This is a genomic window from Leisingera sp. M527 (assembly GCF_025141525.1).
GTDB lineage: Bacteria > Pseudomonadota > Alphaproteobacteria > Rhodobacterales > Rhodobacteraceae > Leisingera.
In genome coordinates, this window is the sequence record NZ_CP081039.1 from 57,672 (window position 1) to 115,342 (window position 57,671).

At 61.8% G+C, this 57,671-nt stretch carries 48 protein-coding genes and 1 pseudogene (2 of these 49 cut by a window edge); 23 read left to right on the forward strand and 26 right to left on the reverse strand.

Translation table 11 applies throughout. The annotated features are described in order from the left end of the window. From K3555_RS21970 to K3555_RS21985, 4 genes and pseudogenes are all read left to right on the forward strand, one after another. A protein-coding gene (locus K3555_RS21970) for an amino acid adenylation domain-containing protein (protein ID WP_260008835.1) crosses the window boundary here: on the forward strand, positions 1–3,934 show its 3' portion. Its footprint begins 8 nt before the window's first position; only the last 3,934 of its 3,942 coding nucleotides appear in the window; its start codon lies off the left edge, out of view; it ends in the stop codon at positions 3,932–3,934. Positions 3,935–3,938: 4 nt separating this feature from the next. Further along, on the forward strand, positions 3,939–4,172 hold the full coding sequence (locus tag K3555_RS21975; protein WP_260008837.1) for a tautomerase family protein: 234 nt from the start codon (positions 3,939–3,941) through the stop codon (positions 4,170–4,172). Positions 4,173–4,204: 32 nt separating this feature from the next. Further along, the gene (locus tag K3555_RS21980) at positions 4,205–5,443 is read left to right on the forward strand and encodes an MFS transporter (RefSeq protein WP_260008839.1); all 1,239 of its coding nucleotides are present in this window, start codon (positions 4,205–4,207) and stop codon (positions 5,441–5,443) included. A gap of 310 nt (positions 5,444–5,753) precedes the next feature. Next, positions 5,754–6,123, forward strand: a pseudogene (locus K3555_RS21985) (hypothetical protein); the annotation flags it as partial. Here the strand turns inward: K3555_RS21985 and K3555_RS21990 are convergent. Further along, complete coding sequence (locus tag K3555_RS21990) at positions 6,124–7,248, reverse strand: trypsin-like peptidase domain-containing protein (protein WP_260008841.1); 1,125 nt, start codon at positions 7,246–7,248, stop codon at positions 6,124–6,126. 135 nt (positions 7,249–7,383) lie between these two features. On the opposite strand from K3555_RS21990, the gene K3555_RS21995 reads away from it, so the two are divergent. Both K3555_RS21995 and K3555_RS22000 read left to right on the forward strand, forming a co-directional pair. Beyond that, positions 7,384–8,055 (forward strand): response regulator transcription factor, encoded by a 672-nt coding sequence (locus tag K3555_RS21995; RefSeq protein ID WP_259993058.1) that lies wholly within the window; start codon positions 7,384–7,386, stop codon positions 8,053–8,055. A 40-nt stretch (positions 8,056–8,095) separates the two neighbouring features. Next, positions 8,096–9,403, forward strand: a complete 1,308-nt coding sequence (locus tag K3555_RS22000) for a HAMP domain-containing sensor histidine kinase (RefSeq protein WP_260008842.1) — start codon at positions 8,096–8,098, stop codon at positions 9,401–9,403. Here K3555_RS22000 and K3555_RS22005 read toward each other — a convergent pair. Beyond that, complete coding sequence (locus K3555_RS22005) at positions 9,400–10,890, reverse strand: PLP-dependent aminotransferase family protein (RefSeq protein WP_260008843.1); 1,491 nt, start codon at positions 10,888–10,890, stop codon at positions 9,400–9,402. The two genes, K3555_RS22000 and K3555_RS22005, sit on opposite strands and share 4 nt — an antisense overlap. Positions 10,891–11,012: 122 nt before the next feature. Here K3555_RS22005 and K3555_RS22010 point away from each other — a divergent pair, with 122 nt between their 5' ends. Then, on the forward strand, positions 11,013–12,347 hold the full coding sequence (locus K3555_RS22010; protein WP_260008844.1) for a uroporphyrinogen decarboxylase family protein: 1,335 nt from the start codon (positions 11,013–11,015) through the stop codon (positions 12,345–12,347). A 78-nt stretch (positions 12,348–12,425) separates the two neighbouring features. Here the strand turns inward: K3555_RS22010 and guaD are convergent, their stop codons facing one another. From guaD to xdhA, 5 genes are all read right to left on the reverse strand, one after another. After that, the gene (gene guaD, locus K3555_RS22015; protein ID WP_260008846.1) at positions 12,426–13,724 is read right to left on the reverse strand and encodes a guanine deaminase; all 1,299 of its coding nucleotides are present in this window, start codon (positions 13,722–13,724) and stop codon (positions 12,426–12,428) included. A 63-nt stretch (positions 13,725–13,787) separates the two neighbouring features. Next, positions 13,788–15,371 carry a xanthine/uracil/vitamin C permease gene (locus K3555_RS22020; RefSeq protein ID WP_260008847.1) on the reverse strand — a complete coding sequence of 528 codons (1,584 nt, stop codon included), beginning with the start codon at positions 15,369–15,371 and terminating at the stop codon, positions 13,788–13,790. 31 nt (positions 15,372–15,402) lie between these two features. Continuing rightward, the gene (gene xdhC / locus K3555_RS22025) at positions 15,403–16,296 is read right to left on the reverse strand and encodes a xanthine dehydrogenase accessory protein XdhC (protein ID WP_260008848.1); all 894 of its coding nucleotides are present in this window, start codon (positions 16,294–16,296) and stop codon (positions 15,403–15,405) included. Positions 16,297–16,299: 3 nt separating this feature from the next. After that, the gene (gene xdhB, locus K3555_RS22030) at positions 16,300–18,618 is read right to left on the reverse strand and encodes a xanthine dehydrogenase molybdopterin binding subunit (RefSeq protein WP_260008849.1); all 2,319 of its coding nucleotides are present in this window, start codon (positions 18,616–18,618) and stop codon (positions 16,300–16,302) included. 11 nt (positions 18,619–18,629) lie between these two features. After that, positions 18,630–20,093 (reverse strand): xanthine dehydrogenase small subunit, encoded by a 1,464-nt coding sequence (xdhA, locus tag K3555_RS22035; RefSeq protein ID WP_260008716.1) that lies wholly within the window; start codon positions 20,091–20,093, stop codon positions 18,630–18,632. Positions 20,094–20,299: 206 nt separating this feature from the next. Between xdhA and K3555_RS22040 the strand changes: the two genes are divergently transcribed. Beyond that, the gene (locus K3555_RS22040) at positions 20,300–21,217 is read left to right on the forward strand and encodes a LysR family transcriptional regulator (RefSeq protein ID WP_260008717.1); all 918 of its coding nucleotides are present in this window, start codon (positions 20,300–20,302) and stop codon (positions 21,215–21,217) included. A gap of 59 nt (positions 21,218–21,276) precedes the next feature. Here K3555_RS22040 and K3555_RS22045 read toward each other — a convergent pair whose 3' ends face one another. Further along, positions 21,277–21,480 carry a hypothetical protein gene (locus K3555_RS22045; protein ID WP_260008718.1) on the reverse strand — a complete coding sequence of 68 codons (204 nt, stop codon included), beginning with the start codon at positions 21,478–21,480 and terminating at the stop codon, positions 21,277–21,279. Between the two features lie 289 nt (positions 21,481–21,769). Continuing rightward, positions 21,770–23,029, reverse strand: a complete 1,260-nt coding sequence (locus K3555_RS22050; RefSeq protein ID WP_260008720.1) for a urate hydroxylase PuuD — start codon at positions 23,027–23,029, stop codon at positions 21,770–21,772. A gap of 104 nt (positions 23,030–23,133) precedes the next feature. On the opposite strand from K3555_RS22050, the gene K3555_RS22055 reads away from it, so the two are divergent. After that, positions 23,134–24,042 (forward strand): LysR family transcriptional regulator, encoded by a 909-nt coding sequence (locus K3555_RS22055; RefSeq protein ID WP_260008721.1) that lies wholly within the window; start codon positions 23,134–23,136, stop codon positions 24,040–24,042. Between the two features lie 79 nt (positions 24,043–24,121). Here K3555_RS22055 and uraH read toward each other — a convergent pair whose 3' ends face one another. Then, a complete protein-coding gene (uraH, locus tag K3555_RS22060; RefSeq protein ID WP_260008723.1) occupies positions 24,122–24,478 on the reverse strand; it encodes a hydroxyisourate hydrolase in 357 nt (118 codons plus the stop codon). A gap of 149 nt (positions 24,479–24,627) precedes the next feature. Here uraH and puuE point away from each other — a divergent pair, with 149 nt between their 5' ends. The 3 genes from puuE to K3555_RS22075 all read left to right on the forward strand — a co-directional run bounded on the left by puuE (position 24,628) and on the right by K3555_RS22075 (position 28,036). After that, a complete protein-coding gene (puuE, locus tag K3555_RS22065) occupies positions 24,628–26,043 on the forward strand; it encodes an allantoinase PuuE (protein WP_260008724.1) in 1,416 nt (471 codons plus the stop codon). Continuing rightward, a complete protein-coding gene (locus K3555_RS22070) occupies positions 26,040–26,531 on the forward strand; it encodes an ureidoglycolate lyase (protein ID WP_260008726.1) in 492 nt (163 codons plus the stop codon). Before puuE ends, K3555_RS22070 begins: the two co-directional genes overlap by 4 nt. A gap of 68 nt (positions 26,532–26,599) precedes the next feature. Further along, positions 26,600–28,036 (forward strand): uracil-xanthine permease family protein, encoded by a 1,437-nt coding sequence (locus K3555_RS22075; RefSeq protein ID WP_260008727.1) that lies wholly within the window; start codon positions 26,600–26,602, stop codon positions 28,034–28,036. 61 nt (positions 28,037–28,097) lie between these two features. On the opposite strand, the gene K3555_RS22080 is transcribed toward K3555_RS22075, so the two are convergent. The 5 genes from K3555_RS22080 to bhcA all read right to left on the reverse strand — a co-directional run bounded on the left by K3555_RS22080 (position 28,098) and on the right by bhcA (position 33,085). Beyond that, the gene (locus K3555_RS22080) at positions 28,098–28,610 is read right to left on the reverse strand and encodes an AmiS/UreI family transporter (RefSeq protein WP_260008729.1); all 513 of its coding nucleotides are present in this window, start codon (positions 28,608–28,610) and stop codon (positions 28,098–28,100) included. A gap of 96 nt (positions 28,611–28,706) precedes the next feature. Beyond that, the gene (gene bhcD, locus K3555_RS22085; protein ID WP_260008731.1) at positions 28,707–29,672 is read right to left on the reverse strand and encodes an iminosuccinate reductase BhcD; all 966 of its coding nucleotides are present in this window, start codon (positions 29,670–29,672) and stop codon (positions 28,707–28,709) included. Between the two features lie 73 nt (positions 29,673–29,745). Beyond that, complete coding sequence (gene bhcC / locus K3555_RS22090) at positions 29,746–30,909, reverse strand: 3-hydroxy-D-aspartate aldolase BhcC (RefSeq protein WP_260008733.1); 1,164 nt, start codon at positions 30,907–30,909, stop codon at positions 29,746–29,748. A 17-nt stretch (positions 30,910–30,926) separates the two neighbouring features. After that, entirely contained in the window at positions 30,927–31,895 is a 969-nt protein-coding gene (gene bhcB / locus K3555_RS22095; protein ID WP_260008735.1) for a beta-hydroxyaspartate dehydratase BhcB, read from the reverse strand. Further along, a complete protein-coding gene (gene bhcA, locus K3555_RS22100; RefSeq protein ID WP_260008737.1) occupies positions 31,895–33,085 on the reverse strand; it encodes an L-aspartate--glyoxylate aminotransferase BhcA in 1,191 nt (396 codons plus the stop codon). Before bhcA ends, bhcB begins: the two co-directional genes overlap by 1 nt. A 198-nt stretch (positions 33,086–33,283) precedes the next feature. Between bhcA and bhcR the strand changes: the two genes are divergently transcribed. Next, positions 33,284–34,117 carry an HTH-type transcriptional regulator BhcR gene (gene bhcR, locus K3555_RS22105; RefSeq protein ID WP_260008739.1) on the forward strand — a complete coding sequence of 278 codons (834 nt, stop codon included), beginning with the start codon at positions 33,284–33,286 and terminating at the stop codon, positions 34,115–34,117. Between the two features lie 52 nt (positions 34,118–34,169). Here bhcR and K3555_RS22110 read toward each other — a convergent pair whose 3' ends face one another. The 7 genes from K3555_RS22110 to K3555_RS22140 all read right to left on the reverse strand — a co-directional run bounded on the left by K3555_RS22110 (position 34,170) and on the right by K3555_RS22140 (position 41,853). Further along, positions 34,170–35,000 (reverse strand): bifunctional allantoicase/(S)-ureidoglycine aminohydrolase, encoded by an 831-nt coding sequence (locus tag K3555_RS22110; RefSeq protein WP_260008741.1) that lies wholly within the window; start codon positions 34,998–35,000, stop codon positions 34,170–34,172. 122 nt (positions 35,001–35,122) lie between these two features. Next, positions 35,123–36,208, reverse strand: coding sequence for a molybdenum ABC transporter ATP-binding protein (gene modC / locus K3555_RS22115; RefSeq protein ID WP_260008743.1), 1,086 nt, complete (start codon positions 36,206–36,208; stop codon positions 35,123–35,125). Continuing rightward, entirely contained in the window at positions 36,208–36,864 is a 657-nt protein-coding gene (modB, locus tag K3555_RS22120) for a molybdate ABC transporter permease subunit (RefSeq protein ID WP_260008856.1), read from the reverse strand. The genes modC and modB overlap by 1 nt, the downstream gene beginning before the upstream one ends. A gap of 44 nt (positions 36,865–36,908) precedes the next feature. Then, entirely contained in the window at positions 36,909–37,646 is a 738-nt protein-coding gene (gene modA / locus K3555_RS22125) for a molybdate ABC transporter substrate-binding protein (protein WP_260008745.1), read from the reverse strand. 149 nt (positions 37,647–37,795) lie between these two features. Then, positions 37,796–38,359 carry a chemotaxis protein CheD gene (locus K3555_RS22130; RefSeq protein WP_027260142.1) on the reverse strand — a complete coding sequence of 188 codons (564 nt, stop codon included), beginning with the start codon at positions 38,357–38,359 and terminating at the stop codon, positions 37,796–37,798. Positions 38,360–38,385: 26 nt separating this feature from the next. Then, entirely contained in the window at positions 38,386–39,330 is a 945-nt protein-coding gene (locus tag K3555_RS22135; protein ID WP_259992941.1) for a CheB methylesterase domain-containing protein, read from the reverse strand. Between the two features lie 165 nt (positions 39,331–39,495). Next, the gene (locus K3555_RS22140; RefSeq protein ID WP_260008747.1) at positions 39,496–41,853 is read right to left on the reverse strand and encodes a methyl-accepting chemotaxis protein; all 2,358 of its coding nucleotides are present in this window, start codon (positions 41,851–41,853) and stop codon (positions 39,496–39,498) included. A 412-nt stretch (positions 41,854–42,265) separates the two neighbouring features. On the opposite strand from K3555_RS22140, the gene K3555_RS22145 reads away from it, so the two are divergent. The 8 genes from K3555_RS22145 (at position 42,266) to K3555_RS22180 (ending at position 48,805) form a co-directional block, all read left to right on the forward strand. Further along, positions 42,266–42,553, forward strand: coding sequence for an STAS domain-containing protein (locus K3555_RS22145; RefSeq protein ID WP_260008749.1), 288 nt, complete (start codon positions 42,266–42,268; stop codon positions 42,551–42,553). Further along, positions 42,550–42,924 carry a response regulator gene (locus tag K3555_RS22150; protein ID WP_027260146.1) on the forward strand — a complete coding sequence of 125 codons (375 nt, stop codon included), beginning with the start codon at positions 42,550–42,552 and terminating at the stop codon, positions 42,922–42,924. The genes K3555_RS22145 and K3555_RS22150 overlap by 4 nt, the downstream gene beginning before the upstream one ends. 1 nt (position 42,925) lies before the next feature. Continuing rightward, positions 42,926–45,094, forward strand: a complete 2,169-nt coding sequence (locus tag K3555_RS22155) for a chemotaxis protein CheA (RefSeq protein ID WP_259992943.1) — start codon at positions 42,926–42,928, stop codon at positions 45,092–45,094. Continuing rightward, the gene (locus K3555_RS22160; RefSeq protein WP_129373198.1) at positions 45,084–45,566 is read left to right on the forward strand and encodes a chemotaxis protein CheW; all 483 of its coding nucleotides are present in this window, start codon (positions 45,084–45,086) and stop codon (positions 45,564–45,566) included. The genes K3555_RS22155 and K3555_RS22160 overlap by 11 nt, the downstream gene beginning before the upstream one ends. Next, positions 45,563–46,426, forward strand: coding sequence for a protein-glutamate O-methyltransferase CheR (locus tag K3555_RS22165; protein ID WP_260008750.1), 864 nt, complete (start codon positions 45,563–45,565; stop codon positions 46,424–46,426). The genes K3555_RS22160 and K3555_RS22165 overlap by 4 nt, the downstream gene beginning before the upstream one ends. Positions 46,427–46,460: 34 nt before the next feature. Next, positions 46,461–46,847 carry a response regulator gene (locus K3555_RS22170; RefSeq protein ID WP_027260150.1) on the forward strand — a complete coding sequence of 129 codons (387 nt, stop codon included), beginning with the start codon at positions 46,461–46,463 and terminating at the stop codon, positions 46,845–46,847. Positions 46,848–46,849: 2 nt separating this feature from the next. Continuing rightward, on the forward strand, positions 46,850–47,176 hold the full coding sequence (locus K3555_RS22175; RefSeq protein ID WP_129373196.1) for a hypothetical protein: 327 nt from the start codon (positions 46,850–46,852) through the stop codon (positions 47,174–47,176). Between the two features lie 129 nt (positions 47,177–47,305). Next, positions 47,306–48,805 carry a caspase family protein gene (locus K3555_RS22180; protein ID WP_259992947.1) on the forward strand — a complete coding sequence of 500 codons (1,500 nt, stop codon included), beginning with the start codon at positions 47,306–47,308 and terminating at the stop codon, positions 48,803–48,805. A 22-nt stretch (positions 48,806–48,827) separates the two neighbouring features. On the opposite strand, the gene K3555_RS22185 is transcribed toward K3555_RS22180, so the two are convergent. Beyond that, the gene (locus tag K3555_RS22185) at positions 48,828–49,670 is read right to left on the reverse strand and encodes a M15 family metallopeptidase (RefSeq protein WP_134831743.1); all 843 of its coding nucleotides are present in this window, start codon (positions 49,668–49,670) and stop codon (positions 48,828–48,830) included. A gap of 182 nt (positions 49,671–49,852) precedes the next feature. Between K3555_RS22185 and K3555_RS22190 the strand changes: the two genes are divergently transcribed. Beyond that, positions 49,853–50,428 carry an OmpA family protein gene (locus tag K3555_RS22190; protein WP_260008751.1) on the forward strand — a complete coding sequence of 192 codons (576 nt, stop codon included), beginning with the start codon at positions 49,853–49,855 and terminating at the stop codon, positions 50,426–50,428. 44 nt (positions 50,429–50,472) lie between these two features. After that, positions 50,473–52,641: a serine/threonine protein kinase gene (locus K3555_RS22195; RefSeq protein ID WP_260008752.1), complete on the forward strand. Its 2,169-nt coding sequence runs from the start codon at positions 50,473–50,475 to the stop codon at positions 52,639–52,641. Positions 52,642–52,724: 83 nt separating this feature from the next. On the opposite strand, the gene K3555_RS22200 is transcribed toward K3555_RS22195, so the two are convergent. The 3 genes in view from K3555_RS22200 to tssM are tightly spaced (at most 26 nt apart) and all read right to left on the reverse strand, a layout consistent with a single transcriptional unit that may run on beyond the window. Next, complete coding sequence (locus tag K3555_RS22200; RefSeq protein ID WP_260008754.1) at positions 52,725–53,447, reverse strand: PP2C family serine/threonine-protein phosphatase; 723 nt, start codon at positions 53,445–53,447, stop codon at positions 52,725–52,727. Continuing rightward, complete coding sequence (tagF, locus tag K3555_RS22205; RefSeq protein ID WP_260008755.1) at positions 53,447–54,100, reverse strand: type VI secretion system-associated protein TagF; 654 nt, start codon at positions 54,098–54,100, stop codon at positions 53,447–53,449. The genes K3555_RS22200 and tagF overlap by 1 nt, the downstream gene beginning before the upstream one ends. 26 nt (positions 54,101–54,126) lie before the next feature. After that, positions 54,127–57,671 carry the 3' portion of a type VI secretion system membrane subunit TssM gene (tssM, locus tag K3555_RS22210; protein ID WP_260008757.1) on the reverse strand. 28 nt of this gene lie beyond the right edge of the window, so the window shows 3,545 of its 3,573 coding nt (coding positions 29–3,573); the start codon falls outside the window, past its right edge; it ends in the stop codon at positions 54,127–54,129.

Here is a 57,671-nt window from a genome sequence, read left to right on the forward strand (position 1 = left end):
CCCCAACTCGCTCCTCTCCAGACCCGTTACCGCCCGCCCGCAGCAGACCGATATCACCCGCGCGCTGCTGCGCGCCGCGTCGGAACGCACCTCGCTGGTTGATATGCTGATGCTGCAGGTGCGCTGCCGCGGTGAAGAAATCGCGGTATGCGACGATACCAGCGCATTGCGCTATAGCGATCTGGCCGAATATGCCGCCCGCCTGGCCGCCCGCCTGAAACGCACAGGTGTCGGCGCGGGAAGCCGGGTGGGGCTGTTCGCGGACTCCTCTGCCGAGATGATGGCCGGCCTCTGGGGTATTCTGTTCTCAGGCGGCGCCTATCTGCCGCTGGGCACCGATTACCCAGTGGACCGGCTGAGCTATATGATCCGCGATGCGGGTATTGACGTGATTGTCACCCAGGACAAGCTGCGCGGCCGCCTGGCCGAGATGATCCTGCCGGAAGTTACCGTGATCACCTTGGATGCGCTGGATGCGGTCCCTGGCCGGGAAGATAGCGATTGTTTGTGCGGCCCTGCGCTGCTGGAGGATGATCTAGCCTATATGATCTACACCTCCGGCACCACCGGTGCCCCTAAGGGTGTTGGCATTTCCCATGCGGCGATCCTCAACCAGCTGTCCTGGCTGCAGACTGAGCAGAAGCTGCGTGTAGGCGAAGTCATCCTGCAGAAAACCCCCGTCAGCTTTGACGCTGCGCAGTGGGAGCTGCTGGCAGTCTGCTGCGGCGTTCAGGTGGTGATGGGCCGCCCCGGCGTTTACCGCGACCCGGAAGCGCTGATTGAGCAGGTCAAACAGCATGGAGTTACTATGCTGCAGGGGGTTCCGACCTTGCTGCAGGCATTGGTTGACCTGCCGGAATTCGAAACTTGCACCAGCCTGACCAGCCTGTTCAGCGGCGGTGAAGCCTTGACCCGCAAACTGGCCGCCCGGATTTTTGAGTCCCGCCCCGGCTGCCGTCTGGTGAATCTCTACGGCCCGACCGAATGCACCATTAACGCCACCGCCCACACGGTGGATCCGGCAGCGCTGGAGAATGGCCCGGAGATGATCCCGATCGGCCAGCCAGCCGCCAATACAAGCTGCTGGATTCTGGATGGAAATCTGCAACCCGTTGCCGAAGGCGCAGCCGGGGAGCTCTATATCGGCGGCCGTCAGCTGGCCAATGGCTATCATGATCGCGGCGACCTGACCGCCGAGCGTTTTATCACCTGGATCAGCCCGGCTGGCGGCATGCCGCTGCGGCTGTACAAAACCGGGGATCTGGTGCGGCGCAACCCCGATGGCAGCCTGCAATTCCAGGGCCGCGCCGACAATCAGGTCAAATTCCGCGGCTACCGGATTGAACTGGATGAAATCCGTTTGGCGATTGAGAACCACGACTGGGTCAAGGCCGCCGGGGTGTTTGTGAAACCGCATGCCCGCACCGGCCAGCCGGTTCTTGCTGCCGGTATTGAGCTGAACCAGCGTGAAGCACCGCTGATGGATCAGGGCAATGCCGGTGCCCACCACCACAGCAAGAAAAGCCGCCTGCAAGTGCGCGCGCAGCTGTCCGGCGCGGGCTTGCGCAGCACGGCGGAAACCGAAGGGCGCAAAACCTATGCCCTGGCGGGTGCCGATGCGGACGCAGCCCAGCGGCAGCTGGCTTTTGCCCGCAAGACCTATCGTTTCTACGAAGGCGGAGAGGTCTCAGCCGAGGATGTGCTTGCGGTTCTGGCGCAGCCGGAACAACCGGCCTCAGCCGCAGGCGGGCTTGAGGCGCTCAGCGCCGGCGATCTGGGTTTTCTGCTGCGCTGGCTGGGTCAGTTCACCAGCGGGGAACGGCTGCTGCCCAAGCATGCCTATGCCTCACCGGGCGCACTGAACGCGACACAGGTATATGTGGAGCTGGCCAATGTGGCGGGGTTTGAGCCCGGTTATTACTATTACCATCCGGCCCGCCATGAACTGGTTCTGACAGCGCCGCGCCCAGCCTCGGCCAAGCCGGTAATGCAACTGCATTTCGTGGGAAATATTCCGGCGATTGAACCGGTTTACAAGAACAACCTCCGCGAGGTGCTGGAATTTGAAACCGGCCATATTCTGGGCCTGATGGATCATGTCCTGCCCGCCCATGGCCTGGGAATCGGTGCGGGTACAGCTGGGCCCGATGCGCTGACGCATCTGCAATGCGGCCCGGATCATATCTACATTGCGGGCTATGCGGTCACCGCACATGCCGACCGGTTAACAGATCTGCCGGTGGATTTCTATGTGCAGGCCCATGGCAGCAAGGTGTCGGGATTGGAGCCGGGACATTATGCCTACCGGGACGGCGGCTTGCAGCCGTTCTCGCGTCACATCATGGAACAGCGCCATGTAATCGCCATCAACCAGCGGGTCTATCAGCGCGCCAGCGGCATGATCTCGATGGTCAGCCGGGATGCGGAGCGCTGGCACGCCTATATCGACCTGGGCCGCAGTCTGCAGCGTGTGCAGCAGAACAGCCGCCGGATCGGGACCATGTCGTCCGGCTACAGCTCCAAATCGGGAAATGATCTTGTTGCGGCGGTCCGTCTTAAGGACATCCTGAACGCGCAGGGCTTTACTTCCGGTGCCTGTTACAGTGCCGTTTTCGGCAAGGTCAGCGCCGAACAAATTGCGCATGAAGGCATGCACGAAGACAGCGTGCATATGGAAGGCCCGGCTGAACTAATCCGCCGCGACCTGCAGTCATTGCTGCCCGATTATATGGTGCCCAGCAAACTGGCGCTGGTGCCGTCGATCCCCTGCAGCGCGTCGGGCAAAGTGGATGTGAACGCCCTTAAGGCGCTCCCTGAGTTCGACGATGCCGCTGCCGAACGTGAGATCATCAACCCCCGCAATGATACGGAAACCCGGCTGGCTGGGATCTGGTGCGCGCAAATGGGCATCGAGGAGGTCTCGGTACAGGACGATTTCTTTGAAATCGGCGGCGACTCGCTGAAGGCCGTCAAACTGGTGCAGGGCATCAACCGGGCCTTTGAGGCCAGCCTGCCGGTGCAGGTGCTGTTTGAGGACACGACGATCGAAGCGCTGGCACGCCGGTTGGATGGCGGCAGCGCAGACTCCAGCCTGTCGCGTGCAGTGCCATTGAAGAAAGGCACAGGCGCCCCGGTGTTCTGCTGGCCCGGCCTTGGCGGCTACCCGATGAACCTGCGCCATCTTGCGCGGGAGATTGACACGCCCCGTCCCGTCATCGGCGTGCAGGCCTCGGGCGTGAACCCCGGCGAGAAGATCTGCGGTTCGATCCAGGAAATGGCAGCCCGCGATGCCGAACTGATCCGTCAGGCGCAGCCGGAGGGGCCCTACACGCTCTGGGGATATTCCTTTGGCGCGCGTGTGGCTTATGAGACCGCCTATCAGCTGGAGCAGGCGGGCAGCGAGGTAGCGGAGCTGACCCTGATCGCGCCGGGCTCTCCGGAGTTGCCCGGCGGCGATCCCGCTCGTGCGGATGAGGCCGCGCTGTTCCGCGATCCGTCCTTCCTGACCATCCTGTATTCAGTCTTTGCGCAGACTATCGCTGCGGACCGGGTGGCCCCGGTGATCGAACAGGTCTCGGATCTGGAGGGCTTCGTAAGGTATATCGCTGCCGAAAAGCCGGATCTCGACCTGGGCATGATCGGCCGTATCACCCGGTTGGTGGCACAGACCTATGCGCCGGAATACGGGCTGCAGATGGAACAGCGCCAAGTGACCGCGCCGGTGCGCCTGTTCAAGGCACCAGGCGACAATCTCTCCTTCCTGGAGGAAGCCACCCGCACTCTTGCCGCTCCGGCACCGGTCCACACGCTTGCTGCGGACCACTATCAGCTGCTCAAACCCGGCGGCGTTTCCGAATTGGCCGCTGCAATTCGCCGCCACGTTCCGGCATGGCAGCCGACCCGCCCTGAAACCCGTAATCTGCAAGAGGCCTGATCCCATGCCCCACGTCATTATCAAACATTTCGACGCCACTCTGACGGCGGAACAGCACGCCGCCCTTTCCGAAGCCATTACCCGGTCGGTCACTCAGGTCTTTGGCTGCTCCCCGCACGCGGTATCCATCGCACTGCGTCCGGTGGCGCCGGATGACTGGCACGGCAGCGTCTTTGTTCCGGATATCAAAACCCGTCCGCAAGAATTGCTCAAATCGCCGGATTATTCGGCGGTTTGACCCCCGCATACCACCTGTTGAAAGGACACCCCATGACCACACGCATTGCCAAAGCATCACCAGCGTTACTGCTGGTCGCGATATTCCTGATCTCACTGAACTTACGCCCTGCAGTTGCTGCCATCGGCCCGCTGGTGTCGCAAATCCTGGGCGATACCGGTGTCAATTCCACTATCATCGGCTTCCTGACCATGATCCCCGTGTTTCTGATGGGCATTGGCGCCATCTATGTGCGCCAGCTGCGTTCAGCATTGGGTGAGCGCGGCGGCATCACGCTGGGCGCGGTGATCATCGCCCTGTCCTGTGCAGCCCGCATGTGGCTGCCCACCGGTGCCGGCCTTCTTGTTACCGCCGCCGGGGCCGGGATTGGCATTGCCATGGTGCAATCGCTAATGCCGGGCTTCGCCAAGCGCAATTTCGGCGCGGCAACCGGCCGGGTGATTGGTCTCTACTCCACCGGGATCGTGGCGGGGGCCTGCATCGCAGCGGGTACGGCTGCAGGGCTTGCGTCTTCGCTGGATTGGACCGGTACTCTGGCGGCCTGGGGCCTGCCCGCAGTTCTCGCGGTTCTGATCTGGGCCATGGCCGCGCGCAACGCCGATAGCGAGCGCACAGCGCCTGCCCCCGCAGCGGGCACCACGCCGCCGCAGTTCTGGCGCAGCGCGCGCTGCTGGTCGCTGATGCTGTTTTTCGGGGTCGGCACCGGCGCCTTCATGCTGGTGATGGCCTGGATCCCGCCCTTCTATCTGGAACAGGGACTGGATCAAGGTGCTGCAGGCCTGTTGCTGTCGGTGCTGACGGTGATCGAAGCGGCAACAGCCTTGGGCGTGGCGGCTTTCATTCACCATTTCCCGGACCGCCGCGGCCCGCTGGTTGTTGCGCTGATCCTGACAGCTTTGGGTTTCGGCGTGCTGTACACCGCCCCGATTGACATGTCCTTCCTGGCAATGGCGTTGCTGGGTGTTGGCATCGGCATTCTGTTCCCGCTGTCAATCATTGTAGCCATCGATCACGTTGATGATCCCACAACCGCAGGCAACTTCACCTCTTTCGTGCAGGGCGGCGGCTATATTCTGGCAAGCTTCGTGCCTTTGTCCGCTGGTGCCGTTCGGGATGCAATGTCAGACCTTAGCAACGTTTGGCTGGTGATGGCGGCAGGGTCGCTCCTGATGATCTTCTTTGCAGTTCGCTACTCTCCTGAAAGCTACAAACGCTTCTCCACCATGCTGCGCAGCGTTTCTCTGGACCGCGGACTGCGCGCAGCCAGCTGACACCGGTTCCTCCCCAAGCAGGTTTGATCCTGCCGCGCTATTCCCGTTGCGAAACGGGGGTAGCGTTTGTTGTGCTGATGCTGATGCAAAAAATGTACCTAGAAACTGTATTGTTCAGACGGTCTGAGCGGCCCGTTTCCGGCGGAATTTGCAGAGTGTGTTGACCATTGATACGAGCTTGCGGGCAACGGCAATAATGACGACTTTGTTCTGTTTTCCTGCCTTCCGCAGCCGGTCTGCAAAGGGTTTCAGGACCGGATTGTGATGCGCTTCATCTCAGGCATGCTTCACAGCCTTGCCGGGCAACGGGAACGAGAAAGGCATCTTCGCGCGGATTATGGCCGGCCTGGCTGCCGAGCACCGCGAAGAGCAGACGATCATGATCCCCTCTCGGGACTTCACTGAGTGATGCCCTGCCGGGCAGTGGACGCGACCTATCTCAAGGCACACCGCACCGCGGCCGGTATGGCCGCGAAAAAGGGAGGCGTGGCCGCCTATTTGGCAGAACCAAGGGTGGCATGAATACCAAACTGCATGCCGTCTGTGAAAGCCAAGGGCGCCCGCTCAACCCGTTTGTTACCGCCGGGCAAGTCAGCGGCTGCATCGGTGCCCGGGCTTTGCTCAGCAGTCACCCGGTCGTGGGCTGGCTGCCAAGTGATCGCGGGCATGACGCCGGTTGGCTATGAAACCTGACCCTGGCTGGCGCGGTCGCCCAAGGTGACATCCAGGGTGACTTCCTTGCCCCTGCGCAGCACCTCGATCTGTGCCGCTTCTCCGGGGGCATTCATCGCCACCGCTGCGGTCAGATCGCGCAGCTCATTGACGTCAGCCCCGCGAAACCGCAGCACCACGTCGCCCGGCTTGAGGCCGGCTTCAGCTGCGGGGCTGTCAGCCGCCACGCTTTCGATCACCACGCCCTTGCCTGCCTCGCGGCCCAGCACGTTGGCGGCGTCCTCGGACAGCGGTTTGATTTGCACGCCCAGCCAGCCGCGGGTGATCTCGCCATCATCCTCCAGATCAGCGACGATCTTCTGCACCATGTCCGAGGGCACGGCAAAGCCGATCCCGACCGAGCCGCCGCCGGGCGAATAGATCATAGTGTTGACGCCGACAACCTCCCCTTCGGCATTGAACAGCGGACCGCCGGAATTGCCCCGGTTGATCGCCGCGTCGGTCTGGATGAAGTCATCAAACGGCCCGGCGTTGATATTGCGGGAGGTGGCCGAGACGATGCCCGATGTCACCGTGCCCGCCAGGCCGAAGGGGCTTCCCATGGCAAGCACTTCGTCACCCACCCGCAGCGCGTCTGAGGATCCGAATTCCACCACCGTGAGCGGCGCGGCGGCCTCAACCTTCAATAGGGCAATATCAGTCAGCGGGTCGGCCCCGATCACGGTGGCTTCATGCACGCTGCCATCGGCCAGGGTGACGGATACGGTCTGGGCATTGTCGATCACGTGGTGGTTGGTGACGATCAGCCCGTCTCCGGAGATCACGAAGCCGGAGCCTGCGCCCTTCACCGGGCGGCTGTCGTCGAACCGGGGCATTTTGCCGCCGAACCGGCGCATGAATTCTTCCATGAACTTGTCATTCGGAATGGTCTGCCGGCCGGAAGCTGGCTGCGCCTTGCCGGTGACCTCGACAAACACAACCGCAGGCGAGATGGTTTCGACCAGATCCGCATAACCGCCCGCCGGCACCGCCAGTGCGGGTGCAGGCGCCAGGGTAAACATCGCCGCTGCTGAGGCGGCAGCGGTCAGGGCAAAGGCAAACCGTTTGGGAGCGTGGGTTTTGGGCATCTTCATTTCCTTGCGTTGAAGTGATGCAAGGCAGATGGCGGGTGCGGATTTCAATGTCCTGACGTCTTCTATACAGATCTGTAATGTGTGCAGAGGCGCGACACGGTGTATCACCGGGCCGGCAGCAAAGCGGGGGAAGCCTTGAAGATCCTGGTGATGGAAGACGACACGACCACGGGGCCTTATGTGGCCACGGGGTTGCGCGAGGAGGGGCATAGTGTTGATCTCGTCACTGATGGCCGCGAGGGGCTGCTGCAGGCCAACGCGGCTGACTACGACGTGCTGATCATCGACCGGATGCTGCCCGGCCTGGACGGGCTGAGCCTGATCAAGACCCTGCGCGGCGCCGGGCTGCGCACGCCTGCGATCATGCTGACCGCACTCAGCGGCGTGAACGACCGGATCGACGGGCTGGAGGCTGGGGCGGACGATTACCTGGTCAAACCCTTCGCCTTTGGCGAGTTGGCCGCCCGTGTTGCTGCCCTCGCCCGCCGCCCAGGGCTGCAGACACAGGAAACTGTGCTTCGGGCCGGTGATCTGGAGATGGATCTGGTCCGCCGCAAGGTGACCCGCGAAGGGCAGGAGATTGACCTGCTGCCGCGCGAATTCCGCCTGCTGGAGCATTTGATGCGCCGCAAGGGCCGGGTGCAGACCCGCACCATGCTGCTGGAGGCGGTCTGGGACATCAGCTTCGACCCGCAGACCAATGTGGTGGAGACCCATATCTCCCGTTTGCGCGCCAAGATGGACAAGCCCTTTGCCAGCGATCTGATCGAAACCGTCCGCGGTGCGGGGTACCGGATTGCCGGGTGACCGGCGGAGCCGCACGCGGGCTTTACTGTGCTCGTCGCCGATGCGGCAGTCGCTGTGGCTGTCGCTGCTGTTTGTGGCGGCCAGTGCGCTCAGCCTTGGGATCACCTACTATGTTGCGCATGGTTCCCAGCGGCAGGCGATCGAGGAGAGCCTGACTCAGGATATGGCGGGTTTCCGGGCCACGCCTTCCGCCGCTGCACTGGCCGCATTGGTCAATGCTGAGACCGCCGAGACCGATCCGCAACGGCGCCTTCTCAGTTACCGCCGCCCGGGCGGGCGGATCGTGGCCGGCAATGCGGCGATCATGCAGCAGCAAGAAGGGTTCCGGGTCGTGGCACTGGGGCCGGCCCCGGTTGAGATCACCGGCCGCTTCATCTCTCTTAGCGAATACATCCACGGCGGGCTGCTGACCGTCGCGCAGACTGCCAAGCCTCTGGATGACCTGCGGCAGACCTATCTGCGGGTGCTGTTTTTCAGCTTGCTGCCGGCCATTGCCATCGCAGTCCTGGGCGGCGTGCTGCTGGCGCGGCGCTCGGCCCGGTCGCTGGCGGGGATTGAGCACACACTGTCGGCGCTGACCTCCGGCGATCTTGGCGCTCGGGTGCCGGAAGCGGCGCGCCGGAGCGACATCACCCGTATCGGCCAGAGCGTGAATCGCATGGCCCGGGCACAGCAGCAATCAACCGAGGCGCTGCGGCAGGTCTCTGCCGATATTGCCCATGACCTGAAAACGCCGATCCAGCGGGTGGCGGTGCAGCTTGCCCGCTTGCAGGAAATGCCGGACCTGCCGTCAAATGCGCAATCGCTGGCGGATCAGGCGCTTGCGGAGACCCGCGGCATCACCCGTATTTTTCAGGCGCTGCTGCAGATTGCCCAGCTGGAAGGCGGCACGCCGAGATCGCGGTTCGAACCGGTGGACCTCTGCGAAATCGCAGCCACCTTTGCCGAAATCTATGAACCGGCCGCCGAAGAGCAAAACCGGACGTTCACGCTTAGCCTGCCGGAAACGCCGGTCCTGGTCAGCGGTGACCGGGCGCTGCTCGGCCAGTTGCTGGCAAATCTGATCGAAAACGCTCTGCGCCACACGCCGGAAGGTTCGGGCATCAGCTTGTCGCTGCAGCACAACAGGGAAACAATCCTGTCCCTGCGCGACCACGGCCCCGGCATTCCCGAAGCCGAGCACCAGAATGTGCTGCGCCGCCTCTACCGCTTGGAACAAAGCCGCACCACCCAGGGCAGCGGCCTCGGCCTCAGCTTGGTGGCGGCAATTGCCGAGCTGCATCGCGCCAGGCTGACCCTGTCCGATGCAAATCCCGGCTTGCAAGTTGAGGTGGCCTTCAGCGGTTAGTGCGCTGACCTGAGTTCCTTCAGCACCTCCGCCAGCCGTTTGACCAGCCGTGGAATGATCCGTTCATCCACGCCGGAAAAGCCAAGCACCAGCGCCGCGCGGTCAATCGGTTCGATGCAGTAGACCGAGATTGGCAGCGAGTCGATGCCCGCCGCCAGCAGTGCCTCATGCGCGGCCTGATCATCAATACCGTGTTTCAGCCAGGCCACCATATGCATGCCGGCATCGGTGCGCTGCGGCTCCAGGAATTCACTGCATTCGCGTGCCAGGCTCTCAAACAGCACATCCCGGCGGACCCGGTATAGCTTGCGCATCTTGCGGATATGCTCGGTGAACCGCCCGTCCGCCATAAAACGCGCCATCGCCTCCTCTACCACGGCAGAGGAGTTCTGCCCCAAAAGGTTGCGCGCGGTGGCAAAGGTTCCGGCAAACTCGGGCGGCACCACCACATAACCCAGGCGCATTGCCGCGAACATCGATTTCGAGAACGTGCCCACGTAAAACACCCGCCGCGCGCTGTCCAAGGCGCTGAGCGCGGGCAGCGGCCGGCCGCGGTAGCGGAACTCGCTGTCGTAATCGTCCTCGATGATCCAGGCGTTGTTTTCCTGTGCGTAATTCAGCAGTGCCAGCCGCCGCCCCAGGCTCATCGTGGTGCCCAATGGCTGCTGATGCGACGGGGTGGTGAAAATCAGCGCAGGCTTCGGATACCGGCGGACAGCGTGGTCCAGATCCAGCCCCTCGCCGTCCACCGGCACCGGTGCCACCTGGGCCCCCATGATCTGCATCACGTCCCGTCCTGCGATATGGCCGGGGTTTTCGTACCAGACCGTATCCCCCTGATTGAGCAAAACAAAAGCAATCAGAACAAAGGCTTGCTGCGCGCCGGAGGTGATGATGACCCGCTCCGCATCAACCTTCATGCCGCGGGCATCACCCAGATGCCTGGCAATCGCCTCGCGCAGGGCTGCATTGCCATTCACCTGCCCGTAACTCAGGCTGCGCCGCGCGTTCCGTTCCATCGCCCCGGCCAAGTATTTCTGCCAGAGCTTCGCAGGAAACTGCTCCAGTGCAGGCACGCCGGGACGAAAGGGCGCGGTCTCGCCGTAGCGCGCAAGGGACTTTGACGCGTTGATGGTTCGCGCGTGGTCGGAAATCTCGAAATCTGCCGGCTTTTCTCTGTGCCGCGGTGCGCGGACCTGCGGAAAAGCCTCTGTATCCAGCCCCTCGGCAACAAACGTGCCTGCCCCGGTCTTGGCCTGGGCATAGCCCTCCGCGATGATCTGTTCATAGACATTCTTGACCGTGATCCGCGAAATCCCCAGCTCCTGTGCCAGTTCGCGGGTGGAGGGCAGTTTTTGCCCCGGTGCAAGCGACCCGTCCAGGATCAGCCGCCGTAACGAGGCATCCAGCTGCCGGTAGATCGGCACCGGGGAGTCGCGTTCGATTGTGAAACCTTGCAGCAAGGCGCCGCCCGGGGATTTCGGCATTGGTTCAAGTGGGTCTATAGTTGGATCAATAACGGGTATAGTTGATGTACCCACTCTTTAGTAGCCTCAATCCAAACTGGTGCAAAACGCGCCACGGGTTCACGAAGGTTTGAGGCCAATCCATGACCAGAATTGAAGATTACGCATTCCCCAAGGGTCTTGACCTGTTGCGTGCCTGGCAAGCGGGCGATGCCGGGGCCAAGGCAGAAATGAAGCGGGTGTTCGACGCGGCCATCGTCGGCGGTTTCGACGCCAATTTCGGGCAAAAGGCCGACCCGAACCGGGTCAACAGCGTCGCCTCGGTCCACATGCTGGCACTGGCGGTGCTGAACGATCTTTATGGGATTGAGACCCGCGAGTATTACCACGAGGACCCCTATCGCTATGTCCGCGCCAACCTTGCGGTCAGCCGCCTGCTGGGGGTGAACAAGTTCTACATCACCTGGGCGCTTTATGCCTGGTCCTGCGAGCCGCTGGGCCAGACCATGATGTACCCGGATAAATACCCGCCGGGTGCCGACCCCGATAACATGCTGATCAGCAAGGACAACTGGCGCGACTTGAAGACTCCGGATTTCACTTCCGGAGTGCCGCTGGCGATCACCAGGATCCTGCGGGTGCATGAGGAGCTGACCGGTCTGCCGCCGCTGTTGCAGATCACCGCGCCTTACAGCCTGGCCGCTGACATCTATGGGCAGGAGCCGCTGCTGGGCGATGTGGTGAATGATCCGGATGAGGTGAATGCACTGCTGGATCATCTGGGCGACTTGGTGCTGGGGCCGTGGATGGACCACCATATCGCCACCTTCCCGAACGGCTGGATCGAACTGTCGGACGCCTCCGGCTCGCCTTTCTTCATTGGGCCTGAGAACTGCAAAAACATGTCGATCCGCGCGATCCGGCACATGCTGAGGGACAAGCCCTATGCCGGCCGGGTGTTCGACAACAACTACCGCGGCGACCACGTGACGCTGGCCAGGAAGAAAGACCGCCGATCCCGCCGCCGCGGCGGCACCGAGGCAAGCACCGCCGCCACACCCGAACCGGCGCCCTTGGAAAACCCGGCCCTGTTGGAACTGACAGATGCAAAGGTGAGCGTGAACCCTGTCTTCATAATGCGGCTGGCTGCGGACAAGGTTGACATCTCTTTCTATGAACAGCAGGCGATCGCCCGGAACATGCCGCTGACCTCGGGTATCGGCTCACCCGAAATCGACCGCAACAGCATCGAGGATCTGGACGCCGCCAAGGCAGAAACCCGCGGGATGGCCCGTACCCATGTGGCGGCCATCCGCAACGTCTGCGCCCATGTGGATCTGCCCGAGGACAACCACGTCAGCCAGGCTTGGCCGAGCCACATCTATTTCGAGGACGTCAACCTGCACACAGAGTTCGATCTAGTCGAGATTATACTTGAGGAAGTTTATGGCGCGGAGCCGGTCCAACGCCGTTCCTGAAGGTTTCACTCCCTGCCGGGACGCCTCTGTCCGGCAGCTATGGACCGGCCCTTGGGCCGGTCTTTTTTCAACGGATACTCAAACCTTCATCGGTTTGCCAGCCGCATAGGTCTGCGCGATGGAGCGGTCGTCGCCCAGGGTCTGCAGGATAAACAGTTCCTCGGACAGGGTCTCTGCCCGCTGCATCCGCAGGTCCATTGCCGGGGTGGCGCGGGGATCGAGCACCACGATATCGGCTTCGGTGCCTGCCTCCAGCGTGCCGATCTTGTCTTCCAGCCCCAGCGCCACCGCATTGCCGCGGGTGATCCAGTGGAACGCGCGCAAGGGGTGCAGCTTCTGGTTCTGCAATTGCAGGACCTTGTAGCCCTCGTTCAACGTCTGCAGCATCGAATAGCTGGTGCCCGCGCCGATGTCGGTGGCAATTGCATTGGTGATGCCGCGGCTGCGCAGGCCCGCGTCATCAAACAGCCCGCTGCCCAGGAACAGGTTGGAGGTCGGGCAGAACACCGGCTTGGCCTGGGTTTCGGCCAGCGCATCAATCTCGCGCGGTTTCAGGTGGATCGAATGGCCCAGCAGCATCTTTTCCGTCAGCAGCCCATAGGACTGGTAGACATCCAGATAGTCGCGCGCCTGCGGATAGAGTTCGGCGGTAAAGGCGATCTCGTCGTGGTTTTCCGACAGATGGGTTTGCACGTAGCACTCGGGGTGCTCCTTCACCAACGCACCCGCCATCTCCATCTGGTCGGGGGTGGAGGTGATGGCAAAGCGGGGGGTGGCCGCATACATCCCGCGGCCTTTGCCGTGGTACCTCGCGATCAGCTCCTTAGTATCGTCGTAGCCGCTGACGGGCGTGTCCAGCAGCCCCTCGGGTGCATTGCGATCCATCAGGACCTTGCCGCCGATCATCCGCATGTTGCGGCGCGCGGCCTCGTCGAAATACGCCTCGGCCGAGGTCTTGTGGACCGAGCAATAGGCCACGGCGGTGGTGGTGCCATGGCTGGTCAAGAGGTCAAAGAAATGCCCGGCCATCTGCGCGCTGTGGCCGGCATCGGCAAAGCGGACTTCCTCAGGGAAGGTATAATTGTTCAGCCACTCCAGCAGTTGTGACCCCCAGCTGGCGATCACCTGCACCTGCGGGAAATGCAGGTGGGTGTCGATGAAGCCGGCCATAAGGATGTTCGGGCGATGGTCGATCACCTGCGCCTCCGCCGCCTGCGCGGCCAGATCGCCATAGCTGCCCTTGGCCAGGATCATACCGTCCGCCAGCAAGAGCGCACCGTCCTCGATGAACTGATAGGCGCTGGTGTCGTCAGCGCCTTGCGGTTCAGCGGTGAAGGTCAGCACCCGCCCGCGCAGCAGCGTCTGTTTCGATGTCATGTCTTTGATGTCCTTGGTTCGCAGGCAGGGGACGCGGTGCCCCCTGCCCCTTTTCATTTGGGATTATTCGCCTGCAGGCAGGTGCGGCACATGGGGTTTGGCAGCGTCCTCATGCTCATCCGCCTTGTGGAAGATCGGATAGATGAACAGGAACGCAGCCGCGATCAGGTAGCCCATTGCGACGCCGCTGAATTCCGGCCAGTGCAGGCTGGCAGAATGGATCACACCGACCAGCGACATCACCGCCGCCGCCAGGGCAAAGCCGCCTGCGTTGCGGAAGTCGCCGTCGATCACGCTGGCGACAATGGCGCCCCAGATCAGGCCAGTCAGAATCGCGCCCTGGCTGAGGGCCAGATGGCCTTCGTAATGCGCGCCCTGCTGCAGCAGCGCTGCGGTCAGCTCAGCATCACCCAGCTGCGCCATGCCGGAGGCACCCAATGCGCCCAATGCGCCGGCCAGTGCGCCCCATTTGATCACCAGGAAGGCCGAGACATGCGGCATCATCGCGATGGTCACCGCCGCGATATGGTCGGTCTTCACCGAATGCGCGGTGTTGGTGACCAGGCTGAGCGCCACAAACACCAGTACCGGCGCGGCAGCGGCCACGGGGATCAGGTTGTTGAGGAACGCCAAGAGGCCAAAGAAGGCGGCAAAGGGGATCACCAGGCCAACGCCGATGATATAGCCCGAGCGCGCGCCCATGCGTTTATAGGCCGGATGGCCGATATAGGCGGTGGTCGGGAACGGCGAGCCGAAGACCGCACCGATCATGGTGCCGACACCGTCGGTCACCTGGCACAGACCGACCGGATAGTGGTCGCCCGCCGCTTCGGCGCTTTCGACGTTGTTCATGGTCTCGATGAAGTTGTAGATCTGCACCGGCACCAGAACCAGGAACAGCTCCGGGTTGGCAAACAGATGCTGGATGCCGGCAATCAGGTCACCGAAGTAGGGGACCGGCAGGTAGACACCCACACCTTCGAACGAGACCGAAGCCTTGCCCATGCCAAGCGCCACAACGGTGCCGACGATCAGCGCCAGAAGACCCGCCGGAATGTTGAACGGCAGCCGGTGACGGCCGACCAGGCCCCACAGGATAATGATCATCGAGGCAAAGCCAATGAACGGGTCTTCGAAAATCGTCGCCAGCGGCACGGTGCCGATGAACACCAGCGCGATGCCGCACAGCGTGCCCAGCATGCCGGCGCGCGGGGTCACACGTTTGAGCCAGGGGCCGACGATGGCGCCAAGGCCAGCCACGATACCGCCCATGAAACCCGCGCCAATGCCCACCTGCCAGGCCAGCATGGCGTCATTGGTGGACCAGTAGATCGGCCCGATCACGCCGAACAGATAGACGAACATGACGGGCGTTGAGATGCCATAGGGCAGCGCAGTCACGTCGCGCCCCTCTTTCTCGGCTGTATGTTTGGCCAGCCAGGTGTAAACCGCGACACCGGCCAGTATCGCCACTGCGGCACCCGGCACGATGCGGCCGAACACGATGTCGGCAGGCATGTTGAAGACAAACTGACAGATGCCCGAAAGCACAATCAGGTTGATCAGGTTGTCGGTAAACAACGCCCAGAATGCACTGAAGTCATTCCGCGCGAACAGTTTGTATGTGTAGCTCCGCCCTGTGGTCATGGCGGCCTCCTCCTATCAGAGGACGCAGTCCTTAACGGCTGATCACTCCAGCCGTGTCTCCCTCTGCGTCCGGTTGCTTGCCCGTTTGAGGCAAATCAATGCTCCGTGCTGGAGCGGACGCGGCAGTTTCAGAGGTCAATTCAGCGATCACTTCCGCAGCCACGAAGGCCGCGATGACGCTGGGCCGCTTGTCGCGGCTGCCGCTTGCCCCGATGGGGCAGATGAGACGGTCGGTTCGCTGACCGTCGCAATGATCCCGGCACCAGCGGCGGAATTTCTCCCGCTTGGTGGCCGATCCGATCAGGCCCACGTATCCGGCATCGCCGCGCTGCAGGGCAGCGGAGGCAAGCAGGAAGTCGAGTGCGTGATCATGGGTGAGAACAACAAAGGCGCTGCCCGCCGGGGCGGTGGCGATGTCGATCTCAGGGATAGCGCTTTGGCGGATCTCCACATCCGCTTGGGCTTGGGCCAGTTCTTCGGCGCGCTGGTCGATCAGGATGCAGCGCATCGGCATATGCTGGAACAGATCCGCCAAGGCCCGGCCCACGTGGCCTGCGCCCATCACATAGACATGCGGCAGGGTCTGCTCATCAGCCTGCTGGCGGGCAATCGCGTCCTCGCGGTCGGCCTGGCGCATCTGCGCCAGCGACATTTCCACCCGGCCGCCGCAGCATTGGCCGATCTCCGGCCCCAGCGGTACGTCCAAGGTGTCGCTGATCATATCCTGCTTCAGCATCCGCCGGGCGTGGTCGATGGCGATATATTCCAGCTGGCCGCCGCCAATGGTGCCCCACAAGCCCTCTGTCGCCACAAACATGCAGGTGCCGGCCTCGCGCGGGGAAGACCCGCGAACGCGGGTCAGGCGCACCTGCACCACATGTTTGCGACTGGCCAGAAAGTCTTGGAGGGAATGGCGGCGGGCCATGGCTCAGCCCTGCCCTTTGAGGGTTTCGATGGCCATCAGAACGCGCTCCGGCGTGGCCGGCGCGTCCAGACGCGGGCAGACCTTGTAATCCGCCGTGCTGGCGACAGCCATCGACAGCGCCTCGAACACCGAAATGCCCAGCATGAACGGCGGCTCGCCTACGGCCTTGGACCGCTTGATGGTGCGCTTCTTGTTTACTGACCATTGGGCCAGCTGGGTGTTGAAGATGCGCGGCCGGTCAGACGCCAGCGGGATCTTGTAGGTCGAGGGCGCATGGGTGCGCAGTCGGCCCTCGCCGTCCCACCACAGTTCCTCGGTGGTGAGCCAGCCCATACCTTGGATAAAGGCGCCCTCCACCTGGCCCTTGTCGAGGACCGGGTTCAGCGAGCGGCCCACGTCATGCAGGATGTCGGTGCGCTCGACCCGGTATTCACCGGTCAGCGTATCGACCGAGACTTCCGAGCAGGACGCGCCATAGGCGTAGTAGAAGAACGGCTGGCCCTTACCTGCCGCGCGGTCCCAGTGAATTTCCGGCGTCTTGTAGAACCCCGCCGCCGACAGCTGGACGCGGGCCATATAGGCCTCCTTCACCAGCTTGTCGAAGGGGATCTCCTCGCTGTCGACACGCACGCGATTGGGCAGGAATTCGACCTCTGCCTCAGAGACGCCGTGCTTCTCGGCCGCGAATTTGGTCAGCCGGGCAATGATCTGCTCCGCCGCATCCAGCGCCGCCATGCCATTGAGGTCCGAGCCGCTTGAGGCCGCGGTGGCCGAGGTGTTCGGCACCTTCTCGGTGGTGGTCTTGGTGATCTTGATGCGCTCGAAATCCACCTGGAAGGCATCGGCCACAACCTGCGCCACCTTGGTGTTGAGGCCCTGCCCCATCTCTGTGCCGCCGTGGTTCAGGTGGATCGAGCCGTCATTGTAAACATGGATCAGCGAGCCCGCCTGGTTGTACCAGGTCGCGGTGAAGGAGATGCCGAATTTCACCGGGGTCAGGGCAATGCCCTTCTTGATGATCTTCGAGTCCTTGTTGAAAGCGATGATCTCTTCCCGGCGCTTGCGGTACTCGGCGTTTTCCTCCAGCTCTGTGATCAGCCGGTCGAGGATATTGTCCTCCACCTTCTGATGGTAGGGTGTCAGGTCGCGGCCTTCCTCGCCATAAAAGTTGGCCTTGCGCACATCCAGCGGGTCTTTGCCGAGGGCATAGGCGATTTCTTCGATCATCCGTTCGGCAGCGATCACACCCTGCGGGCCGCCAAAGCCGCGGAAGGCGGTGTTGGAGACGGTGTTGGTCTTCATCGGGCGGCTTTTCAGCAGCACATTCGGGTAGAAGTAAGCGTTATCCGCATGGAACAGCGCCCGGTCGGTGACCGGGCCGGAGAGGTCAGATGAATAGCCGCAGCGCGCGGCAAAGCCGCCCTCGACCGCCTGGATGCGGCCCGCGTCGTCAAAGGCCACGTCATAGTCGATCACAAAGTCATGGCGCTTGCCGGTGGCGGTCATGTCCTGATCGCGGTCCGGGCGGATCTTGACGGCGCGGTTGTGTTTCTTTGCGGCAATCGCAGCCACCGCGCAGAACAGGTTCATCTGGCTTTCCTTGCCGCCAAAGCCGCCGCCCATCCGGCGCACGTTGACGGTGACCGCGTTGTTTGCCACGCCCAGAACATGCGCCACCATATGCTGCGCCTCGCTTGGGTGCTGGGTGGAGCAATGCACGGTCACATCTTCATCTTCGCCGGGGATGGCAAAGGCGATGTGGCCCTCCAGATACATGTGGTCCTGGCCGCCAACGGTCATCTGCGCCTGGATGCGGTGCGGGGCGCTTTTGCGGCCCGCTTCCACATCGCCGCGCTCCAGCTTCAGCGGGTCGGTGATCATCGGATAGCCGGCTTCCTGCGCCTGAACCGGGTCCAGCGCGTGCGGCAGCACCTCGTAGTCTACCTGTGCCAGTTCGGCAGCACGGCGGGCGGCATCGCGGGTTTCGGCGATCACCGCAAACATCGGCTGGCCGTGGAACTCGACCTTCCCGGTTGGGAACACCGGCTCGTCATGCTTGCCGGTGGGGCTGATGTCGTTGACGCCGGGAATGTCATCGGCGGTCAGCACATCTACCACACCGGGGGCGTTGCGGACTGCAGTCAGATCGATGCCCTTGATATTGGCATGGGCCACGGTGGAGACACCTAAGTAAGCGTGCAGCGTGCCCTGCGGTTCGGCGATGTCATCGCAATATTCGGCGCGCCCGGTCACATGTTTGATGGCGCTGTCATGCTGGCGGTCCTGATGCACGCCGCCGCTGATGGTTTGATGGTCTTTCATCTGCTTTCCCCTTATGCGATGGCCAGCCGGACCGGCTGATCAGTGGCGGTGTCATTCTCCAGATAGAAGCGGCGCAGCAGGTTGCTGGCCGACAGCATCCGGTAGTCCGCGGAGGCACGCCAGTCACTGAGCGGAGTGAAATCCTGCTTCACCGCCTCCGCCGCCGCGTCAAACGCCGCCTCGCTCCAGGGCTGGCCCACCAGTGCGGCCTCGGCGCCTGCAGCGCGTTTCGGCGTTGCCGCCATGCCGCCAAAGGCGATGCGGGCCGCTGTGATCACACCATCTGCCACCTCCACGCTGACACCAGCAGCAACCGAGGATATATCCTCGTCCCGGCGCTTGGAAATTTTGTAGGCGGCGTCAATCTGCCCTGCCGCCGGGCGTGGAATACGGATCGAGGCAACGAAATCGCCCGGCTGGCGGTCCTGCTTGCCGTAGTCGATAAAGAATTCCTCCAGCGGCAGGGTGCGGCTGCCGCCTTGTTTCTGCAGTGTCACCTCGGCGCCCAACGAGATCAGCACCGGTGGGGTGTCCCCGATGGGTGAGCCGTTGGCGATATTGCCGCCGATGGTGCCCATGTTGCGCACCTGCCAGCCGGCAATGCGGTCCCAATACGCGCTAAGGTGCGGGAAGGCATCGCGGATTGCCGCTTCGCTTTCGGTATAGGTGACGCCTGCGCCGATGGTCAGCGCCTCGTCGGTCAGCTCAACTGCCTTCAACTCCTCCAGGTGGGACACAAACACCACCGGGGAAATCGGCTTCATGAATTTGGTGACCCACAGGCCCACATCAGTGGAACCGGCCACGATGGTTGCCTTGGGGTTCTCGGCCAGCACCTGTGCAAGGTCGCTTGCGTCCAGCGGCAGGATGGCGCGGTCGTCTTCGGGGCCGGTCACGACGCGGGCCTGCTGCTGGATTGCCTTCAGCTTGGCGGTCAGGCTGTCACGCTCGGTGGTCAGATAGTCGTTGGCCGGGGTGCCGTATTGGTTCACCGCCAGGGCGGCGCGGACAATCGGCTCATAGCCGGTGCAGCGGCAAAGGTTGCCCTGCACGGCGGTTTCCACCTGCGCCTCATTCGGCTGCGGGTTTTCCATCCAGAGCGCATAAAGCGACATCACAAAGCCGGGGGTGCAAAAGCCGCATTGGCTGCCGTGGTATTCGACCATAGCCTGCTGCACCGGATGCAGACGGCCATTGGGGCGGGCCAGATGATCCACCGTTACCACATGGCAACCGTTCAGCGAGGCCAGGAAACGGATGCAGGCGTTGATCGCCTCATAGCGCAGGGCGCCATTCTGCAGCCGCCCCACCAGCACGGTGCAGGCGCCGCAGTCGCCCTCGGCGCAGCCCTCCTTGGTGCCGGTCAGGCGCTGTTCCAGGCGCAGGAAATCCAACAGGGTGGTGGTTGCCTTCACGTCCTGAAGTGCGATGTTCTGGCCGTTCAGCAGAAAGCGGATGTCGGTTTGATGTGTCATCTGGCCTCCGGAGTGTTGTTGGGCCGTCATGGCCCGCTTAGGTTTGTTTTACCCTGTCTGACTGCCCCGGTTAACGGGTGCAATTGCGAAAGGCTTTCAACACCTTGTTGAAAATGGTTAGGCTATAGGTGCCGGAACCGGCGTGTCCGCCGCCTGCTGCTGTGAAACGGCAAGCGGCAAATGCGCCCAGTAAGGGTCTGTAGAACATGTCTTATCTGGAATCTCTGCGGGTCTTTACCCGAGTCGTCGAACTGGGCAGCATCACCTCGGGCGGGCGTGATCTGCGGCTGACTCCCGCCGTGGCCAGCAAACGGATTAAGGAGCTGGAAAAGCACCTTGGCGTGCGGCTGTTCAACCGTACCACGAGGTCGCTGACCCCGACCGAGGCCGGGCAGCTGTTTTACACCGAAGCCAAGAAGGTTCTCGAATCGATTGAGGATGCCGAGGCGGTGGTCTCGCAATTCTCCGCTGCACCGCGCGGGGTAATCCGGGTGACCGCGCCGCTGGGTGTTGGCCGCCGCATCATCGCACCGCTGGTACCAGGTTTTGTCGAGGATTACCCGGCCACCGAAATCCGCATGCGCATGTCGGATCGCAAGGTCGACATTCTGGCGGACGGGCTGGATGTGGCGTTCTTCATCGGCACTCCGCATGACTCGACCCTGAAGATGCGCAAGATCACCGATTGCGCCCGTGTGCTGTGTGCCGCGCCGGCATATCTGGAGCGTCACGGCACGCCGCAGCTGCCGGAAGATCTGCTGAGCGGCCACAATTGCCTGCTGCTGCGCTACCCGCGCTCACCCGAGTATTACTGGACACTGGAAACGCCCGATGGTGCCCGCAAGCTGGAGGTGTCGGGCAAATACGACGCTGATGACAGTGATGTGCTGACTGGCTGGGCGCTGGACGGGCGGGGTATCGTCAACAAGCCGCGGTTTGATGTAGCCGCGCATCTGCGCAACGGCGCGCTGGTGGAAGTGTTGCCGGACACACCGCCAGAGCCGACGATCTTCGGCTGCCTTTACCCGCACAGGAAACTGCAGGATCCCAAGATCCGCCTGTTCGTGGATTACGCTGTGAAACACGGGCTGGCAGCCTTCCGGCGGATCGAGACTGGCAGTTAAGGGCAAAAGTAAAGGCGGGCACCGCTGGCCCGCCTCAAAAAAAAACGAGGGTTCTCGCCTTAGCAGCGGTGCGGATTTTCCTCGCAGTAGACCAGGTTTGCCGCGGCACCGACAGCGGCACCGGTTACCAGATTCGCGTCCAGCACAGCAGCACCGGCAGCACCGGCGCCCGCGCCGTAGACCAGCCGCTCACCTGTGGTGTCGCCGCAGGCGGCCAGAGTGGTGCAAAGTGCAAATCCGATGGCAATCGTTTTCCTTAGCATCGTGTTTCCTCCTTCAACGTCCAAACCCCGCAGTTTTGCCGCGGTCCCAAACGGCCGGTTCCCGGCGATTGCCGCCGGGAAAGGGTGCCCGAAAGGGATTGGCGCTGTGGCTGAACAGGCCGGAAGACCCCGGGTATCCGGCGCAGTTGGGCAAACCCTGTATCAGTATAACACACGGCGGGGCTGTTTGGTTCCATGGTCTTGCTGCGGTGGGGGCACAGGCGTGGTGGCGAACGAAAAAGGCCCCGCCACGGGGGCGGAGCCATTGGGCATGTCAGACGGTTTTGCGTCAGTTTGCGGCCAGTGAAAACGGCAGATCTTTGGCGGCGCTGCCGTACCAGCGGCGGATGAGGGCGCGCTCCTCGTCCCCCATGTAGGTCACATTGGCGGGCGGCATCGCATGGGTTGCGCCGGCCTGAAGATAGATGTCCTTGGCGTATTTCGCCACATCGGCCGGGGTCTCAAGCAGCACGTTCTTGGGTGCGCGGCGGATGCCGTCATAATAGGGCTCGCGCGAATGGCACATGGCACAGCGGCCCGGCACCACATTCATCACATCCTCGAAATGCTGGTTGCTGGCAAAGACCTGTTCACCCTTGGTCAACTCCCGCGCCTCGGACTCTTCGTAGGTGTCCTGCTGCAGCGGCGCCTGGCTCAGGATCATGATGCCGATGAACAGGATGGCGGTCACCGGCCAGGTCCAGGTCGGGTTGCTGGTGCCTGCGTGGTTGCTGTTGAAGTAGTGACGGATGGTCACGCCCATCAGGAACACCAGCGCCGCGATCAGCCAGTTGTACTCGGTGGCAAAGGCCAGCGGGTAGTGGTTCGACAGCATCAGGAACACAACCGGCAGCGTCAGATAGTTGTTGTGGGTCGAACGCAGCTTGGCGATTTTGCCGTATTTGGCATCCGGCGTGCGGCCTTCCTGCAGGTCTTTCACCACGATGCGCTGGTTCGGCATGATGATGAAAAAGACGTTTGCCGTCATGATGGTAGCCGTAAAGGCGCCCAGATGCAGCATTACCGCGCGGCCGGTGAAGATCTGGTTGTAGCCCCAGCCCATGGCGACCAGCAGCACAAACAGCAGCACCATCAGGAAGGTTGGCTTCTCCCCCAGCGGCGATTTGCACAGGAAGTCATAGATGATCCAGCCGATGGTCAGCGAAGCGCCGGAAATCAGGATGCCCTGCCACAGGGCCAGATCGGCCTTGGAAGCGTCGATCAGATACAGCTCCCCGCCCGCCCAGTAGACGATCATCAACAGGCCGGCACCCGATAGCCAGGTGGCGTAGCTTTCCCATTTGAACCAGATCAGATGCTCCGGCATGTTTTCCGGCGCCACCAGATATTTCTGGATGTGATAGAAACCGCCGCCGTGAACCTGCCACTCCTCGCCATGCGCGCCAACCGGCAGATGCGGAACCTTCCGCAAGCCGAGGTCCAGCGCGACGAAGTAAAAGGACGATCCGATCCAGGCAATGGCGGTGATGACGTGAAGCCAGCGGACCGCAAAGCCCAGCCAGTCCCACATGATCACAAGCTCTTCCATTGTTCTCTCCTCATAAGCTTTGACCCGAGACTAGAGCATGCCGCTATTTTCATGTATTAGGTAAAAAACCCAAGCTGTTTCAAAATAACACAAAGAATACTTGAATGGCCTATCTCGACAATATCCGCACCTTCGTCCGTGTCTATGAACTTGGCAATATGTCTGCCGCGGCGCGCGACATGCGGATTTCGGCGGCGGTGGCGTCGTCGCGGATTTCGCAGCTGGAGGACCACCTGAATGTGCGGCTGTTCCAGCGCACCACGCGGCTGCTCAACCCGACCGAACAGGGCAACTTGTTTTATCACGGCGCGGTCAAGATCCTGGAAGCGGTGGACGAGGCCGAGGCCGATATCAGCAACGTGACGCAAACCCCGCGCGGCACGCTCTATGTGGCCGCACCCCTGGGGTTGGGGCAGCACCTGATTGCGCCGGCGGTGCCGAAATTCAATGAGGCCTATCCGCTGATCTCAATCCGGCTGCGGCTGTCGGACCGCAAGCTGGACCTGGCCGCCGAAGGTCTGGATGCGGCGTTCTTTCTCGGCGTGCCTGAGGATTCCAACCTGCGGATCCGCAAGATTGCCGATTGTGCGCGGGTATTGTGTGCCTCACCGGATTACATCAGGCAGCGCGGCCAGCCTGCCAGCAGCGACGAGCTGAAGACCGAGGCGCACGACTGCCTGAACCTGCGCTATCCTGGCGCACCGGAGTTCCAATGGCCGTTGCGCAGCCAGGACGGGGTCAAGCGGGTAACCGTCACCGGACCGTTTGAATCGGATCACGGTGATGTGCTGACCAGTTGGGCGTTGGACGGGCATGGGATCATCCTGAAGCCGGTGTTCGAGATTTCTGAATACCTTGCCTCAGGCCGGCTGGTGCCGGTGCTGGCGGAGGAGCCGCCGGTCCCGATCCAGATGGCCTGCCTCTATGTTCACCGCCGCCACCAGGACCCCAAGGTGCGGCTGTTCATGGACTTCATGGTGGATCACATCCAGGCGTCCCTGCCCTCGGAATGAAAAAGCCCGCCCCAGTTGCCTGGGACGGGAACCGCCGGCAGATGCCAAGCGGGAGGAGAGGTATCTTGGGGTGTGCGGCTCAGCTGCCGCGGTAGGTGGAATAGCCGTAGGGCGACAAGAGCAGCGGCACGTGATAGTGGCTGTCTGCCTCGCTCATCCCGAAACGCAGCGGCACCTCGTCCAGAAACAGCGGGTCCGCGCCGGCCTGGCCGGTAGCGCGCAGATAGCCGCCGGCATGGAACACCAGCTCATAAGTGCCGGTTACGAATTCACCTGCCGGCAGGATCTGTTCATCCGTGCGGCCATCGTCATTGGTGGTCAGACTGCGCAGATGGATGCGCTCGCTGCCGTCGATCCGGTAAAGGTCGATCTTCAGCCCTTCCGCCGGGCAGCCGCGGGCGGTGTCCAGCACATGGGTGGTCAGAAATCCGGTCATGCCAGTCTCCATTCAATTCTGTTGACTTAGGTATGCGCTGTTCAGCCCAGTGCATACAGAAGGAAGAGTCAAAATGTTCTTTCAAAAATATACTGAAAGCGGAGCGGGATTATCTGTTCTATACATACTAAAAAGACAGGAGACCTGACGTGACGCGCTATCCTCGTGACTTGCGCGGATACGGTGCTGCCGCACCTGACCCGCAGTGGCCCAATGGGGCCAAAACCGCCGTGCAATTTGTTCTGAACTATGAAGAAGGCGGTGAAAACTGCATCCTGCACGGGGATGCGGCGTCCGAGGCCTTTTTGTCTGACATACCCGGCGCTGCGCAATGGCACGGCCAGCGCCATTGGAACATGGAGTCGGTCTATGAATACGGCAGCCGCGCCGGCTTTTGGCGGTTGCACCGGCTGTTCACCGGCGCCGGTATTCCGCTGACCATCTATGGCGTCGCCACCGCGCTGGCCCGCTCACCCGAACAGGTGCAGGCGATGAAAGACGCGAACTGGGAGATTGCCAGCCACGGGTTGAAATGGGTCGAGCATAAAGACATGCCCGAGGACGAAGAACGCGCCGCGATTGCCGAGGCGGTGCGCCTTCATACTGAGGTCACCGGCGACCGTCCGCGCGGCTGGTACACCGGACGTTGCAGCGCCAACACCGTGCGGCTTGCGGCGGAGGAAGGCGGGTTTGATTATATTTCAGACACTTATGACGACGATCTGCCCTATTGGCTGGAGACCGGCGGGCGCGTTCAGCTGATCATCCCCTATACGCTTGAAGCCAACGACATGCGGTTTGCCACTGCGCCGGGGTACACCACAGGGGAGCAGTTCTACCAGTATCTGAAGGATGCCTTTGACGTGATCTATGCCGAGGGCGAGGCCGGTGCGCCGAAGATGATGACCATCGGCCTGCATTGCCGCTTGATCGGACGTCCGGGCAAGATTGCGGGCCTCAAACGTTTCATTGAGTATATTCAGGGCTTTGATGGTGTCTGGTGTCCGCGCCGGATCGACATTGCCGAGCATTGGGCCGAAACCCACCCACCAGTGAAGCGCGAGCGCCCCAGCCAAATGGACCGCGCGGATTTTGTCGCCAAGTTCGGTTCGATCTTCGAGCATTCGCCTTGGATCGCCGACCGCGCCCATGATCTGGAGCTTGGCCCTGCGCATGACTGCGCCGCTGGCGTTCACAACGCGCTGTGCCGCAAATTCCGCACCGCGTCTGAGGAAGAGCGCCTGGGCGTGCTGACCGCCCACCCGGATCTGGCGGGCAAACTGGCCGCTGCCGGGCGTCTGACCGCCGAGAGCACTTCGGAACAATCCAGTGCCGGCCTGGATATGCTGACCGATGAAGAGCGGGAGGCCTTTACCAAACTCAATACTGAGTATGTGGAGAAGCATGGCTTCCCCTTCATCATTGCGGTGCGCGACCACAACAAGACGTCAATCATGGAGGCGTTCCACCGCCGTATCCACAATGACCGGGCGACCGAGTTCGATGAGGCCTGCCGCCAGGTCGAGCGCATTGCCCAGTTCCGCCTGCAGGACATGCTGCCGTGAGCGGGCGGCTGACAGCGAAGCCGCTGACAGCGGCGGCTTTTGCACCCTATGGCGATGTGATCGAGGTTGCAGGCGCGCCGGACAAGATGATCAATCAGGGCATGTGCGGTCGTCACCACGACCTCGCGGCCCTGAACTTCGGCGAGGACGGACGGGCCGGCATCAGCCTGTTTGACGCCAAGGCCCGCCACCTGCCGCACAAAGTGGACATGCTGGAACGCCACCCGGAGGGCAGCCAGGCCTTTGTGCCCGTCAACGGCGTGCCGATGCTGGTTGTGGTGGCGGATGATAAAGATGGCACCCCGGCCAATCTGCAGGCCTTCATCAGCCAGCCAGGTCAGTCCATCAACCTGTACCGGAACACCTGGCACGGGGTGCTGGCCCCGCTGGGCGCACCTGGCCAGTACATCGTGGTCGACCGCATCGGCACCACGCCAAATCTTGAAGAACACTGGTTCAAGGAGCCTTTCACTGTGGTCGCAGACTGACCGCACAACTCGAAGCCGCCAACAACAAAAAAGAAGCGGCAAGATCCCCATGACCAACAGGAGAAGACATGGCTGATACTTCCATCGGGACGCCGGCACAGCTGCGCGACCCGAATTACACCCCGCCTTTGCACAAGGCGGTCCCGCTGGGCATCCAGCATGTGCTGGCGATGTTTGTTTCAAACGTGACACCTGCGATCATCGTGGCCGGCGCCGCCGGTTTCGGGTTCGGATCGAACTCGCCGGATTTCCCGGAGCTGCTGTACCTGATCCAGATGTCGATGCTGTTTGCCGGCATTGCCACGCTGCTGCAGACAATCACCCTTGGTCCGGTCGGTTCGGCGCTGCCGATTGTGCAGGGCACCTCATTTGCGTTCCTGCCGATCATGATCCCGCTGGTCGCGGGCAAGGGCGTGGACGGGCTGGCTGCCCTGTTCACCGGCGTCATTGTCGGCGGTATCTTCCATGGCCTGCTCGGCACAGTGATCGGCAAGATCCGCTTTGCCCTGCCACCTCTGGTCACCGGATTGGTGGTCACCATGATCGGGCTGGCGCTGGTCAAGGTCGGCATCCAATACGCGGCGGGCGGCGTTCCCGCCATTGGCACTCCGGAATACGGCTCGCTGTTGAACTGGTCCGCAGCGCTGGTGGTGATTATTGTCACCCTCGGCCTGAAATTCTTTACCAAGGGCATGCTGTCGGTCTCTGCCGTGCTGCTGGGGCTAATCGTGGGCTATGTCTATGCGCTGATGACCGGAATGCTGACGTTTGAGGTGGTCTCCGGCTCCTGGGAGCGTGCGGCGGTGTTTGCCCTGCCGCAGCCATTCAAATACGGGGTGGAATTCTCTGCCGCCGCCATCATCGGCTTTTGCCTGATGAGCTTTGTCTCGGCGGTTGAAACCGTGGGCGATGTGTCCGGCGTGACCAAAGGCGGCGCAGGCCGCGAGGCCACCGAGCAGGAAATCGAAGGCGCCACTTATGCCGATGGTGTGGGCACCGCGGTTGCGGGCTTCTTTGGCGCCTTCCCCAATACATCATTCAGCCAGAACGTCGGCCTGATTGCAATGACCGGGGTGATGAGCCGCCATGTGGTGACCTGCGGCGCCATCTTCCTGATCATCTGCGGGCTGATCCCCAAGGTGGGCGCGGTGATCCGCACGGTGCCGATCGAGGTGCTGGGCGGCGGTGTGATTGTGATGTTCGGTATGGTGGTTGCGGCCGGCGTATCGATGCTGTCGGATGTGGACTGGAACCGCCGCAACATGGTGATCTTTGCGATCTCCTTGTCCATCGGCCTGGGTCTGCAGCTGGAACCCGGCGCGCTGCAGCATATGCCCGATACCGCGCGGATCCTGCTGACCAGCGGCCTGCTGCCAGCCGCGCTGATTGCCATCGTGCTGAACCTGGTGCTGCCGCAGGAGCTGTCTGGGGAGGCCACCGAGGAAGTCTCCGGCGGGATGAGCGGCCATGGCAAAGGTTCGCTGCCGCATGAGGATCACGCCTGAAGCAGGCAGATGCAGTGAAATGACAATTGGAACCGGCCCGCAATGGCCGGTTCTTTTCGTTTCAGCCTGCCAGCCCGTGCAGCACTGCCAGCCCCGGCAGCCAGCCGGTGAAAATCCCGCACAGGAGCGTTGCGGCGGCGGTCAGCCGGGGACTGCCGCGTTTGAGGGCGAGGTTCAGGAAATACACAAACCACAGCCCGGACCAGGCGGCCCAGCAACCCGCCAGCCAGACGTCGAACAGCCCGTCCGCCTGCACCAGCACCCGCAGCACCATGGGTACTGCGGTCAGCGCCACAATGCCGCTGAACCAGCCCAGGCCTTCGCCGCTGGAGGCAAAGGCGCGGTTGTAGGCAACCCACAGATATGTGGTGCCGAACAAAAGCGTCATGCCGGCATCCAGCAGGTCCGCCGGCTGTTGCGCCGCCAACGCGATCAGCAGGACGAGGGCAAAGAACACCAGCGCCGCAACCACGTTGATCAGGATGATCTCGCGGTTCTGTATCCGGCCCATCAGCCAAAGGCCGTTCAGGCACAGCACTACACCGACCACCAGCAGGCTCAATCCCAGAAACATGTTTTCAGTCCCTCAAAGAAAAAACAGGAGAGAAGTACACCTCTCTCCTGTTGCTCCGCTATGCGGATATTTTCAGAATGTGTTTCTGGCTGGGGCTTAGAAATCGACCTCAATGGCGATGCCCTTTTCAACTGCCACGTCCACAACAGAGGCCGCAACGGCCAGATCCTGCAGGCCGACGCCGGTGCCGTCGAACAGGGTGACCTGATCGCTCGAGGTGCGCCCCGGGTTGGTGCCGTTGATCACCGCGCCGATCTGGGCAACATCAGACTCCTGGATCAGGCCCTGCGCCACGGCGTGCTGCGCCTCGCCGATGGAGATGGATTGCGCCACCTCGTCGGTGAACACAGATGACTTGACCAGCAGTTCGGCTTCGACCTCCTGCTTGCCCTTGGTATCAGTGCCCATGCAGGCGATGTGGGTACCAGGGCTGACGTGATCTGCCATCAGCGAAGGCGCGAAGGCCGAGGTGATGGAGATGATCACATCCGCTTCCCGCATTCCTTCCAGCTCGACCGCTTCAAACGGCACACCGGCCTCAGCCGCGACTTTCTCGATGTTGGGCAGCATTTCCGGGTGGTAGTTCCAGCCGATGACCTTCTCGAACTGGCGCTGCTCCAGGGCGGCGCGCAGTTGGAAGGTGGCCTGGTGGCCGGCGCCGATCATGCCGATCACCTTGGCGTCCTGGCGGGCCAGATGCTTGATCGACACTGAGGATGCCGCTGCGGTGCGCAGCGCGGTCAGGAGGTTGCCGCCCACCATCGCCTTCACCTTGCCAGTGTCGGGATCGAACAGGAAAACGGTGGACTGGTGGTTGATCAGCCCGCGCTTTTCCAGGTTGTTCGGCCAATAGCCCCCGGCCTTGAGGCCCAGGGTGAGGCCTGCGCGGTCAAAGCCGCCCTTGAAGCCGTAAAGAGCGTCCTCGTGGCCGATTGCCTCGCGCACGACGGGGAAGTTGTAGGCATCTCCCGAAGCCATGGCGGCAAAGACCTTCTCGACCGCATCGAACGAGGCTTCGCGGGTCACAAGATCCGCAATCGCCTTTTCCGGAACGATATACATGTCTGTTTCTCCTCAACAAAAAAAGCCGGCGGAGGGCGGCCTGCGCACCTCCGCCAGTTCGGGGATCATTTGATTAGTAGGCTTTGCCACGGGCCGAGACCGGCCAGACGGTTTCAACCTTGCCGTCTCTGACACCGACGTACCAGTCATGCACGTTGGCGGTGGGGTCGCAGTGGCCCGGCACCAGGCGCAGCTTGTCGCCCACCTTCAGCGCGCCGTTCGGGTCGGAAACCACGCCGTGCTCGTCCGAGCATTTGATGTATTCCACGTCGTCGCGGCCAAAGATGAAGGGCAGCCCGCTGTCCACGGATTGCGCCTTGAGACCGGCGTCAACAATGGCCTTGTCGGATTTGGCGTGGCTCATCACCTGGGTCAGCAGGAAGAAGGCGTTTTCCCACTCACCTTGGTCGATCCGGTTGCCGTCCTTGTCCAGGATGCGGCCGTAATCGGCGTCCATGAAGGCGTAAGAACCGCACTGCAGCTCGTTATACACACCCGAGTTCGACTCGAAATAGTAGGAGCCTGTGCCGCCGCCGGACACCAGCTCGCAGTCGATGCCTTCACCCTTCAGGCCCTCAACCGCATCGGCAACCTGGGCGATGGCGATGTCCAGCTTGGCCTTGCGGTCTGCGTAGCTGTCCATGTGCTGCATCGCACCCTGATAGGCCTGAATGCCTGTGAACTTGAGGTTCTCGGCCGCGTTCACAGCTTTGGCGATGTTCACAACAGCCTCGGTGGTGGTCACGCCGCAGCGCCCCGCGCCGCAGTCGATCTCAATCAGGACTTCCAACTGGATGCAATGCTTCTGCGCTGCTGCCGACAGGTCGGCCACATTGTCGATGTCATCAACGCAGACAATGGTGCGGGCACCCAGATTGGGCAGACGCGCCAGGCGGTCGATTTTCTGCGGGTCGCGCACTTGGTTCGACACCAGAACGTCCTTGATGCCGCCGCGGGCAAAAACCTCCGCCTCAGAGACCTTCTGGCAGCAGACGCCAACCGCGCCGCCCAGAGATTCCTGCAGTTTGGCCACATCCACCGATTTATGCATCTTGCCGTGCACCCGGTGACGCATCCCATGCGCCTTGGCATAGTCGCCCATCTTCTTGATGTTGCGCTCCAGCGCGTCCAGGTCCAGCACCAGCGCCGGGGTCTGGATGTCAGCCTCATCCATGCCCGGGATCGCCGGGACATCATAGCCGACTTCGAGGTCGTCAAATTTGGTCTGTGCGTTCATTGTGGTAACTCCCAAAATCAGCTGTTCATCCAGGGCAGCTTGTCGAGATCGACATTGCCGCCGGTGACAATCAGGCCCACGCGTTTGCCCGCGAAGGCATCCTTGTTTTTCAGAATGGTAGCGAGCGGCACCGCTGAGGACGGCTCCATCACGATCCGCAGGTGCTTCCAGATCAGCTTCATCGCATCGATGATCTCCGCGTCCGACGCGGTGTAGATCTCGCTGACGTGGTTGCTGACGAAGTGCCAGGTCAGGTCTTTCAGCGGCACCAGCAGCCCGTCGGCAATGGTCTTGGGCGCATCATCGGCGATGATGTAGCCCGCCTTGAAGCTGCGGTAGGCGTCGTCCGCCTGTTCCGGTTCCGCTGCGATCACCTGGGTTTCCGGCGCCAACGTCGACAGTGTCAGGCAGGTGCCCGAGATCATGCCGCCGCCGCCGATGGGGGCCACAACCATGTCCACACCGTCGGTCTGCTCCACAAACTCCTTGGCGCAGGTGCCCTGCCCCGCAATGACGCGGTGGTCATTGTAGGGATGCACGAAATCGCCGCCGGTCTCCGCTTGCACCTTGGCAAAGGTCTCCTCGCGCGAGCTGGTCGAGGGCTCGCATTCGGTGATCTTGCCGCCATAGCGGCGCACGGTGTCCTTTTTGGCCTGCGGCGCGGTGCGCGGCATCACCACGTTGCACGGGATGCCGCGCCGCATTGCGGCATAAGACAGGCAGGAGGCATGGTTGCCCGAGGAATGCGTCGCCACGCCTTTTGCGGCCTGCGCCTCATCCAGCCCGAACACCGCGTTGCTGGCGCCGCGCACCTTGAAGGCTCCCGGCTCCTGAAAGTTCTCGCATTTAAAGAACAGATCAGCGCCGGTCAGCTCATTCAAATAGGCCGAAGTGCGCACCGGCGTGCGCCGGATATGCGGCTGGATACGCTCATGCGCAGCCAGCATGTCCTCGTAAGTGGGGATATACATAGCGGTATCCTTCATTACGCGGCGGCCTTGGCGCTGGCGCCGGTGTTGCCGCGGTAATAGTCCTGCGCCGCCGCCACGCCGGAACCCAGCTGGATATTCAGGCCCAGGTCGGCCATGACCATCTCGGCGGTGGCAATGCCCGACAGCGCCATCACATCGGTCAGGCTGCCCAGATGGCCGATGCGGAACACCTTGCCCGCGACCTCGCCCAGGCCGGTGCCAAAGGCGACGCCGTATTTCTCGGCTGCCAGGCTCACAAACTTGTTGGCATCAAAGCCCTCCGGCGTGCGGATGGCGCTGACGCTGTCAGAGCAGACATCCGGCGACACGGCGCACAGTTCCAGCCCCCAGGCGCTGACCGCAGCGCGAACGCCTTCGGCAATTCGGTGGTGCCGGGCAAAGACATTCTCCAGCCCTTCGTCCAGCAGCATACCACAGGCCATGTTCAGACCGTTCAGCAGGCCGACAGAGGGCGTGTAGGGATAGGCGCTGTTGGCATAACCGGCGGCCATATCCTTGATATCAAAGAAGGTGCGCGGCAAAGTTGCGGTCTCGGCAGCCTTCATAGCCTTGGGGGAGAAGCCGACAATGGCCAGGCCAGGCGGCAGCATGAAGCCCTTTTGCGAGCCGGTGACGGCAATATCGACGCCCCATTCGTCCATCCGGAAGTCCATCGAAGCGATTGAGGACACGCCATCCACAAACAGCAGCGCCGGGTGGCCAGCGGCATCCAGTGCCCGGCGGACGGCGGCGATGTCGGATTTAACGCCGGTTGCGGTCTCGTTATGGGTGGCCAGAACCACCTTGATTTCGTGGCCCTTGTCGGCGGTCAGGATTTCCTCGTAGCGGCCGGCTGGAATGCCCTCGCCCCAAGGGGTCTCAACAACCTGAACATTCAGCCCGTGACGCTGGCACATGTCGATCCAGCGGTGGCTGAACATGCCGTTGCGGGCCGCCAAAATCTTGTCACCTGGGTTCAGCGTGTTGGTGATCGCGGTTTCCCAGCCGCCGGTGCCGGTCGACGGAAAGACGAAGATTTCGGCGGTCTCGCTTTTCAGAACCTTCTTCACGCCGGCCAGTGCCGGATGAAGAATCTGACCGAACAGCGGCGAGCGGTGGTCCAGCGTCGGCATGTCCACTGCTTTGCGCAGCACTTCGGGCATATTGGTCGGACCGGGGATGAAAACCGGATTTTGAAAGCTCATTTTGTGCCCTCCTGTGGCGATTTCCTTCACTGTAAGAGAGAGCCGTGCGTGGAGATACTTTTTTGAAAAACGATTTCAAAAGATTGTTCGCAGCGATTTATCCATTAAAAAACAAATCATTGCATTTTTTCACTGTACAGAACTGATTTTCAGTTTTATCCATAAGCTGCTATTTGAATTGCCCAAGAAGACCTGAAAATGCCTCAACCGCCACGCCGCAAAGGCCGCCCGAAAAGCTTTGATTCCGCCAGCCAGCCAGCCACGATCCAGTCGCTGGACCGGGCGCTGGATGTGTTGGACGCGTTGGCCGGCGCCAACGGCATGACACTGACAGAACTCTCTTCCGCGCTGGATCAGTCGGCGGCCACCATGTACCGGGTACTGGCAACCCTGGAGGCGCGCCAGATTGTCGAAATGGAGCCGCAGTCGCAGACCTGGCACATCGGGGCGATGGCGTTCCGGCTCGGCTCCGCCTTCCTGCGCCGCTCCAGTGTGATCGAACGGGCACGGCCGGTGATGCGGGAGCTGATGGAGGCCACTGGCGAGACCTCTAACCTCGGGATCGAACGCAATGGCGATGTGATGTTTGTGAGCCAGGTGGAAACGCATGAATCGATCCGTGCTTTCTTCCCCCCGGGAACGACCTCCCCAATGCACGCCTCCGGCATCGGCAAGGCGCTGCTCAGCTGTTTCGGAGAGGACCGTCTGGTCCGCTTTCTGCGCGGCCGGACGCTGGAGAGGTTCACGGCGAAAACGCTCACCTCAGCGGATGCCCTGCGTGCTGACCTCACGCAGATCCGCACCCGCGGCTGGTCTTTTGATGATGAGGAAAAGGCGCCGGGAATGCGCTGCGTTGCGGCGCCGGTTTTTGGCATGCAGGGTGAAGTGCTGGCGGGGATTTCCATTTCCGGCCCAACCGCGCGGATGCCGGACGGCGGCATCAACGGCATCGGCGCCCTGGTAAAGGACGCCGCTGAAAAACTGTCATATGGATTGGGCGCGCCTGCAACTGCGGAAACCCCGCCCGGCTGAACAGCCGGGCAGCGCCCGGGCATATATCAGGGCCGGGCGCTCCCGCCGCCGCTCAGCGCAGCGGCGCCAGCGGCATGTGCCGGTTCACATCCTTATACAGCAGATAGCGGAATTTGCCCGGGCCGCCCGCATAACAGGCCTGCGGGCAGAAGGCACGCAGCCACATGTAATCGCCGGCCTCAACCTCGACCCAATCCTGGTTCAGCCGGTACACCGCCTTGCCCTCCAGCACATAAAGCCCGTGTTCCATCACATGGGTCTCGGCAAACGGGATCACCGCACCGGGCTCGAAAGTCACGATCGTTACATGCATGTCGTGGCGCAGATCGTTCGGATCGACAAACCGCGTTGTTGCCCATTTGCCTTCGGTCCCTGGCATCGGGGTCGGATCGACGTGCTTGTCGCTGGTGATAAATGCTTCCGGCGCGTCGAGTCCCGCAACCGGCTGATACGCCTTGCGGATCCAGTGGAACCGGACCGGCGCATCGCCATTGTTGCGCAAGCTCCAATTGGCATGCGGCGGCAGGAAGGCATAGCCGCCCTCCTCCATTTCATGCGCAGTGCCGTCAATGGTCAGGGTCATCGCACCTTGCACCACAAACAGCACCGCCTCAGTGCCCGCTTCGGTTTCGGGACGATCACTGCCGCCGCCTGGCTGAACCTCAGCGATATACTGCGAAAATGTTTCGGCAAATCCGGACAATGGCCGTGACAAGACCCAGAACCGGGCCTTGTCCCAGAACGGCAGAAAACTGGTCACGATGTCGCTCATCGTGCCTTTGGGGATCACCGCATAGGCCTCGGTGAACATCGCGCGGTCGGTCAGCAGCTGGGTCTGTGGCGGCAGCCCGCCCTCCGGTGCGTAATAGGATCGTTTGGTCATGGGCTGCCTTTCCTGCTGAACTGCTGCCACATTGATAGCGGCCTGCGCCACGCAACCGAACTTAATTCCGTATCAAGAATGCTTGAAGGATTGTTTTGGTATTTTTGAAGACGCAGGCTGCCCTATCCGCCCCCGCCGATATCCTCCGGCGCGATGGAGACGGTCTTGACCACAGCAAAGCACTCCACTCCCGCCTCCAGCCCCAAGGCCTGGGCGGAACGCCGGGTGACCCGGGCCAGCACCCGCCCGGCGGGCGTTTGCAGCGAGACCATGGCCCCCGGACCGCCGCCAGTGCGGACATGCTCAATCGTGCCGGGCAGAATGTTAAGCGCCGAGAGACCTTCGGGGCGCTGACGTGACAGGATCACCTCATGCGCCGAGATCCTGACCCGTACCACACTGCCCACAGCTTTTGCGATCTGCGGCAGGAACAGCGGGACACCGCCCGCGTCGAGTTCTGTCAGCCCGTCGTTGTGGTGACTGGCAACACATGCCTCCAGCAGCGCCCCGGCGGCCCGAACCCCTGCGGGCATGACGGCAGAGTCTCCCAGCACCTGCGCCGCGGTTCCTTGCCGCTGCACCTTGCCGTCCTGCAGCACCACAACCGTGGTGGCCAGCCGTGCCACTTCCGCTGCAGAGTGGCTGACATAAAGCATCGGAATGCCGATCTCGTCGCGCAACCGCTCAAAATAGGGCAGGATTTCCGCCTTGCGCGCCTCATCCAAAGCTGACAGCGGCTCATCCGCCAGGATCATCCGCGGCGCCGCCAGCAACGCCCGGCCAATTGCAACCCGCTGCTTCTCGCCGCCTGACAGCAGCCCGGGACGGCGCTGCAGCAGAGGGCCAATGCCCAGCATCTCCACAACCCGGTCCAGGCTCTCCCGCTTGGCACCCCGCGGCGCAAACCATTGCCCGAACGCCAGGTTCTGCCGCACCGTCAGATGCGGGAACAGCCGGCCCTCCTGAAACACATAGCCCATGCGGCGCTTGTGCGGCGGCAGCCAGTGCCGCTGTGTGGTATCAAACAGCACCTCCCTGTCCAGAGCCACCCGCCCCTGATCCGGACGCAACAGGCCGGCCACCGCCTGTATCACGGTTGTCTTTCCGGTTCCGGAGCGGCCGAACAGCACGGTGACACCTGGTGGCGCCTCGAATTGCACATCCAGCCCGAACCCCGGCAGCGCATGCCGTAGCGAGACAGTCAGCATCAGCGTCCCCCTGCCCGGTCAGCAACCCTGCGCGCCAGCAGTTCTGACAGCAGCAGCGCAGTCAATGCGATAGCAATCGACACCAGCGTCAGCCGCAATGCTGCGGTCTCACCGCCTGGCACCTGCAGGAAAGTGTAAATCGCCGACGGCAGGGTCTGCGTCTGTCCCGGAATGCTTGAAACAAAGGTGATTGTGGCCCCGAATTCCCCCATTGCCTTGGCAAACCCCAGCACGGTGCCGGCAATCAGCCCCGGCAGGATCATCGGCAGGGTGACAGTGGCAAAGCACAGCGCCCGCGAGGCACCCAGCGTCGCGGCAGCCTGTTCCAGCTTAGGGTCCACCGCCTCAATCGACAGGCGGATCGCCCGGACCATCAGAGGAAAGGCCATAATACCCGCCGCCAGCGCAGCGCCAGTCCAGCGGAAAGCAAAGACGATACCAATCTGCTGTAACGCGCCGCCGATTGGTCCCTTGGTGCCGAACACCATCAAAAGCAGATAGCCGGTCACCACCGGCGGCAGGATCAGCGGCAGATGCACCAGGCTGTTCACGAGCTGCTTGCCGGGAAACTGCCAGCGTGCCAGCGCATAGGCCACAAACACCGCCAGCGGCAGCGCGGCCAGTGTTGCCCACAGCGAGACGCGCAGTGACAGCATCACTGCCTGCCACTCCTCGGGACCCAGCCATGCGGCCTCAGCGTTCACGGATCAGGCACTCCGAACCCGTGGCGCAGAAAGATGCCGCGGGCCGCCGGGCTGCGCAAATAGTTTAAGAACGCCTGGGCCTCAGCCGCATTGCCGCTTGAGATTGCCGCGGCGGGGTAGATGACCGGGGGATGGCTGTCCTCGGGAAACACCGCAACCACTGTGACATTGCTGCCTGCAGCAGCGTCCGAGGCATAAACCACGCCCATTGGCGCTTCGCCCGATGCGACCAGCGCCAGCGCGGCGCGCACATTGGCGGCCTGGGCGGCTTTGGACACAACAGAGGGCCATTGCCCCAATGTGGTCAGCGCGGCTTTGCCGTAGATCCCGGCCGGCACCGCATCGACCAGCGCCATGGCAAGCCGGTTTTCCCCCAGCAGCGCACCGAGGTCGGCGGTTTCCAGGTCCATCGGCGCGGCATCTGCTCCATGAGCGATCAGAACCAGCCGGTTTGTCAGCAGATCCAACCGTGAGGCAGGAACAATCAGCCCGTCTTGCTGCAACACGTCCATCCATCCGGGATTGGCTGAGATGTAGACATCCGCCGGGGCGCCAAGCTGGATCTGCCGTGCCAAAGCCGGGGAGCCTGCGTAAGACAAAGCGGCGGACCGGCCGGTTTCAGCCATGTAGGCTGCTGCGGCCTCATCCAGCGCTGTTTTGGTGCTGGCTGCGGCGAAGACCGTGATCTGTGCCTGCCCCATGGATGCCAAGCCCAAAAGCAAGGCGACAGGCATCAAAAGGCCCCGCCAGGCTCCAGGCGGAACCAGGAATGCCAAAACTGCAGCCTGGATTGTCGTCATCACTCTTAGGACCTACCTCTGCAGGCAGGCACGGGCAAACGAAAATTTCGGATGCCCAAGCTGTTCCTTGCCGGCGGTCTAAGTCAGAAAAGGTCGACCGCACCTGCACTTCCGCCTGCCGGAGCCGGGGCCGGAACCGGCCGTGCGGCGGCGCGCTGCTCCAATTCGCCGAGCTTGCGGTCGTCCTTCACATGGGTCTGCTGGGCTGCGCCAGAGCACGCATGGAACCGCACCCGGCGTGCCGAGGTGCCGCCAACACTGGATGAGATGCAAGGGATGCCTTCATCCCGCAGGAACCGCTGCACAAAATCGGCATTGGCCGCGCCGATATCCGACAGATTTGCGGACATCTTGGCGCCGCCGAACACTTTGACCTTCAGATTGGAACGGATTGCCCCCTTCTTCAGAACGCCGTTGATCAGAAGTTCCATCGCATGGATGCCGTAACGGGCATTGGCTGCGCCGCCCTGACGGGCGTTGGCGAGCAGAAAATGATTCATTCCGCCCACTCCGTTTTCCGGATCGTAAATGCAGGCCGCGATACATGAGCCGAGCACCGTTGAAAACACGATCTTCGGATCTGTGGCAACCCGGTATTCCCCCTGCAGAACCGTTACAGACTTTGAGTTGGCGAAAACAGTGGTCAATGTTTTGGTTCCTTCCTGTGGTGCGTTCAGGCTTTGCTCGCCTGTAGCAGTGTGCTGGCCATCTGCGGCAGCGGCACCTGCTTCTGTGCGGCGCCGATATCCCAGGCGACCCTGGGCATCCCGTAGACAACCGAAGACTTTTCGTCCTGGGCAAATGTTTTCGCGCCGGCCTTGCGCAATTCCAATAGCCCCCTGGCGCCATCCTGGCCCATGCCGGTCAGGATGGTGGCCACGACCTCCCTCCCATATGGCACGGCAGAGGTGAACAGAGCGTCAACAGACGGAGTATGTCCGGAAATATCAGGCCCTTCCTTCATCCGCAGGCGCAGTGGTTTGCGGCTGCTCAGCCCCATGTGGCGGCGCTGGCCTGCAGCAATATAGACATAGCCCGGTTCCAGCGTTGTTCCGTCTTCGGCAGCACGCACCCGCGCCGGGCACAGCCGGTCAAGAAGCGACACCAGGCCGGATCCGAAATTCTTGCCGGTATGCTGCACAATCAGCGTCGGCGGGCAGTCAAAGGGGAAGCCGACCAGAATGCTGCGCAAAGCTTCGACACCGCCGGTAGAAGACCCGATCAGGATCAGCTTCTTGCTGGCAGCTGCTGCGGCAGAGGGCCGGGCAGCGGATGCACCCGGGGCCGCACGGGCGCTGCGCCGCGGCGCATTGATCATCATGTCGAAATACTGGGCAAACTGGCTGGGATGATCCGCTTTTGTCAGTTCGAAGATGCCCGCCCCGACATCCAGCAGCGGCGAGGATTTTCTGGCCGGCGTCGCGCCTTGAGTGTCCATGACGGCCACCCATCGGGTATCCATGGCGGAAAACAGCGCCATCATCATTTCGAATTCAGGCAGTTTGGAAAAACCGTCTTCCACAAAAGCAAAAACCGGTTGTGCGGCCTCTGCTTGATTGTAGGCCATCATCAGATTGTTGGCCAAGAGAACCTTCATGCCGGGATAGGCAGATTCCATGTAGCTTTGCAAATTCCGGGCAAAGCTGCGGTCAGTGGTAATGATCAATAAGTTTCGCGAAGACAATGGGATCCCCAGTCAATTTGCAATGCCCTCAGAATTGCAGGCACAGGTTGACATGTGTGAAGGCGCCGCAACCAAAGCCGCGGCGCCTTCGGTGTGTGTTTAAAAGTCTTGCCATAGATCGCGCGCGGCGTTGCCGCTTGCGGCCGCGGCGGCTGGCACCGGGCTGGCTTCAATCTCCCAATCGGCCTCGCCATGTGCCGAGGGCGCAGGTTTGGCCGCCGGAGCGGCGGCACGGGCCGGAGCGGGTGCTGCGCTGCCGCCGGCCACACGGAAATGGGCGACCAGTTCGGACAGCTTACCGGCATCCGTGTTCAGCATGTGCCCGGCCGCTGTGGCTTCTTCCACCATCGCCGCATTCTGCTGTGTCACCTGATCCAGCTGGGTGACGCCGGTGTTAATCTCGTGCAAGCCGGTTGACTGTTCGGCCGCGCCTTCGGCAATGCCGGAGACCAGCTGCGAGATATGGGTGACCTGCTCGACGATGCTTTGGAGCGCCTCGCCGGCCTTGCCGACCAATTCAACGCCGCGATCCACCTGTTTGGAACTGTCGCCGATCAGCGTCTTGATCTCCATCGCTGCATCCGAGGACCGCTGCGCCAGCGCCCGCACCTCGCTGGCGACCACGGCAAAGCCCTTGCCTGCCTCGCCCGCCCGCGCCGCCTCAACGCCGGCGTTCAGCGCCAGCAGATTGGTTTGGAAGGCGATGTCGTCAATCACCGAGATGATTTGCGAGATGTGGTTCGAGGACTGCTCGATCTCGGTCATTGCGGATACGGCGCTTTGCACAACTTCCCGGTTGTTCTCAGCTTCGGTCCGGGCCTCGGCCATGGTGCTTTCAACGCTGCGGGCGCCTTCGGCGGCGGATTTCACCGACGCAGTCAGCTCATCCAGCGCCGCAGCTGTCTCTTCCAGCGTAGCCGCCTGGCTTTCGGTGCGGTGCGACAGGTCGTCCGACGCCTGGCTGATCTCAGCGGCGCCATTACGGATGCTTCCCGAGGCTTCAATCACCTGCCGGACGGTAGAGCTGAGGTTGCTGACAGTGCTGTTGTAGTTCTCCCTCAGCTGTTCATACTCCTGCGGAAACGCGTTCTTGATCGGCTGGGAAAAATCGCCTTCGGCCAATTGCATCAGCCCGGCGCTCAGGCTTTCGACAACATCTTGCTGCTGCCGCTGCATTTCTGCGCGTTCCTCTTCCGCGGCACGGGCCAGTTTCAGGTCGTCCTGCATTGAGACAAGGGTTTTGCCGATCTTGCCGATTTCATCGCTGCGGTTTGCGGCTTCGATATCGGTGTCGAGATTACCGGACGACACGGCTTCCATATTGTTGCAGATCCGGTCGATCGGCCGGGTGATGGAGCGGGCGAACAGCCAGCCGAAGAAGGACATGCCAGCCGCACAGATCACTGACGCAAGAAGCAGCATGTTGCGTTTCTTGACCGCCGGAGCCATCAATTCGGCCCAGTCCTGTTCGGCAATGATGGCCCAGTTTGCGAATTCCAGCGGCAGCGGCTCGGAATAGGCGAGTACCGGATGTCCGTTCAGACCCGGAACGTCTTTCTGCACATGGGCTTCACCATCAAAGGCTGTTGTCACCTGCTCGGTCGAAGGCAATTGAGAAAGCACTTCGAAACCGCCGTCAAACCGTGATCTGGTCCGCGCTTTCATGTCAGAGCCTGCCAGGTAGATCTGTGTGGTCTGCCCCAAGCCTTGCTCATTGTTGACAATGGCCCCCAGCAGATTCACCGGAATCTGAACTGCAAGCACGCCGACCGTCAGATTGGCGTCGTTTACAACTGGCGCCGCAGCAAAGGCCGCGGCTGCGCCGGCAGAAGGCGCATAGGGTTCCAAATCGGCAAAGAACACTTCGCCGCGGCTGCCTTCCAGGGCAGAGCTGTACACTTTTGCCAGGCCTGAGTCTTTGTACGGGCCGGTCATCATGTTGGTTCCGAAATCACTTTCCTTGAACACCGAATAAACGATGTCCCCGGCCAGATTGATCAGAAAGGCATCATAGTAACCCTTGCTTTCGATCAAAGTCTTATACGCCGGATGAAAGCTTTCGTGATGCATGTGATAAGGTGAGTCACCTTTTGCACGCGCCAGCAGATGTTTCTGACCAAGCGGATTCGGGTTGTCGTCAATGTAGGCCTGACGCAGGATCTGTCCCGGATTTCCGTCCAGATCGTTCCAAGTCATCGTCAGCCATTCGATCGCGGTTGCAGTCGACGGCACGGCGGCCAGGGTCTGCACATCCGCATGGATTCCATCCAGCAGTGTCTGTACCGAATACTTCCGGTCCGCCACCATGGAGCGGAACTGGTCTTCGGCGTTCTTCTCCGCACTGTTTTGGAAACTGATCGTGCTGATCGTGACGAGAATCGCCGTCACGAGCACACCGAACCCAACAATAAACAGCGGCAATTTATGTGCCAGTTTGAGCGATTTTAGCGCTTTCATTCCGTCCTCCTAAGAGCATTGCGGTCTAGGCTCCCGCAAAAGATGATGTTTCTCAGGATGCGCCGCATATATTAATTTGCGGCTTACGGAGGGGCAGATCCTTCCTGTGGCAAAGCAAAAAGATGCTGATTTCTGCAGCGCAAAAGCGTCATTCCGTAAAGGCCGGGTAAAGATACACGCACAGGCTGCACTTGGATTGCGCTGCTCCCCGGCTGCAGCCGGCAGGTGATTCTCAACGCGTGGCAGCACAAATAAAAATTGACGGGATTTCCCTGGCTGAATTGCACCCGAACTCCTTATGAATCCCCCTCCGTGCGGGTGGGGCGGCAATCAAATGTTAAGGCCCGCCGCATATCAATTGCTTCATCGAACTCGAATTGATCGCCGACAACGGGGGTGCGAATCGCCGACAATGACTACGGAAACGCAAAAACATATTTTGGATCTGCCCAACGCCTTCGCGGAGCTGGATTCGCTGGTCGCCTTTCTTCAAGGGGCACGCTCCAAAGCAGTCGAGGTTGACTGCCGCGGCGTTGCCTTGATGCCCTCGCGCTGTCTGCAGCTTCTGCTTGGTGCAGAGCAGCAGTGGCGGTCCGAGGGGGTGGGCTTCTCAGTCACCAATATAACCGAACCCTGCCGCAAGTCCCTGACGCTTCTGGGGCTGGAGCCCAACCGTTTTGAAGACGAGGAAACAGCATGAAAACCAAAGTTCTGGCAATCGACGATTCCCGCACCATCCGGAATCTTCTGGCCGCGACCCTGGAAGAGGCCGGATTTGAATACCACTGCGCGGTTGATGGCCGTGAAGGTGTAGACATGTACCCGGATGTGGATCCGGACGTTGTGATCACCGACATCAACATGCCCAACCTCGACGGTTTCGGCGTGATTGAGGAGCTGCGCGGCACCGGAATAAATTCCAAGGTGCCGATTCTGGTGCTGACCACTGAAAGCGCACCTGAACTGAAATCCCGCGCCCGCGGCGCCGGCGCCACCGGCTGGATCACCAAGCCGTTTGACGATGCCTCTTTGATCTTCGCTCTAAAGCGTGTGACAGGAGCTGCGGCCTAAGATGTCGGGTTCGATTCAGGATACCTTCTTTGAGGAGTGCGAAGAGCTCCTTGAAGCAACGGATGAGGGGCTGACCGCCATCGAAGGAGGCGATCACGACCCTGAGACAGTCAATGCAATCTTCCGCGCCGTGCACTCGATCAAAGGCGGTGCCGGGGCCTTTGGCTTGGACGACCTGGTGGCCTTTGCCCACCGGTTCGAAACCGTCTTTGACGAGGTGCGCGCCGGCCGGATGGAGCTGGACGCAAAGCTGATCCAGCTGCTGCTGCGCTCCAGCGATCAACTGTCGGCGCTGGTCGAAGCCGCCCGGGACGGTGGCGAGATAGACGAAGCGCACAATGATACGCTGCTGGCAGCGCTGGATGAATACATCCCCGAAGAAGAGGAAGACCTCACCTTCGAGCCGATGGGGCTTGGCGCTCCGGCGCCGGTGGCAGATCTGGGTATTGTGCCGGAAGCGCCGGCAGAACCGCAGGAGGAAACCTACCGGATCCGGTTCCAGCCGCTGAAGGAAATGTACGGTACCGGCAATGAGCCGTTCTTCCTGTTCCAGGCGCTTAAGGACATGGGCGATCTGACCGTAAAGCTTGACGAAAACGAGCTGCCCGGCTTTGACGCAATGGATATGAGCGAAAGCTACCTGGCCTGGGACATCACTTTGGTGACCAAGGACTCCCGGTCGATTGTCGAGGCAGTCTTCGAATTTGTCGAAGGTCTCTGCGAGTTGTCTATCGATGGCGAAGGCGACGCGGAAGCGGAAGCCAATGCACTGGCTGCCCTGGACGCCATGTTCAGCGCACCTGATGCTCCGCCCGCAGCGGACACAACAGAAGGGGAGGCGCCCGCAGTCCCTTTTGAACCGCCGGTCCCCGCACCTGAACCCGAAGCCAAGCCGGCACCTGCCGAAGAAAAGGCATCGGCCCCGAAAGCCGAGAGCGGCAAGCAGGAGCAGCGCGGCGGTCCCAAGCCCACGCTCCGCGTCGAGCTCGAGCGGGTGGACCGGCTGATCAACGCTGTCGGGGAGCTTATCATCAACCATTCGATGCTGGCGCAGCAAATCGCCAACCTCGATGTCTCTGATACACGGGACGTTGAAACAGAGCTCGAAGGTTTCAAAAACCTCGCACGCGACATCCAGGAAGGTGTCATGGCAATCCGTGCTCAGCCGGTGAAACCGCTGTTCCAGCGCATGGCCCGGATCGTCCGGGAAGCTTCGGCTGCGACAGGTAAAACCTGTAAACTCGTGAATGAGGGCGAAAACACCGAGGTCGACAAGACGGTGATCGAACGGCTGTCCGACCCGCTGACGCATATTCTGCGCAATGCGGTGGACCACGGGGTCGAAAAACCCGAGGACCGGGAAACCGCCGGAAAATCGAAAGTCGGTGAAATACGGCTGTCGGCTTCCCATCGTTCTGGAAGTGTTTGCATTGAAATCAAGGATGACGGGGCCGGTGTGAACCGCCCGCGGGTCAAACAGATCGCCATTGAGAAGGGCCTGATCCCGGAAAATGCCGAGCTGACTGACGGCGAGATCGACAATCTCCTGTTCGCGCCTGGCTTCTCCACCGCCAAGGAGGTGTCAAACCTCTCCGGACGCGGTGTCGGTATGGATGTGGTGAAGAATGCGGTGACCGGCCTGGGCGGCCGCATCAACATCTCCTCCACGCCCGGAAAAGGGTCAACGTTCACGATCATCCTGCCACTGACCTTGGCGGTGATGGACGGCATGGTGGTGTCGGTCGCTGACCAGACCATGGTGGTGCCGATTACTTCTATCGTCGAAACGATGCGCGGCAGCGATGACATGATCAACAGCCTCGGCGCCGACGGCACCCTGCTGTCGATCCGCGGCAATTTCGTGCCCATCTGCGACGTTGCCGGCAGCCTGGGGCTGTACCGCGAAAGCGACCGGCAGGCCGGCGTCTATCTGCTGGTGGAAACCGAAACCGGCCAGCGCTGCGCTTTGGCAGTGGATGACATCCACGACCAGCGCCAGGTGGTGATCAAAAGCCTGGACGGCGTCTGCGGGGAAATCGCGGGCGTTGCCGCAGCAACCATCCTTGGAGACGGCAAGATCGCCATGATCCTGGACCCTGAAAGCATCATTGCGGCCTCGCCCACAGCGGCCGCCTTTGACACCGAGCGGAGAATGAGCAATGCAAGCTGAAGCGAAGCATACCGATCAGGAAGTGAAACACGCTGAACACAGCGAGTTTGTCAGCTTCACCGTGGCCGGGCAGGCCTTCTGCCTGAAGATCACCCAAATTCGCGAGATCAGGCGCTGGTCACCGGTGACGATCCTGCCGCATGCTCCGGCCGACGTGCTGGGGGTGATGAACCTGCGCGGTGCGGTGATCCCGATCTACGATCTGTCCGCCCGTTTCGGCCTGCAGCAAACCGAAGCCAGCGAACGCAATGTCGTCATCGTCGTTTCGGTGCATGGCAAGCCGGTTGGCCTGCTGGCCGAGTCGGTCTCCGAGATTATCTCGATCAATCCGGACGACATCCAGGACACTCCGCCGGTCGATAGCCGCAACACGATGGAGTACATCCAGGGCATCATCTCGCATGATGACACCATGGTGCGCATCATCAATCTTGATGCGGTGATCTCGGCTCCGGAGCAGGTGATGCCGTGAGCGCAGCAGGTTCCATTTCCCCCAGCACAGAGAGCTTTTCGCTGTCGGACCAGGAATTCGAAGCCATTGCGCAGTTCGCGCATAAAAACTTCGGCCTGGCCATGGCGGCCAGCAAAAAGCCCCTGGTGTCTTCACGCCTGGCCCGCAAGCTGCGCCAGCGCAACATCACCAAATTCAAGGACTACCTTGCCAGCCTGGACGGCCCCAATGCCGACCAGGAACGCAGCGGGCTGCTGTCGCTGCTGACCACCAATGTGACCCATTTCTTCCGGGAGCCGCACCATTTCGAGACGCTGCGCAACGACGTGCTGCCGCCGCTGATCGAACAGGCGCGCCGCGGCGGCCGGGTGCGGCTGTGGTCGGCGGGTTGCTCGAACGGGCAGGAGCCCTATTCGATTGCCATGACCGTGTTGGATATCTGTCCCGAAGCGGCGCAGCTGGATTTCAAAATCCTGGGCACCGATATCGACCCGGTGGTGGTGCAGTACGCACAGGCGGCGAAGTACCCCGAGGACGAACTGGCCCAGATTGATACAAAATACAGCAAGCTGGTGCCCAAACGCGATCCCGACGGACGCTTTCCCGAAAGCCTGCGCAAGCTGATCACTTTCGGGGTGCTGAACCTGATCGAACCTTTCCCCTTCCGCGGCAGGTTCGATGCGATTTTCTGCCGGAACGTTGCGATCTATTTCGACAACCCAACCCAGCAGAAGGTCTGGAGCGCTTTTCAGAATGCCCTGAACCCGGGCGGTTACCTCTTCATCGGTCATTCCGAGCGCATGTCAGGCCCGGCGGCGCAGCAGCTGAAGACGGCCGGGATCACCACTTATGTCAACTCATCCGCAGGCAGGAAAACCTGACCGCGGCTGCAAGCAGAGCAGAAGGAAAGAAAAAATGAGCTTGAAAGACTCTCTCCGCGTTATGGTCGTTGACGACATGTCGACAAGCCGGGGGATCATCACACAAAGCCTGGATGAGATCGGCATCAAGAACTATATGGTCGAGAACGCCGGCCAATCCGCCTTTCAGAAACTGACCCAAACACCAGTTCATCTGGTGCTGTCGGACTACAACATGCCGGGCATGGACGGGCTGGGGCTGCTGCAGGCCGTGCGCGGCCATCAGGTAACCCAGCGGGTTGGTTTCATTCTGGTAACCGGCAAACCAACGCCGGAAATGATCCAGATGGGCAAACAGCTGGGCCTGAACAACATTGTCCGCAAGCCGTTCACGGTGGCCACGATGAAACAGGCCATCGAACAGGTTGTCGGGCGGCTATAACCATGGAACGCCCCGACAAAGCCCTAGGCGAATTATGCGCCGCGTCGGCCTGGGAGATGGAGCAGTTGCGCAGCCAGATGCAAGCGTTGGAAGACGTTGTCCTGGACGTGCTGGAACGCGGCACCGCCCCGACCAGCCAGGAACTGCGCTCGTTGCAGGACTTTGATCTGGTGATCCAGACCCTGTCCGGCCTCTCCGGTTTCTACAAGCGCGTACAGGCGCAAGTTGATGAATCCGGGCCTGCCGATCTGCCGGCCGCAGCTGCCGGGGTCACCCTGGAAAAGCTGCGCGAGCGGCTGCGTGCCGCAGGCAGCATGGCAAGCACCTGAAATCAAGCGGCCCCGCCCGACCCGGGCGGGGCCGTTTTTTCACCTTCAGCGGCGGCGAATTTCCTTTTTCTTTGCTGCCGCAGCGGACTACATTGGGTCATAGCTGAAACTGCCGGCCCGGGTATTCGCATGTCATTTCTCATCAAGCCTCTGATTTTCGCAGCCTGCTTGCTTGTTGCAACGGGTGCGCAGGCCGCAAGCGACCGCATTGCTCTGGTTATCGGCGTGGCGGATTACCAGTACCTGCCGCCGCTGGAGAACACCCGCAACGATGCCGTGGCAATGGCGGACACCCTGGAAGGGATCGGCTTTGACGTCAGCCTCGCATTGGATCCCGGCACCTCGGACATGGTGCAGCTGCTGGAGGATTTCACTTTCCGTTCCGAAGTGGCGGATCTGGCTCTGGTCTATTTCGCCGGCCACGGGATTGAAGTGCAGGGCGAGAATTTTCTGATCCCGGCTGATGCCCAGGTGGCCAGCAACCGCGATGTGCAACGCCAGTCCTTGTCGCTGAAACAACTTCTGGGGGCAGTGGACCGGGCACGCAAGATGCGGATCGTGATCCTCGACAGCTGCCGTGACAACCCGCTGGGCGATTCCATTACGCTGGAACAAAGCAGCAGTGAAGCTGCCGAAACGAATGCCGCAACCCGCGGCGGCGGCGGCATGGCAGCAGCCGATCCGGACCGCGGCACCCTGGTGGCCTTTGCCGCCAAAGACGGCCAGGTGGCGTTGGACGGCTCCGGCAGCAATTCGCCCTATGCCACTGCGCTGATAGAAAAAATGGTGCAGCCGGGGCTGGAGATCAGCCTGATGTTCCGCCAGGTGCGCGACCGGGTGATGGAAAACACTGCTAATCTGCAGGAACCGCATACTTATGGCTCACTGACCGGTGTGCCTTTCTATCTTGCCGGCCCGGGCAAAAATGATGCTCCGGTCACGGTTGCAGATGCCTCCGAGGCCTGGGCGGCGCTGAAACCCGACCAGGAAGAGCAGCTGCTGGCGCTGGCGGATCTTGGTGATACCCGCTCGATGCTGGGCCTAGCCTATATCCGGCTGAACCCCAATGAAGGCCGGTTTGATCCAGCCGCGGCGGTCGGTTTTCTGCAGCGCGCTTCCGATGCCGGCTCTCCCGAAGCGCAGTTCGAACTGGCCAAGCTTTATGAACGCGGCACAGGTGTCGCAACGGACCCCGCCAAGGCGTTGGAATTGTACCAGGCTGCTGCAGCGCAGGATTTTGCGGATGCGATCAACGACCTTGGCTTCTTGCACTACCAGGGCGGGCTGGGATTGCCTGCCAATCCGAAAAAAGCCCTGACCTTTTTTGAACGCGCCGCGGATCTGCGCCATCCGCAGGCCCAGTTTAATTTCGCTGCCTTGATAGATGACGGTCTGATCCCGTCGAAAGGTCCGGAAGATTCAGCGCATTATCTTTATGCAGCTCTGCGCAGCGGCAGTTCTGATGTGCTCAACCTGCTGAGCGAGCGGCCCAATATGTTCACTCCGCAAACCCGGCGCTCTCTTCAGCTGAAACTGAAGGAGAACAACTTTTATGCCGGTGCCATTGATGGCAATTTCGGGCCTGGAACCCAACGGGGAATCCGGCAGGCTTACGGGCTGGAAGGCTGATTTTCAGGTCAGCGCAACACCATCACAGCTGACCGTCCGCAATCCACGCATCCAGCTGGCGGCGGCTGATCTCAAAGTGCATGCTGTCTTCGCGCCGGAACCCGGCGCCCCAGACCCAGCCCTGATCATAAAAGAAATCCGCCATGATGGTCAGGCCCAGCTGGGTCTTGCCGTCGGTGAAATTATCCAGCTTGCCGTCGATATTCAGATCAACGGCCAGGCCGTAGCTGTGGGTGGACAATGAATTTGCGGTGCCGCGGATCCGGCGCACACACAGCGCGCCGGCCGTATTGATGCGGGCATATAGGTCCGGGTCCGCCTGGCGGATGTTTTCAAACACCACCTTCAGGCTTTCGATCGCCGGGCGCAGCATGCTGACCCGGATCGGTCCGACCTGTTCGGTCACCAGCTTTTCCTTGAGGTTCGCATTGGTCATCGGCTGGCAGGTATCGTTCAAATCCTCCCGCGGGCGGCCCAGTTTCTCTGTCAGATACTTGCCGCCTGTGACCCGCAGCCCGCGGTTCACGTTCAGCCGGTCGGCGATCAGCACGACCTGGGCGTAATCCAGATCGGCGCCGCCGGTCTGGTTCCAGATTGCGGCCTCGCCCGCCGCGTCATCGGTAAAAGGGGTGCCGCCGCCTGCCCCTCCAGCGGGCAGGCTGGCAACCTCGCTCTGCAGATCCGTCATCCGGGATTGCAGATCCTCGACCTGCTGGCGCAGCATCTCGATTTCGATCCGCGCGGTCGAATCAACACCGCCCGCCCCTTGGAAGTCTTCTTCGCTCAGCAGCCAGCTGAGCCCGAACCAAACCGCCGGAGCCAGCACAAGGCCAATGGCGATTATCACTGCTGGCAGAACCCGCATTTTCCCTCCCGGATCATTTGCGCCCATTTCAATCCCTCGCCGCGCGGCAGTAAACCCCCTGATTACAACTTGCCGGAAACACCGTGTTTTTTTCCCTCGCTTCACTCTGCCTGCCATTGGCAGGCCGCAGGTGCTGGTATAGACTGCCAGCCATGTTGAAATGGCAGGGGAGGGCGCCGGGCATGATCCGCCTTAAAGGAATTTTTGCAAGTGTTCTGGGTGCGGGCCTGATTTTCGCCCCGCTGGCTCAGGCGCAGTCGAATGGCGGCGAATTGTCGGTCGAGGAAATCACCGAAGCCTTCAAGAAGCAGAAGACGCGCGGCCTTGTGATCGTGCCAAGCAGCGCAACTGCGGCCGAGGATCCTGCGGAGGAAACCGCAACCGTGGCCGCCGCGGCTGAGGAATACAATCCGGTCGACCGGCAAACCCAGATCAATGTCCAGATCTCTTTTGACTTCGACAGCGCCGCGCTGCGCGCCGATCAGGCGCCGAAACTGGCCAATATGTGCGCCTCAATGAAGGCGCTTGATGGCACCGTGTTCCAGATCATCGGCCATACCGACAGCTCTGGATCAGCGGCTTATAATGAACGGCTGTCGCTGCTGCGGGCGCAGGAAGTGCGCCGTCACCTGATCAGCTCCTGCGGTGTGGACGAGGGCTTGCTCAAGGCCATCGGCATGGGTGAGACTGCGCCTTACAACGAAAACAATACGCGCGCCGACGAAAACCGCCGTGTTGAATTCCAGGCTCTGGGCTGATCACAGCCCCGACCCGCGCCGGATGAAAGGCCAGGGAGACTTCCATGCTTGAATCGCGCCCTGGCGACTTGTTCCAGCCGGGTGACCTGCTGAACAATACCTACAGGATTGAAGGCCTGCTGGGCCGCGGCGGCACGTCTCATGTCTATAAGGCACGCTCGGAAATTTCCGGCAACCTGGTGGCGCTGAAGGTGCTGAAACAGGAACTTGCCGCCAATGAGGACTTTACTGTCCTGATGGCGCGCGAGGAGAATATCCGCGAAATCCGCCATGCTGCGGTGGTGCGCTATTCGGAAAACCACCGCACGCCGGACGGCCATATCTATCTGCTGATGGACTATGTAGAAGGCCCCGGTCTCGACAAGCGCCTAAAGCAGGGGCCGATGGCGGCTGAGGACCTGCTGGTGATTTGCCGCCGCGTGGTCCAGGGCCTGCAGGCAGCGCACATCCGGAATATCGTCCACCGCGACCTTAGCCCGGACAACATCATTCTGCGCGGCGGTGAACCGGCCGAGGCTGTGATCATCGATTTCGGCATCGCCAAGGATACCAATCCGGGCGCCCAGACCATCGTCGGAAATGAGTTTGCCGGCAAATACTCCTATGCCGCACCGGAACAGATGAGCGGAAACACCGACGCCCGCTCGGACATCTATTCGCTGGGGGCTCTGCTTTTGGCCAACTTCCGCGGCGCGGCGCCGAAACTCGGCGCCAATCCGATGGAAGTAGTTGAAAACAAGCAAAAACCTCTCGACACAGAAGGCCTGCCCGAGCCTTTCAAAACCCTGATCGAGCGGATGTGCGCCCCGGATCCGAACGCGCGGTTCCAGAATGCAGGTGAAGTTCTGGCCTTTCTGGATGATCCCGATGGCGGCAGCCTGGGGGATATCCTGGATGGCCCGGCTGAAGACGCCACCATTATCGTGCCGCAGACCAGCAAACCCGCCCCGCCGCCGCAGCCCTCCGCCAAGCCGGTTCAGGGCAAGGCAGAGGAAGCAAAAGGCGGCCGCGGCGGTCTTTGGGCGGCCTTGGCGGTTTTGCTTCTGCTCGGCGGCGGCGGGGCCGGTGCCTATTTCAGCGGTATTCTCGACAATGTTCTCCAGCCCTCCTATCCAGTGGCCCGCCCCTATTCTTTCATCGCCGAAAAACCCGCCGATGGTCCGGTCCAGATCGTTGGCAACGTGCCAAGCGAAGCCGCACGGGACGCACTTTTGGCGCTGTCCCAGGATGCCGATCTGACCCTGGCCACCGGCGCGATATCCGACACGTGGGGCGCCGATGTGCTCGACACGGTTGAACCGCTTGAGGGTTTGCGCGAATGGCGCCTGGTGGTCAGCAACAACAAGGCGCGGCTCACCGGCACCACCGACGACACCAACGTGGCCGAAATGCTGAACGAGCTGTTCCGCAACGGCCTGCCCGGCGCCTTGGAAGGCAAGGCCGAGATCCGGTTTGAGCTGCCGATGCTGCCGGTGGCCGAGGTCAAGGCAGTGATGGAGGCTTTTGCCGATTGCGGCCCGCTGCTGCGGGACGGCAATGGCCATTACGACGGTTACGCGCCCGGCGACCCGGTGCTGATCAGCGGCCGCGTCGCCAGCACCGCTACCCGGCTGGAATTGTTTGATGCGCTGCGGGCGCTGGCGCATGAACGCCAGGTGGTGCTGGATGTTGAGGTGCTGAACGACTCGCTTTGTGTTGTCGAACAGCATCTGCCCAAAGCCCCGTCCGGCGGCGCCGAAGTGGCATTCGCTGTTGGCGGAACAACGGTGGAGCCCAATCCGTCGGGCCGGTTCTTTGTCGGCGAAAACCCGGTAATCGATATCGTGCTGCCGGACGATGTGACCGAGGGTTACCTGACCGTGTCGATCCTGGATGTTTCGGGCAATGTGTTCCACTTGCTGCCCAATATCTCGCGCGAAGACAATGCCGTTGCCAGCCTGCGGGACGGTGCCGCCGGCGAAGTTCATGTAAGGGTCGCCTATAGTCTGGAAGAATCCGCCACCGGCGGCGGCATTGCTTTCAAGGTTGACGACAGCACCCTTGGGAAAAGCAAAGTGGTGGTCCTGCACTCCTCGGAACCGCTGTTTGACGGCATGCGCCCGACGTCCGAAAGCGCGGTAGGTTTTGCCGAAGCCTTGCAGGCCAGCTACGAGGCTGATTCCAGCCGGATCCGCTCGCTGGACAGCCGTATTCTGGTGACAGCAAAACCCTGATCAGCGGGCCGGAATTTTATGGCAATTCCAGCTCGGAAAACACACGTGGTATGTCCCGTTTGCGTCTTCAGGAAACGGCGGCGTCACAGGACATCAATCACTACAGCGGTAATATTATCCGCCCCGCCCCCGTTCAGCGCGATCTGGATCAGCTGATCGCCGACGGTCTCCAGCGGTGTGCCGGTCAGCGCATCCTCCAGGATCTGGAAGGTGGCATATTTTGTCAGCCCGTCCGAGCAGATCAGGAAGCGGTCGCCAGGTTCCGTGTCGCCGCGGATCTTGTCGATCTCCAGCTCTTCCCCAACACCTACAGCACGGGTGATCGCGTTGGATTGCGGGTGCTGTTCCGCCTCGTCCCAGGTCATTTTTCCAGCCAGCACCAATTCAGCCACTGCCGAGTGATCCTCGGTCAGCATTTCGATATGCCCGTCCCGCAGCCGGTAGATCCGGCTGTCGCCGGCCCATAACCCGGCAAAATGCTGATTGGCCATCACCAGCGCCGCAACTGTCGATCCGATTGTGCCGCCGCCACGGGCTTCCGCCTCGGTCCGGATCGCCTTGTGCGCGTTCTGTATCGCCTCCCGCAGCGCATGCATCCGCGCCGCAGGATCCAGACCCAGCGGGATCATGGCCGCAGCATCGGCGATCAGCCGGCTGGCATAATCCCCTGCGTCGTGCCCCCCCATTCCGTCTGCCACGAGCCAGATATCATGCTCCGGCAGCGCCAGAACGGCATCCTCGTTGACCTTGCGCTTAATCCCCACATGGGTTTGCGCGGTGTAACGGTATTTGCGCAATTGGTTCATCACAGCCCCTCCGCGTCCGCCCAAACCGGCGCCCCGAGGTCAAAAAGCCCCTGTGCGGTGCCGCCTTGCGGCAGATCCGCACAGGCCAGCCTCCGCGGCACGCCATCCAGCATCGCCGTCCACAGGCTGCAGCCGGTCAGCTTCCCTTCCAGAGCGGCACCCGCCAAGGTGCCAGGCAGCACTTCCGGCCCCTGGGCACCGGCCAAAACAAGACCCGGGCCAGCGGCCGGCAACGGATCCGCCGACCGGATGTCCGGCACTGGAATACCAGCAAGTGCTTCCGCCAGCCTGTCCTTGGTCATCGTATCCTCCAATGCATCCAGCGCCACATCTTCCAGCCGTTCAAACAGCGCATCCTCGCCAAAGCAGGGCACGGCGGCCGTACCATTCCCTGGCAGCGCCGCCATCAGCGTCAGCGGAAACCGCCGGCCAACCCGGTCAACCGAGGGCATCAGCACCCCGATCACCCTTTGCGCCCCGGCCAGTCCGGCAGGCAGGGTAAACCGCCAGATCGGGGCGGTCATGTAGTGGGCGTCAAAATCTGGCCCGTATTCGCCCCGCCCGTCCAGCATAACCTGCTGCAGCCAGGCATCCCAAACCCGCACAAATCCGCCCGGTGTATTCAGCCGGAAAAAATCCCCGGCTGAAGGCATCTTACCGAATGCACCGAACCCCGCCATTACATCGACTTCGGGCAGCTGAACTTTGCCATTGCCGGCAAGGCAAATGGGTTGATGACAGACCCGGATTGCAGTTCGAACAGTGCTAGACGCCCGCCAACGCGGAAATTCACCCGCCGCCGGTCCGAGACATTGGTGCGCCGCACCTCTGCCGCATCCAGCAGCCGGAACCACGCCCAAGGCCCATCGCGCGACATCACGTTTTCGGCGTCGCGTTTCTTGGGTAAAAGAGTGATCCGCGCCAGCCCCACCGACCCCGGCCAGGTCACAGCCACAGGCGTCGGCGCGCCGGACCGGTGGTTATAGGCCACTTTGGAGCCGTCGATCTCCAGCACAACCTCCTTGGCCTTCGGGTCCAGCGCGTTGACGGTGATCTGGAACTGCACCGCAGGCTGGGCACCGCCGGCAAAGAACGCCTCCTTGATCTCGGCGGCATATTGCATCTGCTGCAGAACCGCCGGGCTGATGCCCAGATCCACGTCATTCACCCGCTTCCAGGTCCAGGGACGGCTGCGGGTATCGACATATTTCAACAGCTGATCGTTAAAGAAACCATCGATCATCCCGCCAGGTGCAAACAGTTTGGCAAAATCCGCCATTGCCACATCGGCCCGGGCCGAGCGGTTGAACGGATAGCGGTTCCCCAGCGCCTGCTCGCAGAACGGCAGCACCGCCGATTGCCAGCGCGCATTGATCGACGCACGGGTGCCCTCCGAGGTGATCCCCGAAGACCCCGCCGAGATCTGCGTCGCCCAGCGGGGCAGCGGCCCGCCCATGCGGCTGGCGGTCTGCTGGAACTGCAGCAGCGCCTGGCCGCTTTGCCCGCCCGTCGCCACGCCCGAGAAGGACATCTTGTTCAGCTCCTGATAGACCTGCTGCAGCTGCCCCATCAGACCATCCAGCTGCGAGGGCTGGCCCTCGGGCCGGTTCACCAGATTATACAGCCATTCAAACCGCTCCTGCACATAGGCGCCCGGCGGCTTGGCGGCCTGACCGGGCGCATTTTCAGCAGAGCCGACCAGCGCCTCCAGCAGGATCTGGCCCTGGATCGACAGGTTCGAGCGCGCCTCAATCGCGGCCACGTTCTGGGCACCTGCGGCAAGAGTGCCCGCATCCAGAATAGACTTATCCTCGTTCAACCGGGTTTCCGCACTGACATCGGTAAGGATGTTAACGATGGGCGAGGTTGGCCCCGACAGTACATTGGTGACCTCAACGGCGTGGGACAGCGACTCCAGCGGGATAATGTCGATATCCCCCAGGATCTGGTCATAGCGGCTGATATAGTCGTTGTAGTACAGGTCCAATACATCGCGGCTGAGCTTCAGCAAAACTGCCTCGTTCTGAGCGGCATCACTTTGCTCGCCCAGCACCCAGGCTTCGCGGTGGACCCTCTCGGCGACACTGACCGCCTCCGGCAGAAATACGTTGTGGAAGCCGTCATAGGTAAAGACGCCTTCGATCCCCTCGTTCAAGGGCTTGCCGGAACTGCGCACCAGCACCCGCATGACCGACGGCCCGCCAACATCCGTGATCCGCCATTTCGCCAGCGCCGTGGCCTTTTTCGAGTTCAGAATTCCGTTGTAAACCCGCTGTGCCAGCGGCATTTCCGAAAGGATGTTCTGCGCCTGGGCAATCAGCGGGCCGTTAAGGGCAATCTCCTCCATCGGCTGTGACAAAAGCGCGGTCAGATGGTCCATCAGGTCGGCACGCAGCTGGTTGCGGGCGATGCCGGGATAGGCGATCCGCTCCCAATCCAGCCGCATCCACTCCTTGATCAGGTCCTGGTTCATCGGCCCCTGCAGACCCAGCATCAGATAGATTTTCAGCGCTTCATACAGCGTGTCGGGATTGTTGATATTTCCTTCGATCTGCTGCTCCAGCCGCACCAGCAGCCGCGGCAGCAATCGCTGGTTCAGCGCCGCGCGGTAGGTCTGTGCGGCCTGGGTGCCGATCACCTCGCCCTGATACAGGCCATAGGTCATGGCGCCATCGGGTTCCGGATCAGACAGCACCGGATTGCCCGGCATGTCGCGCAGATTGTTCAGCGCGGCGGCCACCGGCACCAGATCGGTATCGCCGACCGGGCTGGGCGGCAATTGCGCCGCTGCTGCCTGATAGGCCGCAACCTGACCCTCAGCCTGGGCAATCAGATCGGTGTTCCTCAGATAGGACCGCACCCAAAGCGCGCCCATTGCCACCGCCACCAGAACAGTTGCGGTGATCGCAATCCGGCGGGTCCAGCGGTAGCGGCGTTCGACCTTGTCATCCGCCGACACCAGCCCCGCCTCGGGGAACATCACGCTTTCAAACAGCCGGGTCAGGAAGAAAGACCGCCCGGTGCCCTGCCCGGTGCCAATCGCCTGCCGCCCGATGCCAAAAGTCTGCGCCATGCCCAGCATCAGACGGTCGATCGGCGTGCCTTCCTGGGTGCCGGAGGTAAAATAGACCCCGCGCAGCATCTGACGCTGTTCATAACGGTTATCCTGAAACACCTCGGTCAGAAACTCGCGTGCCACACCGCGCATCGAGGCGACCTGCGCCGGGAAGCCGGCAATCAGGGCGCGGCGCTGGTGGTCGGTCTCGGTCTGCATCTTTTCCAAGAGCTGCGCGTTCACCTGCCCCAGCAGCAGCCCGAACTCCTCGTCAAACCCGGCAATCGGCGCGGCGTCCTTTTTGCCCTTGGGCAGCGGCAGGGTGAAACCCCAGACCTGTTCGCGGTCCTCTTTGCCCAGCGAGTCATGGAACTCCTGGAAACCCGCAATCAGGTCGGCCTTGGTGAACAGCACATAGACAGGGAAACGCACGCCCAGCTTCTCGCGCAGCTCCGCCAGACGGCGGCGCACGGCAGCAGCGTGGCTTTTTTGGGTGATCTCGTCCTGCAACGACAGATCCGACAGCGAGATTGCAATGATCGCACCGTTGATCGGCTGCCGTTTGCGGTATTTCTTCATCAGCCCCAGGAAACCCAGCCAGGCGGCGTTATCCGCCTCGGCGTCGCTTTCCTGGGTGGTGTAACGCCCGGCAGTGTCAATCAGCACCGCCTCATTGGTGAACCACCAGTCGCAGTTACGGGTGCCGCCAACGCCGCCAATCGCAGCCTTGCCCAGCTTTTCAGCGAGCGGGAACTGAAGACCGGAATTGACAATCGCCGTGGTTTTGCCCGCACCCGGCGGGCCGATCATGATGTACCAGGGCAGATCGTTCAGATGGCGCCGCCCGCCCTTGGACTTGCGCAGCTCCTTCATCGCGTCCTTGAACTTGCCGCGCAGCTCGCCGATTTCCTCGGACAATACATCGTCTTCCGAAGTATCCACCGCCTCGGCGATCTCTTCGGTCATCTCCTTGTCCTTGCGGCGGCGCCGCCAGAAGATGATGCCGATGATGATGAAGTACAAAAGGAAGATCACCCCGATGGTGATCAGCCGCGACATCACACTGTCAAACGGGCGCCAGTCCTCGCTGCCGATGAAAGGGGCGAAATACCACACACAGGCCGACAGCACCGCTGCCAGGATCAGCAGGATGGTATAGATCGACCGGA

Coding starts and splice junctions, on each gene's coding strand:
- K3555_RS21975 (WP_260008837.1), top strand. CDS start 3,939: ATGCCCCACGTCATTATCAAACATTTCGACGCCACTCTGACGGCGGAA.
- K3555_RS21980 (WP_260008839.1), top strand. CDS start 4,205: ATGACCACACGCATTGCCAAAGCATCACCAGCGTTACTGCTGGTCGCG.
- K3555_RS21990 (WP_260008841.1), bottom strand. CDS start 7,248: ATGAAGATGCCCAAAACCCACGCTCCCAAACGGTTTGCCTTTGCCCTG.
- K3555_RS22000 (WP_260008842.1), top strand. CDS start 8,096: ATGCGGCAGTCGCTGTGGCTGTCGCTGCTGTTTGTGGCGGCCAGTGCG.
- K3555_RS22005 (WP_260008843.1), bottom strand. CDS start 10,890: ATGCCGAAATCCCCGGGCGGCGCCTTGCTGCAAGGTTTCACAATCGAA.
- K3555_RS22010 (WP_260008844.1), top strand. CDS start 11,013: ATGACCAGAATTGAAGATTACGCATTCCCCAAGGGTCTTGACCTGTTG.
- guaD (WP_260008846.1), bottom strand. CDS start 13,724: ATGACATCGAAACAGACGCTGCTGCGCGGGCGGGTGCTGACCTTCACC.
- K3555_RS22020 (WP_260008847.1), bottom strand. CDS start 15,371: ATGACCACAGGGCGGAGCTACACATACAAACTGTTCGCGCGGAATGAC.
- xdhC (WP_260008848.1), bottom strand. CDS start 16,296: ATGGCCCGCCGCCATTCCCTCCAAGACTTTCTGGCCAGTCGCAAACAT.
- xdhB (WP_260008849.1), bottom strand. CDS start 18,618: ATGAAAGACCATCAAACCATCAGCGGCGGCGTGCATCAGGACCGCCAG.
- xdhA (WP_260008716.1), bottom strand. CDS start 20,093: ATGACACATCAAACCGACATCCGCTTTCTGCTGAACGGCCAGAACATC.
- K3555_RS22040 (WP_260008717.1), top strand. CDS start 20,300: ATGTCTTATCTGGAATCTCTGCGGGTCTTTACCCGAGTCGTCGAACTG.
- K3555_RS22045 (WP_260008718.1), bottom strand. CDS start 21,480: ATGCTAAGGAAAACGATTGCCATCGGATTTGCACTTTGCACCACTCTG.
- K3555_RS22050 (WP_260008720.1), bottom strand. CDS start 23,029: ATGGAAGAGCTTGTGATCATGTGGGACTGGCTGGGCTTTGCGGTCCGC.
- K3555_RS22055 (WP_260008721.1), top strand. CDS start 23,134: ATGGCCTATCTCGACAATATCCGCACCTTCGTCCGTGTCTATGAACTT.
- uraH (WP_260008723.1), bottom strand. CDS start 24,478: ATGACCGGATTTCTGACCACCCATGTGCTGGACACCGCCCGCGGCTGC.
- K3555_RS22075 (WP_260008727.1), top strand. CDS start 26,600: ATGGCTGATACTTCCATCGGGACGCCGGCACAGCTGCGCGACCCGAAT.
- K3555_RS22080 (WP_260008729.1), bottom strand. CDS start 28,610: ATGTTTCTGGGATTGAGCCTGCTGGTGGTCGGTGTAGTGCTGTGCCTG.
- bhcD (WP_260008731.1), bottom strand. CDS start 29,672: ATGTATATCGTTCCGGAAAAGGCGATTGCGGATCTTGTGACCCGCGAA.
- bhcC (WP_260008733.1), bottom strand. CDS start 30,909: ATGAACGCACAGACCAAATTTGACGACCTCGAAGTCGGCTATGATGTC.
- bhcB (WP_260008735.1), bottom strand. CDS start 31,895: ATGAAGGATACCGCTATGTATATCCCCACTTACGAGGACATGCTGGCT.
- bhcA (WP_260008737.1), bottom strand. CDS start 33,085: ATGAGCTTTCAAAATCCGGTTTTCATCCCCGGTCCGACCAATATGCCC.
- bhcR (WP_260008739.1), top strand. CDS start 33,284: ATGCCTCAACCGCCACGCCGCAAAGGCCGCCCGAAAAGCTTTGATTCC.
- K3555_RS22110 (WP_260008741.1), bottom strand. CDS start 35,000: ATGACCAAACGATCCTATTACGCACCGGAGGGCGGGCTGCCGCCACAG.
- modC (WP_260008743.1), bottom strand. CDS start 36,208: ATGCTGACTGTCTCGCTACGGCATGCGCTGCCGGGGTTCGGGCTGGAT.
- modB (WP_260008856.1), bottom strand. CDS start 36,864: ATGCTGTCACTGCGCGTCTCGCTGTGGGCAACACTGGCCGCGCTGCCG.
- modA (WP_260008745.1), bottom strand. CDS start 37,646: ATGCCTGTCGCCTTGCTTTTGGGCTTGGCATCCATGGGGCAGGCACAG.
- K3555_RS22135 (WP_259992941.1), bottom strand. CDS start 39,330: ATGGAATCTGCCTATCCCGGCATGAAGGTTCTCTTGGCCAACAATCTG.
- K3555_RS22140 (WP_260008747.1), bottom strand. CDS start 41,853: ATGAAAGCGCTAAAATCGCTCAAACTGGCACATAAATTGCCGCTGTTT.
- K3555_RS22145 (WP_260008749.1), top strand. CDS start 42,266: ATGACTACGGAAACGCAAAAACATATTTTGGATCTGCCCAACGCCTTC.
- K3555_RS22150 (WP_027260146.1), top strand. CDS start 42,550: ATGAAAACCAAAGTTCTGGCAATCGACGATTCCCGCACCATCCGGAAT.
- K3555_RS22155 (WP_259992943.1), top strand. CDS start 42,926: ATGTCGGGTTCGATTCAGGATACCTTCTTTGAGGAGTGCGAAGAGCTC.
- K3555_RS22160 (WP_129373198.1), top strand. CDS start 45,084: ATGCAAGCTGAAGCGAAGCATACCGATCAGGAAGTGAAACACGCTGAA.
- K3555_RS22170 (WP_027260150.1), top strand. CDS start 46,461: ATGAGCTTGAAAGACTCTCTCCGCGTTATGGTCGTTGACGACATGTCG.
- K3555_RS22175 (WP_129373196.1), top strand. CDS start 46,850: ATGGAACGCCCCGACAAAGCCCTAGGCGAATTATGCGCCGCGTCGGCC.
- K3555_RS22180 (WP_259992947.1), top strand. CDS start 47,306: ATGTCATTTCTCATCAAGCCTCTGATTTTCGCAGCCTGCTTGCTTGTT.
- K3555_RS22185 (WP_134831743.1), bottom strand. CDS start 49,670: ATGCGGGTTCTGCCAGCAGTGATAATCGCCATTGGCCTTGTGCTGGCT.
- K3555_RS22190 (WP_260008751.1), top strand. CDS start 49,853: ATGATCCGCCTTAAAGGAATTTTTGCAAGTGTTCTGGGTGCGGGCCTG.
- K3555_RS22195 (WP_260008752.1), top strand. CDS start 50,473: ATGCTTGAATCGCGCCCTGGCGACTTGTTCCAGCCGGGTGACCTGCTG.
- K3555_RS22200 (WP_260008754.1), bottom strand. CDS start 53,447: ATGAACCAATTGCGCAAATACCGTTACACCGCGCAAACCCATGTGGGG.
- tagF (WP_260008755.1), bottom strand. CDS start 54,100: ATGCCTTCAGCCGGGGATTTTTTCCGGCTGAATACACCGGGCGGATTT.